This window comes from Mesorhizobium sp. BR1-1-16 (assembly GCF_020165495.1).
Classification (GTDB): Bacteria; Pseudomonadota; Alphaproteobacteria; order Rhizobiales; family Kaistiaceae; genus Kaistia.
The window spans coordinates 1-57,505 of sequence record NZ_JAIUIE010000012.1; the positions used below are offsets into that span (position 1 = coordinate 1).

53 protein-coding genes and 1 pseudogene (1 of these 54 cut by a window edge) are annotated in these 57,505 nt (G+C 63.8%); 39 read left to right on the forward strand and 15 right to left on the reverse strand.

Annotated features, from left to right (window positions below; genetic code table 11):
- The coding region (locus LB518_RS24725; RefSeq protein WP_353619972.1) for a pectate lyase-like adhesive domain-containing protein at window positions 1-588 on the reverse strand (588 nt) is incomplete at its 3' end.
- A 367-nt stretch (window positions 589-955) separates the two neighbouring features.
- Between LB518_RS24725 and LB518_RS20190 the strand changes: the two genes are divergently transcribed.
- Window positions 956-2,578 (forward strand): winged helix-turn-helix domain-containing protein, encoded by a 1,623-nt coding sequence (locus tag LB518_RS20190; protein ID WP_224579619.1) that lies wholly within the window; start codon window positions 956-958, stop codon window positions 2,576-2,578.
- Between the two features lie 64 nt (window positions 2,579-2,642).
- On the opposite strand, the gene LB518_RS20195 is transcribed toward LB518_RS20190, so the two are convergent.
- The 6 genes from LB518_RS20195 to LB518_RS20220 all read right to left on the reverse strand — a co-directional run bounded on the left by LB518_RS20195 (window position 2,643) and on the right by LB518_RS20220 (window position 10,037).
- Window positions 2,643-3,956, reverse strand: a complete 1,314-nt coding sequence (locus tag LB518_RS20195) for an MFS transporter (protein ID WP_224579620.1) — start codon at window positions 3,954-3,956, stop codon at window positions 2,643-2,645.
- 182 nt (window positions 3,957-4,138) lie between these two features.
- The gene (locus LB518_RS20200) at window positions 4,139-5,131 is read right to left on the reverse strand and encodes an ABC transporter permease (RefSeq protein WP_224579621.1); all 993 of its coding nucleotides are present in this window, start codon (window positions 5,129-5,131) and stop codon (window positions 4,139-4,141) included.
- Complete coding sequence (locus LB518_RS20205) at window positions 5,128-6,138, reverse strand: ABC transporter permease (RefSeq protein ID WP_224579622.1); 1,011 nt, start codon at window positions 6,136-6,138, stop codon at window positions 5,128-5,130. The genes LB518_RS20200 and LB518_RS20205 overlap by 4 nt, the downstream gene beginning before the upstream one ends.
- Window positions 6,135-7,661, reverse strand: a complete 1,527-nt coding sequence (locus tag LB518_RS20210) for a sugar ABC transporter ATP-binding protein (RefSeq protein ID WP_224579623.1) — start codon at window positions 7,659-7,661, stop codon at window positions 6,135-6,137. The genes LB518_RS20205 and LB518_RS20210 overlap by 4 nt, the downstream gene beginning before the upstream one ends.
- Window positions 7,662-7,735: 74 nt before the next feature.
- Complete coding sequence (locus tag LB518_RS20215; protein ID WP_224579624.1) at window positions 7,736-8,863, reverse strand: sugar ABC transporter substrate-binding protein; 1,128 nt, start codon at window positions 8,861-8,863, stop codon at window positions 7,736-7,738.
- Between the two features lie 334 nt (window positions 8,864-9,197).
- The gene (locus LB518_RS20220; protein ID WP_224579625.1) at window positions 9,198-10,037 is read right to left on the reverse strand and encodes a sugar phosphate isomerase/epimerase family protein; all 840 of its coding nucleotides are present in this window, start codon (window positions 10,035-10,037) and stop codon (window positions 9,198-9,200) included.
- A gap of 445 nt (window positions 10,038-10,482) precedes the next feature.
- On the opposite strand from LB518_RS20220, the gene LB518_RS20225 reads away from it, so the two are divergent.
- From LB518_RS20225 to LB518_RS20255, 7 genes are all read left to right on the forward strand, one after another.
- On the forward strand, window positions 10,483-11,385 hold the full coding sequence (locus tag LB518_RS20225) for an ABC transporter substrate-binding protein (RefSeq protein WP_224579626.1): 903 nt from the start codon (window positions 10,483-10,485) through the stop codon (window positions 11,383-11,385).
- Between the two features lie 32 nt (window positions 11,386-11,417).
- Window positions 11,418-12,278, forward strand: a complete 861-nt coding sequence (locus LB518_RS20230) for an amino acid ABC transporter permease (RefSeq protein ID WP_224579627.1) — start codon at window positions 11,418-11,420, stop codon at window positions 12,276-12,278.
- Window positions 12,275-13,060, forward strand: coding sequence for an amino acid ABC transporter ATP-binding protein (locus LB518_RS20235; RefSeq protein WP_502845857.1), 786 nt, complete (start codon window positions 12,275-12,277; stop codon window positions 13,058-13,060). Before LB518_RS20230 ends, LB518_RS20235 begins: the two co-directional genes overlap by 4 nt.
- 22 nt (window positions 13,061-13,082) lie before the next feature.
- Window positions 13,083-14,189: an L-tyrosine/L-tryptophan isonitrile synthase family protein gene (locus LB518_RS20240; RefSeq protein ID WP_224579628.1), complete on the forward strand. Its 1,107-nt coding sequence runs from the start codon at window positions 13,083-13,085 to the stop codon at window positions 14,187-14,189.
- A complete protein-coding gene (locus LB518_RS20245) occupies window positions 14,186-15,061 on the forward strand; it encodes an ROK family protein (protein ID WP_224579629.1) in 876 nt (291 codons plus the stop codon). Before LB518_RS20240 ends, LB518_RS20245 begins: the two co-directional genes overlap by 4 nt.
- On the forward strand, window positions 15,058-15,897 hold the full coding sequence (locus LB518_RS20250; protein WP_224579630.1) for a FadR/GntR family transcriptional regulator: 840 nt from the start codon (window positions 15,058-15,060) through the stop codon (window positions 15,895-15,897). The genes LB518_RS20245 and LB518_RS20250 overlap by 4 nt, the downstream gene beginning before the upstream one ends.
- Window positions 15,898-16,040: 143 nt before the next feature.
- Window positions 16,041-16,811: a 6-phosphogluconolactonase gene (locus LB518_RS20255; RefSeq protein WP_224579631.1), complete on the forward strand. Its 771-nt coding sequence runs from the start codon at window positions 16,041-16,043 to the stop codon at window positions 16,809-16,811.
- 123 nt (window positions 16,812-16,934) lie between these two features.
- On the opposite strand, the gene LB518_RS20260 is transcribed toward LB518_RS20255, so the two are convergent.
- The 4 genes from LB518_RS20260 to LB518_RS20275 form a co-directional block, all read right to left on the reverse strand.
- Window positions 16,935-17,687: an RraA family protein gene (locus LB518_RS20260; RefSeq protein WP_224579632.1), complete on the reverse strand. Its 753-nt coding sequence runs from the start codon at window positions 17,685-17,687 to the stop codon at window positions 16,935-16,937.
- Window positions 17,688-17,801: 114 nt separating this feature from the next.
- Window positions 17,802-18,686 carry a carbohydrate ABC transporter permease gene (locus LB518_RS20265; protein WP_224579633.1) on the reverse strand — a complete coding sequence of 295 codons (885 nt, stop codon included), beginning with the start codon at window positions 18,684-18,686 and terminating at the stop codon, window positions 17,802-17,804.
- Window positions 18,683-19,507, reverse strand: a complete 825-nt coding sequence (locus LB518_RS20270; protein ID WP_224579745.1) for a carbohydrate ABC transporter permease — start codon at window positions 19,505-19,507, stop codon at window positions 18,683-18,685. Before LB518_RS20270 ends, LB518_RS20265 begins: the two co-directional genes overlap by 4 nt.
- Window positions 19,508-19,610: 103 nt before the next feature.
- Window positions 19,611-20,780, reverse strand: a complete 1,170-nt coding sequence (locus LB518_RS20275; RefSeq protein ID WP_224579634.1) for an ABC transporter substrate-binding protein — start codon at window positions 20,778-20,780, stop codon at window positions 19,611-19,613.
- Between the two features lie 963 nt (window positions 20,781-21,743).
- Between LB518_RS20275 and LB518_RS20280 the strand changes: the two genes are divergently transcribed.
- The 6 genes from LB518_RS20280 to LB518_RS20305 all read left to right on the forward strand — a co-directional run bounded on the left by LB518_RS20280 (window position 21,744) and on the right by LB518_RS20305 (window position 28,282).
- Window positions 21,744-22,457: a FadR/GntR family transcriptional regulator gene (locus tag LB518_RS20280; protein WP_224579635.1), complete on the forward strand. Its 714-nt coding sequence runs from the start codon at window positions 21,744-21,746 to the stop codon at window positions 22,455-22,457.
- Window positions 22,458-22,687: 230 nt separating this feature from the next.
- Window positions 22,688-23,665, forward strand: a complete 978-nt coding sequence (locus LB518_RS20285; RefSeq protein WP_224579636.1) for an aldo/keto reductase — start codon at window positions 22,688-22,690, stop codon at window positions 23,663-23,665.
- Between the two features lie 231 nt (window positions 23,666-23,896).
- Window positions 23,897-25,054: a mandelate racemase/muconate lactonizing enzyme family protein gene (locus LB518_RS20290; RefSeq protein ID WP_224579637.1), complete on the forward strand. Its 1,158-nt coding sequence runs from the start codon at window positions 23,897-23,899 to the stop codon at window positions 25,052-25,054.
- Between the two features lie 108 nt (window positions 25,055-25,162).
- Window positions 25,163-26,068: an NAD-dependent epimerase/dehydratase family protein gene (locus LB518_RS20295; RefSeq protein ID WP_224579638.1), complete on the forward strand. Its 906-nt coding sequence runs from the start codon at window positions 25,163-25,165 to the stop codon at window positions 26,066-26,068.
- Between the two features lie 300 nt (window positions 26,069-26,368).
- Entirely contained in the window at window positions 26,369-27,544 is a 1,176-nt protein-coding gene (locus LB518_RS20300) for a zinc-dependent alcohol dehydrogenase (RefSeq protein WP_224579639.1), read from the forward strand.
- A 12-nt stretch (window positions 27,545-27,556) separates the two neighbouring features.
- Complete coding sequence (locus LB518_RS20305; protein ID WP_353619973.1) at window positions 27,557-28,282, forward strand: hypothetical protein; 726 nt, start codon at window positions 27,557-27,559, stop codon at window positions 28,280-28,282.
- An 82-nt stretch (window positions 28,283-28,364) separates the two neighbouring features.
- On the opposite strand, the gene LB518_RS20310 is transcribed toward LB518_RS20305, so the two are convergent.
- Window positions 28,365-29,084 (reverse strand): Crp/Fnr family transcriptional regulator, encoded by a 720-nt coding sequence (locus tag LB518_RS20310; protein ID WP_224579640.1) that lies wholly within the window; start codon window positions 29,082-29,084, stop codon window positions 28,365-28,367.
- A 197-nt stretch (window positions 29,085-29,281) separates the two neighbouring features.
- On the opposite strand from LB518_RS20310, the gene LB518_RS20315 reads away from it, so the two are divergent.
- Both LB518_RS20315 and LB518_RS20320 read left to right on the forward strand, forming a co-directional pair.
- Window positions 29,282-29,671, forward strand: coding sequence for a response regulator (locus LB518_RS20315; RefSeq protein ID WP_224579641.1), 390 nt, complete (start codon window positions 29,282-29,284; stop codon window positions 29,669-29,671).
- Window positions 29,672-29,900: 229 nt separating this feature from the next.
- Entirely contained in the window at window positions 29,901-30,227 is a 327-nt protein-coding gene (locus tag LB518_RS20320) for a hypothetical protein (RefSeq protein WP_224579642.1), read from the forward strand.
- Between the two features lie 142 nt (window positions 30,228-30,369).
- Here the strand turns inward: LB518_RS20320 and LB518_RS20325 are convergent.
- Window positions 30,370-30,756, reverse strand: a pseudogene (locus tag LB518_RS20325) (ANTAR domain-containing response regulator); the annotation flags it as partial.
- Window positions 30,757-30,950: 194 nt separating this feature from the next.
- Here LB518_RS20325 and LB518_RS20330 point away from each other — a divergent pair.
- The 6 genes from LB518_RS20330 to LB518_RS20355 all read left to right on the forward strand — a co-directional run bounded on the left by LB518_RS20330 (window position 30,951) and on the right by LB518_RS20355 (window position 35,839).
- Window positions 30,951-31,601: a glutathione S-transferase family protein gene (locus LB518_RS20330; protein WP_224579643.1), complete on the forward strand. Its 651-nt coding sequence runs from the start codon at window positions 30,951-30,953 to the stop codon at window positions 31,599-31,601.
- 105 nt (window positions 31,602-31,706) lie between these two features.
- Window positions 31,707-31,922: a hypothetical protein gene (locus LB518_RS20335; protein WP_224579644.1), complete on the forward strand. Its 216-nt coding sequence runs from the start codon at window positions 31,707-31,709 to the stop codon at window positions 31,920-31,922.
- Window positions 31,923-31,928: 6 nt separating this feature from the next.
- Window positions 31,929-32,351: a DUF1801 domain-containing protein gene (locus LB518_RS20340; protein ID WP_224579645.1), complete on the forward strand. Its 423-nt coding sequence runs from the start codon at window positions 31,929-31,931 to the stop codon at window positions 32,349-32,351.
- A gap of 184 nt (window positions 32,352-32,535) precedes the next feature.
- A complete protein-coding gene (locus LB518_RS20345) occupies window positions 32,536-33,240 on the forward strand; it encodes a GntR family transcriptional regulator (protein WP_224579646.1) in 705 nt (234 codons plus the stop codon).
- Window positions 33,241-33,271: 31 nt separating this feature from the next.
- Window positions 33,272-34,597 carry a mandelate racemase/muconate lactonizing enzyme family protein gene (locus tag LB518_RS20350; protein ID WP_224579647.1) on the forward strand — a complete coding sequence of 442 codons (1,326 nt, stop codon included), beginning with the start codon at window positions 33,272-33,274 and terminating at the stop codon, window positions 34,595-34,597.
- 45 nt (window positions 34,598-34,642) lie between these two features.
- Window positions 34,643-35,839 carry a mandelate racemase/muconate lactonizing enzyme family protein gene (locus LB518_RS20355; RefSeq protein ID WP_224579648.1) on the forward strand — a complete coding sequence of 399 codons (1,197 nt, stop codon included), beginning with the start codon at window positions 34,643-34,645 and terminating at the stop codon, window positions 35,837-35,839.
- A 16-nt stretch (window positions 35,840-35,855) separates the two neighbouring features.
- Here LB518_RS20355 and LB518_RS20360 read toward each other — a convergent pair whose 3' ends face one another.
- Window positions 35,856-36,905 (reverse strand): mannonate dehydratase, encoded by a 1,050-nt coding sequence (locus LB518_RS20360; protein ID WP_224579649.1) that lies wholly within the window; start codon window positions 36,903-36,905, stop codon window positions 35,856-35,858.
- A 143-nt stretch (window positions 36,906-37,048) separates the two neighbouring features.
- Here LB518_RS20360 and LB518_RS20365 point away from each other — a divergent pair, with 143 nt between their 5' ends.
- The 14 genes from LB518_RS20365 (at window position 37,049) to LB518_RS20430 (ending at window position 54,072) form a co-directional block, all read left to right on the forward strand.
- Window positions 37,049-37,318: a hypothetical protein gene (locus LB518_RS20365; protein ID WP_224579650.1), complete on the forward strand. Its 270-nt coding sequence runs from the start codon at window positions 37,049-37,051 to the stop codon at window positions 37,316-37,318.
- A gap of 111 nt (window positions 37,319-37,429) precedes the next feature.
- Window positions 37,430-39,229, forward strand: coding sequence for an ABC transporter substrate-binding protein (locus LB518_RS20370; protein ID WP_224579651.1), 1,800 nt, complete (start codon window positions 37,430-37,432; stop codon window positions 39,227-39,229).
- Between the two features lie 106 nt (window positions 39,230-39,335).
- A complete protein-coding gene (locus LB518_RS20375; protein WP_224579652.1) occupies window positions 39,336-40,334 on the forward strand; it encodes an ABC transporter permease in 999 nt (332 codons plus the stop codon).
- Window positions 40,335-40,346: 12 nt separating this feature from the next.
- The gene (locus LB518_RS20380; RefSeq protein WP_224579653.1) at window positions 40,347-41,255 is read left to right on the forward strand and encodes an ABC transporter permease; all 909 of its coding nucleotides are present in this window, start codon (window positions 40,347-40,349) and stop codon (window positions 41,253-41,255) included.
- 5 nt (window positions 41,256-41,260) lie between these two features.
- The gene (locus tag LB518_RS20385; protein ID WP_224579654.1) at window positions 41,261-42,295 is read left to right on the forward strand and encodes an ABC transporter ATP-binding protein; all 1,035 of its coding nucleotides are present in this window, start codon (window positions 41,261-41,263) and stop codon (window positions 42,293-42,295) included.
- Between the two features lies 1 nt (window position 42,296).
- Window positions 42,297-43,301: an ABC transporter ATP-binding protein gene (locus LB518_RS20390; protein WP_224579655.1), complete on the forward strand. Its 1,005-nt coding sequence runs from the start codon at window positions 42,297-42,299 to the stop codon at window positions 43,299-43,301.
- Between the two features lie 74 nt (window positions 43,302-43,375).
- Window positions 43,376-44,338 (forward strand): mannonate dehydratase, encoded by a 963-nt coding sequence (locus LB518_RS20395; RefSeq protein WP_224579656.1) that lies wholly within the window; start codon window positions 43,376-43,378, stop codon window positions 44,336-44,338.
- A 16-nt stretch (window positions 44,339-44,354) separates the two neighbouring features.
- Window positions 44,355-45,239, forward strand: coding sequence for an NAD-dependent epimerase/dehydratase family protein (locus LB518_RS20400; RefSeq protein WP_224579657.1), 885 nt, complete (start codon window positions 44,355-44,357; stop codon window positions 45,237-45,239).
- 27 nt (window positions 45,240-45,266) lie between these two features.
- Window positions 45,267-46,478 carry a D-mannonate dehydratase ManD gene (gene manD, locus LB518_RS20405; RefSeq protein ID WP_224579658.1) on the forward strand — a complete coding sequence of 404 codons (1,212 nt, stop codon included), beginning with the start codon at window positions 45,267-45,269 and terminating at the stop codon, window positions 46,476-46,478.
- Window positions 46,479-46,517: 39 nt separating this feature from the next.
- Window positions 46,518-47,264 carry a ribonuclease activity regulator RraA gene (locus tag LB518_RS20410; RefSeq protein WP_224579659.1) on the forward strand — a complete coding sequence of 249 codons (747 nt, stop codon included), beginning with the start codon at window positions 46,518-46,520 and terminating at the stop codon, window positions 47,262-47,264.
- 29 nt (window positions 47,265-47,293) lie between these two features.
- Window positions 47,294-48,445: a mandelate racemase/muconate lactonizing enzyme family protein gene (locus LB518_RS20415; protein WP_224579746.1), complete on the forward strand. Its 1,152-nt coding sequence runs from the start codon at window positions 47,294-47,296 to the stop codon at window positions 48,443-48,445.
- Window positions 48,439-49,368, forward strand: coding sequence for an SMP-30/gluconolactonase/LRE family protein (locus LB518_RS20420; RefSeq protein ID WP_224579660.1), 930 nt, complete (start codon window positions 48,439-48,441; stop codon window positions 49,366-49,368). The genes LB518_RS20415 and LB518_RS20420 overlap by 7 nt, the downstream gene beginning before the upstream one ends.
- Window positions 49,369-49,624: 256 nt before the next feature.
- A complete protein-coding gene (locus LB518_RS20425) occupies window positions 49,625-50,932 on the forward strand; it encodes an efflux RND transporter periplasmic adaptor subunit (protein WP_224579661.1) in 1,308 nt (435 codons plus the stop codon).
- Window positions 50,929-54,072 carry an efflux RND transporter permease subunit gene (locus LB518_RS20430; RefSeq protein ID WP_224579662.1) on the forward strand — a complete coding sequence of 1,048 codons (3,144 nt, stop codon included), beginning with the start codon at window positions 50,929-50,931 and terminating at the stop codon, window positions 54,070-54,072. Before LB518_RS20425 ends, LB518_RS20430 begins: the two co-directional genes overlap by 4 nt.
- 27 nt (window positions 54,073-54,099) lie before the next feature.
- Here the strand turns inward: LB518_RS20430 and LB518_RS20435 are convergent, their stop codons facing one another.
- A complete protein-coding gene (locus LB518_RS20435; protein ID WP_224579663.1) occupies window positions 54,100-54,627 on the reverse strand; it encodes a DUF4142 domain-containing protein in 528 nt (175 codons plus the stop codon).
- Between the two features lie 231 nt (window positions 54,628-54,858).
- Here LB518_RS20435 and LB518_RS20440 point away from each other — a divergent pair, with 231 nt between their 5' ends.
- The 3 genes from LB518_RS20440 to LB518_RS20450 form a co-directional block, all read left to right on the forward strand.
- Entirely contained in the window at window positions 54,859-56,124 is a 1,266-nt protein-coding gene (locus LB518_RS20440) for a DUF892 family protein (RefSeq protein ID WP_224579664.1), read from the forward strand.
- 54 nt (window positions 56,125-56,178) lie between these two features.
- Complete coding sequence (locus tag LB518_RS20445; protein ID WP_224579665.1) at window positions 56,179-56,394, forward strand: hypothetical protein; 216 nt, start codon at window positions 56,179-56,181, stop codon at window positions 56,392-56,394.
- A 221-nt stretch (window positions 56,395-56,615) separates the two neighbouring features.
- On the forward strand, window positions 56,616-57,505 hold the 5' portion of the coding sequence (locus LB518_RS20450) for a peptide ABC transporter substrate-binding protein (RefSeq protein ID WP_224579666.1). Its footprint extends 721 nt past the window's final position; the window shows 890 of its 1,611 coding nt (coding positions 1-890); it begins with the start codon at window positions 56,616-56,618; the stop codon falls past the right edge of the window.

Genomic DNA, 57,505 nt, shown 5'->3' on the forward strand with positions numbered 1-57,505 from the left:
GCCGGGACCGCCATAGCCCAGGGCCCGGCCATTGCTGCCGTCCCCGGTCGAGCCCCCTCCGCCGCCGCCGCCATAGGAGCCAAGTGCACTATAGATGCTGCCTCCCTCGCCACCGGTGGAATTGTTGCTGGAGAAGGAGACGTTCGACACCGTCACATTGGCGCCCGGACCGACATAGAGCCCGCCGCCGAGGGCTGCGCCGCCACCGCCGCCACCACCGCCGAGCCCGCCATTGGAATTTCCCGCATAGGAGTCGCCGCCCTTGCCGCCGACGGCCTTGGTGTCGGCGATCGTCAGATTGTTGATGGCGACGGAAATCGGCCCCGGCTGGATGTTCGGGTTTGGTTCGACGGAGAGGCCGCGATACTGGCCGGCGCCCGAGAGCGTGTAGTTGCCACCGTTGATGGTGACGTTCTTCGACAGATAAGTGAGGTTCGACGTCAGCGTGATGTTGGACGTGAACGTAATCGTGTCGCCATTCCTGGCATTAGCCACGGCACGATAGAGCCCGTTCGAATCCGAGACATTCCAGTTGTCGGCGAGCGCCGGCGAGGCGAGGAGCATGCCCATCGCGGCAAGACCGGCCAACAGGCTCCGGCGACGACTTATTAGCCAGCCTGTCTGCTGCAAATTTCTGCTGGACCCATTCCGCGCCCCGGAGCCGGCACAATCCTCGATCGGACGGTTGTACGACTGCGCCATAATAATCCCCACTTACTATCAGGCTGGATGCACGGATGCAGGACTGGACCGCCCGGACACGGGGGCCCTGCGGTCACTCTTGGTTAAGGAGGTCCTATAGCTGGCGATTGTTTGCCTGATATTTGAAAGTCGGCGCCTTCGGAGGCGACGCGGCGCGCTATTCCCTCGACCCGGCGCCGAGCATGGGACATTCTGGCGCTCTGTGATCGGGATGGAGCTGCCGCGTCGACCGGCAGTCTGAGGGCGGGTTCGGATGAGACGTGAGATACCGCCCACGGGCGGTCTGGTGTTCGGCGATGTCGTCCTCGACGACACGTGCCTGTTTGCCCATCGCAAGGGAGAGCAGATCCGCTTCACGCGCAGCGAGCGTGCGCTGCTTCTTGCGCTGACGCGGAACCCGCACCGCCTGATGCAGCGCAATCAGCTTCTCGACGCGATCGCCCTGACGCAGACAGATGCGTCCGATCGCAATGTCGACTTCCTCGTCAACCGCCTGCGGACCAAGCTCGGAGACAGCGCGCGGTCTCCGCGCTTCATCGCCACGCAATATGGCGAAGGCTATGTCTGGATCGCAACGAAAGCGTCGGCCGCGACGCCCGGCGCGAATCCAGCCTCAGTCGGCGATCTGCTGGCGATCCTTCCAGTCATTCCCTCGCAGGACAAGCACCTTGCCGAGCGCGCGGATGCCGTCACCCGGCAGATGCGCGAGCTGATCGCGGGCCGGCTTGGCGCGGGCGAGACCGTGATCGTCCTCGGGCCTGACGAGAGCGCGGACGTGCAGGGTCTGCGCTACGTCGTGAAGGTGAGCTTCCAGGACAACGGAGCCAGGCTGGATTGCACGGCCACCCTGCAGGAGGGGCCATCACGGCGGATCGTGCGGGCTTTCCGGCTGGATTTGGGCGATGCAGCCCCGGCTTCGCTTGTGTCGGAGGTTGAGCGGGCCTCGATCGCCATCGCCGAGGCGATTGAGCGTCAACTGGGCGAGGCTTCGGAGGGGCTCGGAACGCCTATCGACCAGCCACTCGAGATCCGTCAGCGCAAGGCATCGACGCTTCTGTCGGCGTCCAATCCGAAATGGCTGGAGAAGGGCCGGCAGCTCAGCGAGGCGCGTGCGCAGAATCCGGCCAGCGCGGACATCGCCCTGCAATGGTGCCTTCATCTCTTCGCGCGCCTCGTCCTCGCAAGTCCCTTCGCCGGCATCGGCCGCGATGAACGCGACGAGATCGAGAGCGAGATCGAGGCGACCGTGCTGGATTGCCTGCCCCTGATCGAAGCCAATCCGTTGCTGATGCTGGCGGCTGCCAAGCTGCTCTATTTCGTCGATCGCGGTCACCTCGCACTCGCCGAGGACCTTGCCGAGCGGGCGTTCTTCCGGATGGTGGAGTCGCCTGCTGCCCTGCCGTTGCTTGGGCAATTGCGGCAGGCGCGGGGTGACTTCGACGCGGCGCTCGCATTCTACGATCGTGGCATCGAAATGGCCGAACCCAACTCCGAGTTCGACCTCTATCTGCGTGTTCTCAAATGCATTGCGCTAATGGCGGCAGGCGAGCGGGAGCGGTTGAAAGCCTCGATGGCGGCCTTTTCATTCGACAGTCCCCACAACACACCCGAACTCATCGTGGTCAGCGCCGTCCTGTTCACACCGCCCGGCCAAAAGCTGCCGAAGGCAATCTCCGATGTTCTCCTCGCGTCCGGCCCCAGCGGCGCGAGCAACGCGCTCTCATACATCTACATGACTTCGGCGCGTCACCTGATCTCCCTGCCAGCACGTGCCAACATCATGCGGTGGATGATCGCTCATTTCACCGAACTCTACGGCGAGGATGTCGTCGCGCCGTTCATCCGAACGGGAACGGGTCTCATCGGGGCCAGCTGACCAGGCCGCTCCTGAACGCTCGCAATGCGCGCGCCGGGCACGCGCAGCCGAGGTCAGAGACTCTTCATGAGCGGGAAACAGACAGCGTTCCGCGCCGCCGCAGCATGGTGCGCAGCACCAGCGCCAGGAGCCCCGCCGCACAGACGACGGCGGCCAGAAGTTCGAAGCCTGCCGTAAACCGGCCGGTGCTCTCCTTGATGAAGCCGACCGCATAGGGGCCGACGAAGCCGCCGAGATTGCCGATCGAATTGATCAGCGCGATGCCGGCTGCAGCCGCGGTACCGCGCAGAAACAGCGGAGGCACGGCCCAGAACGGGCCGAGAGCCGCATAAATGCTGACGGAGGCGAAGGTCACGGCGACGATGGCAAGGACATGCGAGGAGACATGGACACTGGCGAGAAGACCAACGGCGCCAAGGAAGGCCGCCGCCGCCACATGCACCACCCGCTCGCCGGTTCGGTCGCTATGCCGGCCCCAGAGCAGCATGGCGAGCGCGCTGACGGCATAGGGCAGAATGAGGATGAAGCCGATCTGGCGCGTGTCATAGCCGAGCGCCTGGATGATCTGCGGCAGCCACAAGCCGATGCCATAGAGCCCGACGACGAGCCCGAAATAGATGAGGCCCAGCATCAGGACGCGCGGATCGCGCAGCGCCGGCCATAGGCCATGGCGGGTCGCCGAACCGCTGGCAGCATGGTCCGCCGAGAGCTTCGCCGCAATGACCCGGCGCTCGTCTTCGTCCAGCCAGCGCGCATCGGCGGGGCCGTTGGGGAGCAGGACCAGCACCGCAAGGCCGAGCAGCGTGGCGGGCAGCCCCTCGATGATGAACAGCCACTGCCAGCCGGCGAGCCCGAAAAACCCGTGCGTTTCCATCACCAGGGCCGAGAGCGGCGAGCCGACCGCGCTGGCGATGGGCACGGCCGCCATGAACAGGGCGATGTAGCGCGCCCGCATCGCGAGCGGAAACCAGTAGCCGAGATAGAGGATCATGCCGGGCAGGAAGCCGGCTTCGGCAGCGCCGAGCAGAAAGCGAAGGATGAAGAACGAGGTCGGGCCGGTCGCGAGGGCCGTGGCGGCGGAGATCAGGCCCCAGGTGATCATGATGCGGCAGATCCACAGCCGCGCGCCGACCTTCTCGAGCACCAGATTGGACGGCACCTCGAACAGGAAATAGCCGATGAAGAAGATGCCGGCGCCCCAGCCATAAATCTCGGGCGAAAGGCCGAGATCGGTATTCATGGTGAGGGCGGCGAAGCCGACATTCACCCGGTCGAGGAAACTGACCAGATAGAGCAGCATCATGAACGGAATGAGCCGCCGCGCCACCTTCGCGTAGATGCGCTGCTCATTCGCCGTCGTTGCCACGCTTGCGTCCATGATCGGCTCTCCCCCCGGTATGGCGTAGCGTTCATGGCTGTGCCGCGCCGGGTCGTCAATGCTTGGCGAGAAGATCCGCACGCCGGTTGCACCCCGGCTGCGCAGAACTCCACAGTTGCGGCCCGGCCCGGTTCAATATCGGGTGGCGCATCTCGCGAAGCCGGCGTCTCAGCGCCGGGGCCTCAACTCCGCGCCTTGGCGCTTCGCCCGTAGATCAGCAGCATCCCGATGATGACGCAGCCATAGATCACCTGCCGCCCGGCTTCGGGCATCTGCATCACCGACAGGATGGATTGGAGCAGCGTGATCAGGATGACACCGGCGATGGTGCCGAGATAATTGCCGCGCCCGCCGAGAATGTTGGTGCCGCCCAGCACCACGGCCGCGATGGCCGGCAGCAGATAGGCGTCGCCCATGTTCTGATAGGCCTTGTTGGAATAGCCGGCCAGCAGCACGCCGGCAAAAGCTGCCATGGCGCCGGAAAAGGCGAAGCAGCCGATCAGAACGCGGTTGGTGTTGACGCCGGAGAGATAGGCCGCGGATTCCCGGTTGCCGACGGCATAGACGGCCCGGCCGAAGGCCGTCCTCTTCAGCACATAGATGACGAAACAGCCGACCAGCGCCCAGACGAACAGCGCGTTGGGAATGCCGAACAGGCTGCGCTGCACGGCGATGAAATGCATCGCCTCCGTCGCCTGGTCGAGCGGCGCGAAACCGCCCGTATGCAGCACCATCAGGCCCTGGACGACCGCGTTCATGCCGAGCGTGAAGATCATCGACGGCAGCCGCAGATAGGCTACGCCGAGACCGTTCAGCACCCCGATCACCGCGCCGCAGAAGACGCCGAACGGAATGCACAGCCAGACGCCGGCAGCGCCCCCCCAGCCGACCATCGCGGTTGCCATCATCGCGCCGAGCGTCACCACCCAGGGAATGGAAAGGTCGATATGGCCGAGCAGGATCACCATCATCGCGCCCGAAGCGATGATGCCGAGGAACGCACCAACCTGCAATTGCTGCAACAGATACTCCGGCGACAGAAACTCGCGGGAATACATGGCCCCACCTGCCAGGATGAGCAGGATGCAGCCAAACGCGATCGCGACCGAGCGATCGATGCCGAGCCGCTCGGCGAGCGTCGGGGCGCGCGCGGATCCGATATCGACGCCGGTCACGAGAAGAGCTCCAGACGATTACGGACACGCAAAATGCGGTAGGCGCCGAGGCTGACCGCGATCAGCAGCACGACGCCCTGGAACAGCGGTTGCCAGAGCGGCGGCAGATCGAAGACGAACAGGAGGTCCTCGATCGTCCGCAGGACGAAGGCGCCGAAGATCGAGCCGATGGCCGAGCCCCAGCCGCCAAACAGCGAGGTGCCGCCGATGACGACGGCCGCAATCGAGTTCAGCGTATAGCTGCCGGCGATCGGCGCCGATGCCTCGCCCGAATAGGTGTTGAATGTGAGCATCAACCCGGCGATCGACGCGAGCAGACCGGCCAGCGTATAGGCCAGCAGCTTGGCCCTCTGAACCGGGACGCCGGACATGTAGGCCGCCTGCTCGTTCGATCCGACGGCATAGGCGGCGCGGCCGAGGACGGAGCGGCGATAGGGGATCCACACCACCAGAACCACGACGAGAAGCACGACCAGGGCGGCCGGAATGACGTCGAAGACCTGTCCTGTCAGCAGATCGGCGATGTCGGACTGGACGTCGCCGCCCGGCCCCGGTCGAACGAACAGCGAGATGCCGTAATAGACCGCGCCGGTCGCGAGCGTCGTGATGATCGGCTGCAGGCGGCCCCAGACGACGATGGCGCCGTTGATGAAACCGGCCAGCGCGCCGATCGCCAGCACGGCGAGAATGCCCAGCATGCCCTCCCCCACTGTGCCGACGACGATGACCGAGGCGATGCAGTTGGCCATCACGAAAACCATGCCGACCGAAAGATCGAGGCCGCGGGTCAGGACCGGAAGGGTCTGCGCCATGGCGACCAGCGCCAACAGCACCGCCTTGTTGGCGGCCGTGGTGGCGACGGCCGGCGTCAGTCCGGCGCTATGGTTGGAGATGTAGAGCGTGAACATCGCCAGGAAGAGCACTGCGGCAGTGAGGACGCCGGAATTGTGAGCGAGCCAGAAGCGCCAGTTGCCGAGGGCACCGCGCCTAACGCCACTTGATGTCATGCGGCCTGCTCCGTCGCGTCGATATTGAGGGCGCTTTGCAGCAGATTGCGCTCGTTGAGCTCGTCTCCGGCCAGCTCGCGGCGGATGCGGCCGTCATAGATGACGAGCACGCGGTCGCAGCAGCCGATCAATTCTGCATAATCGGTCGAATAGAACAGGATCGCCGCCCCCTGATTGGCCAGCTCGCGCATCAGGCGATAGATTTCCTGCTTGGTCCCGACATCGATGCCGCGCGTCGGATCATTCAGCAGGATGATGCCGGGCTCCGTCATCAGCCATTTCGCCAGCACGACCTTCTGCTGGTTGCCACCCGACAAGGCCGAGACAGGCGCCAGCAAGTCCGGCGTCTTCACCCGCAGCCGATCGACCATCAACTGCACGGCGGCATTTTCCTTGTCGGCATCGACACCGAAGCGCCCGGCGAGACGTGGCAGCGCGGCGAGGGTCATGTTGTCCCTGACGCTCATCGGCAGCATCAGGCCTTCGGTCTTGCGATCCTCGGGGATCAGCGCCATCGGCAGCGGCGCCTGCATGGCCTTGCGCGGGCCATCGAGCATCAACGGTTTGCCATCGACGGCGACGGTTCCCGAAACGCCCTTGAGCACGCCGAACAGCGCCAGCAGCAACTCGCGCTGACCCTGGCCATCGAGGCCGCCAAGGCCGACGATCTCGCCCTTCCTCAGGGTGAACGAGATGTCCTGGATCTCACGGCCCCAGGCGAGATGGGCGGCGGCCAGCGCGACCGACCTGTCGGCCGCCGGCTGTGGCTTTTCCGGATATTGGTGCGTGACCTCGCGGCCGATCATCATCTCGATGATGGCATCGACGGAGCGCGCCCCCTTCGGGAAGGTCTCGATCTTGCGGCCATTGCGGAAGACGGTCGCCGTATCGGCCAGCGCCTCGATCTCGCGCATGCGATGCGACACATAGAGAATGCCGACGCCGGACGCCTTCAGCTCCCGGATGATGCCGTAGACGCGTTCGACATCATCGGCCGTGAGGGCCGAAGTCGCCTCATCGAGGATGAGAATGCGCGGATTGCGGCCGAGCGCCTTGGCTATCTCGACCATCTGACGACGCGACAGCGGCAGGTCGCGCACCAGTTCGAGCGGATGAACATCCTCGCAGCCGACACGCTTCAACAGCGACCGGGCGCGCTCGCGCTGCCCCTTGGCATCGATCATGCCGAACCATTTCGGCGGGTCGACGATCGACAGATTGTCGGCGACCGTCATTTCCGGCAGCAGCGACAGTTCCTGGAACACGCAGACGACGCCGGCACGCATCGCCTCGGTCGGCGACTTGAAGCGGACGGGCTTGCCCTCGATCAGGACCTCGCCCTCGGTCGGATCAGTGACGCCGGAAGCGATCTTGATCAGCGTGGACTTGCCGGCGCCATTCTCGCCAAGAACGGCCTGGATCTCGCCGGGATAGACCGAGAAATCGACGTCCGTCAGCGCAGCAACGCCGCCATAGCGCTTCGAGATCTGCTTCAGCTCGAGATAGGGCTTCCGGTCATGCAAGGGAGCAATCCGCTGCGCTGGAGGACAAGAGAACCGGCGGGCCGAAGCGGCCCGCCGGTCGAGGCCAGCAGGATCTACTGGTTCTCTTTGCTCTGCCCCATGATCTCCTGCGCGGTGAAGTTGATGCCGCAGTCAGGGAAGGCGTTGCCGACGAAGAAGTTGTCGGATTCCTTCGAGTAGAAGTTCACGCCATCCTTGAAGTCGGGATCGTGATCGATGGCGAGCGGCAGCGCGATCGACTGCGGCACGACATCGCCTTCAAGCGCCGCAATGGCCGTCTTGATCGCGACGGCGACCTGGGCCGGGCCGCTGCCGGCCGACGTGCATTTCAGGCCATCGGCCGAATGCTCCGCGCACAGCTTGCGAAAGCCGTTCTCCGTCTCGCCGCCAACGGGGACGAACGGATGGCCTGCATCCATCAGCGCGCGCACGGTGCCGGTCGAGCCGCCCTGCACGGTGACGCCATCGAACTTCTTGTGCACCGCAACCGCGTCGGCCGTCACCTTCTGGGCCGTGCCATCGTCCCAGCGGCCGATGACCTCGACCGTCTCGAACTTCTTGCCCGACTTGCCGAGAACCTCCTGGATACCCTCATGCCGGTCGCGATCGACCGAGGTTCCGGTCACGCCGCGCACCTCGAGCACCTTGCCGCCATCGGGCAGATGATCGACCAGCCACTGGCCCCAGAGCTCGCCGAGCCCCTTCTGGTTGACGTTGACGTTGATCGCCTCGTCGGTGTCGAGCGTGTTGTCGAATGCGACGAGCACGACGCCGGCAGCCTTGGCGCGCTTGATCACCGGCTTGAAGGAGGTCGGGTTCTGGGCGTTGACGATGATCGCGTCGTAGCCGGAGTTGATGAAGTTGTCGACGGCGGCAATCTGCGCGGCGACGTCGTCACCGGTTGATACGACCTTGAATTCCTTGAGCTTTGCCTTGACGTCCGGCTGCTCGGCATAAGCCTTGGCGGTCTGGATCATCTGGATGCGCCAGGTATTGCCGATGAACCCGTTGGCGAGCGCGATCCGGTATGGCCCTTCCTTCTTCGGGAACTTGAAGAATTTGGTCTCCGCCGCCCACGGCTTGAAGCACATGGGGTCGGCACTCGGGCCCGCGACGATTTCAGGACCGGCCGCATGCGCGACCGTCGCCAATGCGCCCACGGCGATCGTCGTCGCCAAGAGCTGTCGGATGTGCTTCACCATGCTGTTTCCTCCCATTCATGGTTTCTTGTTTGCCGGATGACCAACGGTCGCGCCATTGGCGCGATTCCTCCCGATGATCATCCGTCTTGATTGGCCTGCTTCGATCGAAGCTCCCGCCCACGCTCCCTCGGAATCACCATCACTCAACCGGCAGTGCTTCTTCGATGAAAGATGCTTCGGCGCGGCATCGCAGTCCAGAACTTCTTCGGCCTGACGGTTCGACCGAAAGAATAACGCCAGCCATGGGCGGATTTCGTTGTGTGGGTGGCCTGATCTTCACTGGACTCCGCCAGCGAACATCAGGCCCGTCGTCACGACCGGGCAGGCGATGCCCTCAGTCGAGCGCCTTGTGGAGGTTCGTCAAGGCGACGCGGTGGCCTTCGCGGCGGGCGTCGAGATCCTTCTTCGGCCAGCCGAAGTCGTTGTCCTCGTGCTCGATGGAAAGCACGTCGTCGAAGCCGTCGGCGCGGGCCTCAGCCAGGAACGCCTTCCAGTCCAGCAGGCCCCGGCCGGGCAGGACATAGCGGAACCAGGGATTGCCAGCCTCCTCAATGATCTCGCGGTTGAGGACCGTGTCCTTGGCATGCAGGATGGCGATGCGGCCGGCGAATTCCTTGCGCGCGGCCATCGGGTCGATATCCTGCCAGATCAGATGCGACGGATCGAATTCGAGGCCGAGCCGCGGGTCCGGCACGAGCGCGAACAATTTGCGCCAGCCGACCGGATTGACGGCGATGAACTTCTTGTCCGGGCCCGGCCAATTCTCGAGCACCAGCCGGATCGGCGAATCCTTCGTCTCCGCGAGCAGTTCCCTCGTCCAGGCCGCGAACCCGGCATAGTTATCGTCTTCCGAGACATTCGGGTCGCGGCCGGCGAAGAAGACGAAGATCGGCACATTGGCATCCGCCGCGGCGCGGAGATAGGCCCTGGTCGTTGACCGGAGTTCGGCACGCGCCCCGGCGTCCGGTTCCATCTGGTTGCCGAACAGCGTTACCGAGGAGACGGTGAGCCCCTTGGCGCGGGCCTTCTCGACGATCGGGCCGAGATCGGCCGGTGACGGGATATGGCTGCGAACATCGATCTCGATCGCTTCGAAACCCTCATCCACCGCAAAATCAATCACTTCGTCGATCGGGCGATCGCCGAGGGTCGATGTATAGAATCCGATTTTCATAGGTTTGGTTTCCACCCTTGTTGCTGTCCGGTTCGGGCGGCTGTCGTCAGTCCGCGAGCCGCCTGTCGAGCGCGTTCCGGTACTGCGAACGACGGTCTCCGCCGGCTCGACCCAACACTCCTCCCGGAACATCGCGCCAGAGAAAGCCGTCATAGCCCATCTCGCGCCAGAATCGCATATCGCGATTGAGCGGCAAGATGCCCCGTTTGACAGGAAGCCGGTGGCCGTCACGCGTTCCTCGACGGCCTGTCCTCGCCGCCGTGAAATCGGGCAGACTCATCTATTTCGTCTCGGAGGACATCGGCTAAGGCGCGCCCCGCCTCGCCACGCTCCGCAGCGGCGTGGCGGCGAATGCAAATATCCTAAGAGAAACTCTATTGCACATTAAAGAGAAAACAAGTTACCCTTTTGCGGCCTTCCCAATGAGCTCAAAAGGAGCCTTTCAATGAATGTTCTCGCCATGCGAGGCGGCCTCGTCCGCATTCTCGGTGCTGCGACCGTTGCCCTGCTGTCGACCGGAGCTGCGCTCGCGCAGACCGTCACGATCACACCCAACATGCCGGCGACGCCGGATATGGTGAAGCACCTGCCGGAAGCGGTGAAGAGCCGCGGCACGCTCAACGTCGCGACCACCGACGGCAATGCACCCTGGGTCTTCGTCGATGCGGCGAGTGGCGAGGTGAAGGGCGTCGACGCGGATCTCATCAACGAAGCCGCCAAGCGCCTCGGCCTCAACGTCAAATGGGACGTCATCCAGTTCACGGCCGGCATTCCGGGCGTCGAATCCGGACGTTATGACTTCTATCTGAGCGCCATGGCCGACACGAAGAAGCGCGAAGACGTCGTGAACTTCATTGCCTATTCGCAGGAAGGCTCCGGCGTCATCGTGCCGAAGGGCAATCCTCACGGCATCAAGGTGATGGAAGATCTCTGCGGCAAGCGCGTCGCCATCGTCACCGGCTCGCTGTTCCCCGACATCGTCGAGAAGTTGAACAAGACCTGCAAGAGCCCCGTCATCCTGTCGGAAACCGCCGACCAGACCGGCCCCTACCTCGCCGTGGCCAGCGGCCAGGCGGATGCGACGATGAATACCTATGGCGTCAGCAACTATACGCTGAAGACCGCAACGGAAGGCATCCAGACCCAGCTGGAACTCTCGCCCGTTCCGCTGTTCGCCCCGGCCAACCAGGGCATCGCCTTCTCGAAATCGCAGACCGATCTCATGGCGGCCGTTGGCGGCGCCATGCAGGCGATGAAGGAAGACGGCAGCTACCAGAAGATCATGGACAAGTGGAGCGTCGGCGACGGTGCCGTCGAGGCCTTCACCTTCAACGCGCCGCTGTTCTGATCGAACGCCGCCGCGGGGTCGTGATGAGTCCCATGAAAACTGCCAATACCGGTCTGCGGATCCACCGCAGGCTGGCCCCGCGCCTCGCGAACGCCGCTCTGGCGGCGCTCGCGCTCATCGTCGTGCTCGGCATGGCAGAGATCGTCATCGGCAGCGGCCGGATCCGCTGGAACATCATCGTCGAATATCTCTTCGCTCCCGCCGTCCTCAACGGTGTGGCGATGACGCTGATGCTGACCCTCGTATCCCTGCTCGGTTCCATGATGCTGGGTACGATCCTCGCGGCGATGCGCATCTCGCGCAACCGGGTGCTCGAAACCATAGCCTCCGCCTATGTCTGGTTCTTTCGGGGCACGCCGGTCCTTGTCCAGGTCGTGTTCTGGTTCAATCTCGGCCTGTTCCTGCCGCAAGTGACGATCGGCAGCCTTTCGCTGCCCATCAACAGCCTCGTGACCCCGACGACGGCGGCCCTGCTCGGATTGCTGCTGAATGTCAGCGCCTTCATGTGCGAAGTCATACGCGGCGGCCTGATCGCGGTCGACAATGGCCAGACCGAAGCAGCGCTCTCGATCGGCATGACGCCGACCCGCGCACTGCTGCGCATCGTGCTGCCACAGGCGGTTCGGGTCATCGTTCCGGCAGCCGGCAACCTCGCCATCGATCTCCTGAAGGCAACCTCGCTGGTCTATGTCATCGGGACACGCGAAATCCTCGGCACGACGCAAAGCATCGCCTCGCAGACCTTCTATGTCATCGAGATGCTGATCGTCGCCTCGCTCTGGTACCTGTTTCTCGTCTCCATCGCCTCGTTTGGCCAGTCCCGCCTGGAGACCTATCTCGCACGCGGCCTCAGCACCGCCGGTCGCGAGTTGCCGCGGGCCAATCTCGGATGACGTTCGTGCAGGAAAACCATCAGGACGACATCGTTCGCATGAAGGGCCTGACCAAGGCCTTCGGCGCGCATCTGGTGCTGAAGGGTGTCGATCTCACGGTTCGCCGCGGCGAGGCATCGTTCATCATCGGCCCTTCGGGATCGGGCAAAAGCACGCTGCTTCGCTGCGTCAACAGCCTCGAAACCTACAATGACGGCGAGTTGTGGGTGGAGGATTATCTGGTTGGAGCCGAGAAGCGGGGCGATGCGTGGTACGAGGCGCGCCCACGCGTCACCGCCGCGCGGCGGGCACGCATCGGCATGGTGTTCCAGCGCTTCAACCTCTTCCCCAACATGACGGCGCTCGACAACGTCACCTCGGGCCTCCGCATGGTGCTGGGTCAGGGGCGCCGCGAGGCCGAGGACCGCGGCCGCGAACTGCTCGACCGCGTCGGTCTGCTCGACCGCGCCGGCGCCTATCCGGCCCAACTTTCGGGCGGCCAGCAGCAGCGCGTGGCCATTGCCCGCGCTATCGCCGCGCGTCCCTCACTCATCCTGTTCGACGAACCGACCTCCGCGCTTGATCCCGAACTGGTCGGCGAAGTGCTGGCCGTCATGCGCGATCTGGTGCGGGAGGGGATGACGATGATGGTGGTGACACATGAGATCCAGTTTGCCGAGGAGGTTGGCGACACCGTCCACTTCATCGATGGCGGCCGCGTCGCCGAGTCCGGCACGCCAGCCGACGTGATCCGCGCTTCCCGCAATGCTCGCACGAGCGAATTCCTGGCCCGCATCCGATAGTCCGATGCTTTCCGAGCAGAGAATGACCAGCCCTTATATCTATGTGAATGCAGCCCTCCCGCGCCGGTTCGATCCCCCGGTCGTCGCATCCCGGCTCGATCTCGACGCGGCGGCGCTGAATGCGCTGCTGCTGAGCAATGATGCTCCGATCGCCGCAGAGGCGAGCGGCACCGTCGCCGAGCGGATTCTGTCGATCTTCGAACATCCCGAAGTGCTGTTCGGCGATCCCTCCTTCATTCCTGCGAACCGGACGGCCTGGCTCGAGCGGCTCGATTATTTCATCGCGCGCGACGAGCCGATCCAGTTCGTCTCGATGGCGTTCCCCTACAAGGTGCCGAATCCGCTGAAGAACGAGCGGGCGGCGCCGGATCTCGGCGAGGCTCTGATGCTGCGCCGCTTCCAGGCTGTGCTCGACGCCATCGCTGCGGTCTACCCGCCCGGCGGCGTGCTGACGATCCTCGAAGAGGGTATCCTTGGCCGTTGCCAGGGGGTCGATCCGCGCCGGATCGCCGCCTATCGGGCCGGCATCGACAATGTCGTGCGGGTGTCGGGGGTCGACCCCGAACGTGTGACCTTCCACAGCCTCGACGACATGGTGACCGAAATCCCCAATTTCGAGGCGCGCTGGATTCACGAGCAGGAGCGGCTGCGTGAACTCTGGCAGCAGGGCGATCCGGCGATCCGCGCGGCCTATGACACGACGACGGCAGCATCACGGACCTCCGTGCCGACGCTCGACTATGATCCCGACGTGCTGGCAGCCGCTTATGACCGCGACCAGACAGATTCGGCGCTGCGCTATCCGCGTGACTTCATCGACAAGGTCGCGCATCGGCAGTTCTTCGCTTATCGCGCTCTGCTGGCGCTCCGGGATTCGACCGGCTATCTGCATGACCTCCGGCCCTATGCGCTAAAACTGACGGTCTCGCCGAAGCCCGAGAACCTCGCGGTGCTGCCGGTCAATACCTGGTCGCGCATCCTGCCCTATCATGGCATTCCCGTGCGCGATGGCGACGGCCGCTGGTCGATCATCTATCGCGCCGCGATGGGCTCGCTCGGTCCGCTCGAGGCGCTGCATCTCTCAGGCGACCCTGACCCTGCCCCCATCGGCTACCGGATCAGCGAATGAGCCAAAGCCTCGGAGTTGATATCGGCGGCACCAAGATCCAGTTCTGCGCGATCGACGCGGAGCTGCGCGCGACGCCGCTTGGCATGACACCGACGGCGCTGATGCGGCGCGGCACCACCGCCTTCGCCAGCGACCTCGCCGCGCTCATCCGCGCCATGTGTCCGCCGGATGTGAAGCGTATCGGCCTGTCGCTGAACGGCATCCTCGACCAGGGCCATGTTGTCTACAGCTCGCTGATGGGCGGCCGGGTCGGCTTCCCGCTCGAGGCGTTCCTGCGCGAGCAGCTGCGCCTCCCCGTTTTTGTCGACGACGACATTCACGCCATGGCCATCGCGGAAGCGTCCCTGGGTGCCGGCCGCGACGGGGCGCCCTTCGCCATGCTCAATCTTGGAACCGGGATCGGCGTCGGCGTCTTCGAGAATGGTCGCGTCTTGCGCGGCGCCTACGCCGCCGGCCTCATTTCCGAACAGACGCTCTATGTCGAGGAACTCGGCAGCTATCGCTCGCTCGACCGCACAGTGTGCGGGCGCGGACTGCGCGAGGTCTATGCCGAGATCGCGGGTGAGACCGCCGATGCCGTGACAATCTTCGAGCGCGCCCGCAATGGCGAGCCGGCCGCCGCAGAGACCGTCGCCATCTTCTGCCGCTATCTCGGCGAGGCGATGCAGATGATTTCGCGTTTCTACCATCCCGTTCGTATCGTCCTGAATGGCTCGATCAAGCGTGCAGCGGATGTGTTTCTCAATCCGGCATTGCAGCGCTATCACAGCGGTCTGGAGCAATCGTTTCGGGCCGAGATCATCGTCTCGGAACTCGAACACGCCGCAGAACTCGGCACGCTGGCGGGAAGGGAGCTGGGAGGCCCACAATGAGCACCGACGCACCCAAACGAAAACGGGCCAAGGATCCCGCTGACGGCCATTCCTCGGCCCGCATCTTCGCGCCCATCAAGGCTCATCGGACGTTCGAGACGGTGATCGAGCGGATCATCGATGCCATCGACGCCAGGGGTTTGAGCGAGGGCGACCGCCTGCCGAACGAAACCGAGATGGCGAAACTGCTCGAAGTGTCGCGCCCGACACTGCGCCAGGCCCTGCGCATCCTCGAAAACTCCGGCGTGCTCCGCATTAGGGCCGGACAGGCCGGCGGCGTCTTCGTCGCGACCGGAATGATCCCGCTCGACCTCGTCGGCAAGAACATCGCGCATGAGGCGCATCACGCGGCCGAACTCATCGCAACGCGCCGCATGCTGGAGCCGATCGTCTATCACCTCGCTGCCGAAAATGCCTCCGAGGAGGAACTCGACCAGATCGCCGACACGATCCGCCTTATGGAGCGCCATCTCGGCGACCCCGGAATGGTGCAGCGGGCGGACGGCATGTTCCATCGCCGCGTCGCGCATGCCGCCGGCAACCAGTTCCTGCTGCGGACGATGACCTCGATCTATCGCGACCTCAATCCGCTGCGCGGCGCGCTCAACAACGATGCGGAGCATGGGCGCCACATGATCGACGTGCATAGCCGCCAACTCGCCGCGATCCGTGCGCGCGACCATGACGCGATCGAGCGGCTGCTGCAGGAGACCTTTGTCGACCTCGAGGAAGAATTCCACGTCGCAACACGCTTCTCGGTGCGCTGGACAGCGATCGAGGGCGCGCCGCCCTCCCCGTCTCCGACCGCCGGAAAGGGTGGCGGCAAGAGACGCTGAGATCCTGATGCCCTGATCACCGGCTCGGCGACCGATCCGAGCCACCGAAGGCCATGACGCAGCGGACCCGCTTCCGCAGCGAATGATGCTGCTCGTGGCAAATCTGGCGCCGCTCAAGGCGCCGCAAGCAAGGAAATTCGACCATGGAAAAGCTGAAATATGGCGAACTGGAAGTCCTCGTGGCGCCGACCGACCAGGCGCTCGGTGAAGCTGCCGCCGAGGCGCTGGCCGCTGTGTGCAAAGCCGAACTCGCCAAGAAGGACGAGATCGCCATCATCATGGCGCTCGGCGCGGCACAGGCACCGTTCTATACCGCGCTGCGGGCCCGCACCGATATCGAATGGTCGAAGATCACGATCCTGCATGTCGACACCTATATGGGCGTCGCGGAGAGCCGCGTCGAAAGCGGCGCATCTCGCATGCGCAAGCATCTGCTCGATCACGTGAAGCCCAAGGCTTTCTTCCCGATGCAGGGCGACCATGAGCCGGTCGAGGAGGAACTCGCGCGCTACACGAAGCTCTACAACGAGCTCCAGCCCGTGCTCTGCGTGGTCGGGATCGGTGATAGCGGCCATCTCGCCTTCAATGACCCGCCGGCCGACTTCGATACCAAGGACATCATCCGCGTCGTCTTCCTCGACGAGGTGACGCGCAACCAGGTCAAGAAGGCCGGCATCTTCCAGAAGGTTGAAGATGTTCCGCATTACGGCCTCTCGCTGACGATGCATGCGCTGCTGAAGCCCAGCCGCGTCCTTGCCCTCGTGCACGACGCGGACAAGGCGGGAACGATCAAGCGCGTGTTGGAAGGCCCGGTCACGTTCATGTGCCCGGCGTCGCTGCTGCAGACGGCGCCGCATGCGACGCTCTACCTCAACGAGCCGGCGGCCGCGCTGCTGGATCGCCCGGCCACCTGACCGGCGACGTCCAGACTCTTCGCTCCGGCTGCGGAATTCAGGCTGGGGCGGGATCCCGAGGTCGGCGGCATCCTGCCGCCCTCGGGGCCGTTCGAGCGAATCCGGCCGGCGCTTCGACCGTGATCAGCTTTTCTGCTGCGCACTCCGCCAGGCCTGATACTCGGCTTCGGCTTCAGGGCTCAGCGGATAGTATTTCCTGAGATCGCCGCCTTCCGAGAGTCGGATGCGGGCGAACTCCTCCCACTCCACATGCCGGTCGGCGATTGCCACCAGTTGCTCGGCGAGCGCGGCCGGCACCACGACGACGCCGTCGTCATCGGCGACGATGATGTCACCCGGGATCACCAGCACATTGGCGCAAGCGATCGGCACGTTGACGGCAAAGGGAATGATGTTGGTTTGGGCATGGTAGTTGGGCGTCACGTCCTTGACCCAGATACCGATGTCGAGTTTGGCGGCCTCCGCTGAATCGCGGATGCAGCCATCGATGACGACGCCGGCACCGCCCCGTCCCGCGAAGAAGGTCAGCATCATCTCACCGAAGATGCCACTGCCGAGATCGCCGCGCGCGTCGACGACGATGACGTCGCCCGGCTGGGTGGGATACATCACATGCCGGTGCAGCTGCTTTTCCGGATCCTCGTATTCGGCCGCGCCATAGAGATCCTCTCGCTTCGGCATGCATTGCAGCGTCAGTGCGGGCCCCGCCACCGTCCGGCCCTTGACCAGCGGGCGCGGCCCCCGGATCTGCGGGTCGCGGATGCCGAGATGCTGCGCGAGTTCGCTGGCGAGCGTCGCCGATCCGATCCGCGCCAATGCATCGACGACCGCGCGCGGCGGCCGGACGATGTCCTTGTAGTCGAAAGGATTGTCCAATCTTGCCTCCATTTCTCCGCCCGCCTCCGGCCGCGCCGTGAACAAGCGGGGCCAGTGACTGCGTTAACCTGATGGGCGGCCCGGCGAGCGCCGGACCAAGTGTGAATGCCAGGATCAGCCGCGGACCGCGCCCGAGACGAGGCCCTTCACGAGCAACCCTTGCGCAAACCAGACGAAGATCAGCGTCGGGATCACCATGAGCACGCCGGCGGCCGACATGGCGCCCCAGTCGATGCCGAACTGCGACACGAAATTGGTGAGGCCCACCGGTAGCGTTTGGGCTGCCTCCGACGAGGACAGCGTCAAGGCCAGCAGCAGGTCGTTCCAGGTGAAGAGGAATGTGATGACGGCCGTGGCGCCGATGCCGGGGGCGATCAGGGGCGAGACGATCTGGACGATGATACGCAGCGTGCTCGCACCGTCCATCTGCGCCGATTCCTCGATCTCCTTCGGCAGATCCTGGATGAACCCCATCAGCAGCCAGATCGCGACCGGCAGCTTTGAGGCGGTGTGCGCCAGCACCAGCGCCGTCAGCGTATCGAGCAGGCCGATCGCCGCGAACACGGCGAAGAGCGGGATGGCGAGAGCCACCACAGGGATCATGCGCATGATGAGCAGGATGCTCACGATCACCTTTGCGCCCGGCAGGCGGAAGCGGGCCATCGAATAGGCGCAGGGGACGGCCAGCAGGATCACCAGCACGACCGTCGCAAACGAGACAATGATCGTGTTCCAGAGATAGCCATCAAGACCATACTGGCTGAACACCGCGACATACTGGCCGAACGTGATCGATGCCGGCAGGATGCGCACCGGCACCGCGAAGATGTCGGCCGAGTTTCGCAGCGAGGTCAAGACCAGCCAGGCGAGCGGGAAGATGGTCAGGAGCACCGTCCCGATCAGCACCAGATAACGGATGACGAGACCGGCGGTCACGCCCTCGCGAAGCTTCGGGCGCCTCCGGCGCATGCCCATGCGATGTTGCGCGATATCGGTCATGAATTTCTCCGCAGCTTCCTTGCCGCCCATGGCGCGCCGTAAAGCAGCGCAAGGAACAGCAGCGACATGGCAAGGGCGACATAAGACACGGCAGAGGCGTGGCCGAACGAGGCGCTCTGGAAGGCCGATTGGTAGGCGTTGACGGTGATGAGGCTGGTAGCGCCGCCTGGACCGCCCTGCGTCATCAGCCAGACAACGTCGAAGGTGCGGAAGGTATCGATGATCCGCAGCATCAGCGCGATCATGAGGATCGGACGCATCAGCGGCAGCGTGATGTGCCAGAAGATGCCCCATGACGAGGCGCCGTCGACCTGCGCCGCCTCGATCGGCTCCTGCGGCAGCGATTGCAGGCCGGCGAGGAAGAGGAGCACCAGCAGCGGCGTGTTCTGCCAGATGTCGGCGATCATGACCGACGCCAGCGCCCAGTTGGGATCGGAGAGCCACGGCGCTTCCGGCAAGCCGAGAAAGCGGAGAATGCCGTTGACGAGGCCGTACTGTCCGTTGAACAGCCAGCGGAAATTTAGGCCGACAACGGCAGGCGCGATCATTGGCGGCACGAGGAGCAATGTCCGCGCCAGCTTCAGCCCGCGCAGGCGGCCATTGACCAGCACCGCGACGCCCATGCCGGCAGCCACCTCCACGACGATGGTGACGGCGGAAAAGATGAGCTGGACACGCAGTGTCTGCTTGAAGCCGAGGGAGTTGAAGGTATCGCGATAGTTGGAAAGACCGACGAAATATTGCGATGGAGAGCTGAGGTCCCAGCGATAGAAACTCATCACGAATGAGTAGATCAGCGGATAGATCAGGATCGCGATCATCACGATCAGCGCCGGACTCGCGAACAGATATCCCTTCTGCCAGGAAGGAGCCAGTGGCGAACCTCGCCACCGGCGCCCCGCCGGCTGTGCGGCGGCTGTCATGCTAGTTGTATGCCCCTGCCTGCGTCATGATCTGCAAGGCTTCGGCTGATGCCTGGTTAAGGGCGTCCTCGGGTGACTGCTGGTTGCTGAGCGCGCGCTCGATGGTCGAGAACATCAGCGTGCAGACACGCGAGAAGCCGGGGAGCTTCGGCCATTCCTTGCCGGTGGCGATCGTCTGCTCGAGTTGAGCCAGCCACTCTGCCTTGGCGCCGCTCGCTTCCGAAACGACCTGCTTCGCGACCGAAAGACGGCTCGGGAAGTTGGAGTAGTCGTTGAAGTTGAGAAGCTGCGCCTCAGGGCTCACCGTGTATTTGATGAACTCGACAGCAGCGTCCTTCTTCTTGGACATGCTGTTGAGCGCCATCGCATGCGAGATCGCGCAGGAAATAGCGGTCTTGTTGCGCACATAAGGCGCCGTCGACCACTTGCCGACCACCTTCGACGTCTCGGGATTGGAGAGCGTCGAGAAGGCGCCGGGCCAGTCGAACGTGTCCATCACGGCACCGGATGAGAACTGGGTCGAGTTCTCGTTCCACTGGTAGGAAACCGCGTCCGGCGGCACGACCTTCCACTTCTGGATCAGGTCGCGGTAATAGGTCAGCGCTTCGATGCCGGGTGCCGCGTTGAAGGATGGCTTGCCCGCATCGTCGACCCAGTCGCCGCCAGCCTGCCACAAGAGGTCGGAGAAGGTGCGCTGCGCCGGATCACCCTGACCCGGCACGACAAGGCCGTAATAGCCATTGCCCGTCAGTTTCTGGCTGACATCGACGAGATCCTCCCAGGTCACCGCAGCCTTGAGACCATGCTCGGCATAGACGTCCGAGCGGTAATACTGCGTCCGCGCATCCATGTTGCGCGGAATTGCGGCGAGACCCTTGGTCTTCGGATTGACGAGGTAGTCGACGCCGACCTGATAGAAATCCTTCAGCTCGTCTTCCGTGAAATATTCATTGAGCGGCGCGAAATAATTGAAGAACGAGTCGATCTGCGCGGTATGCGTGCTGAAGACGTCGTAAAGGTTGCTCCTGGCAGCACCAAGGGTCACGACCTTGGTCGTGAGCGGCGTGAATTCGAGCAGGTCATACTTGACCTTGATGCCGGTCTTCGCCGTGAAGTCGGCGACGACCTTCTCCCAGTATTTTGGATAGAGCGGGCCGCCGGTGATCAGCAAAGCCCGGATCTCGGTCGTTTCCGCTCTCGCGATCCGCGGAGCAAAAGTTCCCGCTCCAAGAACCGCTGCGGAACCACCCAGGAATCCGCGCCTGGAAAGCCTGTCAAAAGCCATTCTTACCTCCCTATTTTCGCTTGGTTGTTGGTTGCTCGCCGCCGACATGCTCCTCCACGGCGATGGCGTCGTTCTATGACTTCGCGTGTCTCGGCCACGCTCGCCGAGCCTTGATCCGATCTGCCACCATGTCTGGTGCGCTGCAGGAAAGTGCCGGAGACGACGCGCCGCAGACGGCTGTGTTGCCCGCTGCTGACGGTCATGAGGCGTTGCGGAGACCCGGTGTCTCCGGAGGGCAAGGCTGCCCGCGCGCAAGTCGGCGGAAATGTCGACGGCGTGGCCGGCGAACGCGGCCGGCTGTCGATGCCACAGTGCCGGCATATGAAGGGTCGTTCTCGACGAACATCAGGCGTTGCTCCTCCCCACCGTGCCAATGGCCAGTGCGAGCGACGGACAGCGTTGCGCTCAAGCGCTTATATGCTTATCGACTTGTCCGATAAGATGATGCTACTATCGCATTGAGCGGCGGTCAAGTATCACCAGCCCATGAACAGCCACGGATCGCCGAAAGGGGATCGGTTGGCGCCGGGGGGCGATCGATGCGAGCAAAAGACAGCGCAAGGCGATCCGCAGGTCCGCGTGCGATTGCGGGACCGGCGGCTCATGTCGGCCGGGACAGGGCCGCGCCGACACGACATCGCAGCCCTCACGGCGTGACATCACCAGACCTGCAGAGCGAGAGCACCGGCGATTGGGCGCCTGTCGCATGGCGGTCGGCATTTCTGCCTCGCCCAGCGGTGGCGCACATCGTCCAGCCGGCTCCGTCCGACGCTTTTCCGGCAGTGACGCGCGCCGTGCATCACCGTAGTCTGGCGCAACCAGTCATTCCCAGAGTTTGAGGCGCACCCATTGCCGATAAAGGTCCAGCTCCGCACCCTGCCGACACAAGTCGCCGGCGTCCTGATCCGGCGCATCGCCACCGATGCGTATCCGGACGGGCTGGTGCCTTCTGAACTGCAGATCTCGATGGAATTCGGCGTGTCGCGCGCCGTCGCCCGTGAGGCGCTGAAGATCCTGAGCTCGCTGGATATGGTCGACATCGCCCAAGGCCGCCGCGTCACGCTGCGGCCGATCGCCGAATGGGATTATCTGAGCCCACTTTTGATCGAGTGGCTGCCGAAACCCCAGGTGCGCGAACTGCTGCATGAATTGCGCGACGCGCGCCTCATTCTCGAGCCTGCAATCGCGGCGGAGGCTGCTGTCCGCGTCACGGGAGAAGATCTCGAGCGCCTGCGCGGGATCCTTGATGCGATGGCCAAGCATGAAGACGATCCCGACGGGTATCTCCGCGTCGATCTGGAATTCCACATGGAGATCTGCCGTGCGACCCGCAATCGCATCCTCGATCGCTTCATGTATTCCTCGCGCTGGTGGCAACTCGCCAGCCGGCGGGTCAGCAACCAGGCGCCGCACGCGCTGCCGATCGCCACGCAGCAGCACCGCGCGGTGTTCGAATCATTGGCTGCGCGCGATCCGCGCCGCGCTGAGGACGCGATGCGGGTGCATCTCGAGGCGAATCTGGTCGGCATCATGATGGTCGACGAAGGCGCCGACTTCCAATAGCCGGGAAGTCCGCTCCAGGCCTACGCGCAGCTGCTTTCCCGGCTGTGGCAAGGCGAGGCCGAAGCGCGGGCAGCGCCGGCACGGCCCGTCGGCATACCTCCCTGGCCGCCATGGCGACGACCCAAAGGCCGAACGATTCTGCTCAAGTCCACTTGTCAGATAAGTCGATCAGCGTATAAACCTATCACAAAAGCGGCGCATGGAACGGCCGCTGGAATGGGAGGATGAATATGCAGCAGCGCCGTCTTGGGTCGTCGCCTGTTTCCGTCTCGGAGATCGGCTTGGGAACATGGGGCATGTCCGGCGCTTTCTGGGGCGCCGCGAACGATGCGGAATCGATCCGCGTCATCCATCGCGCGCTGGAACTGGGCGTCACGCTGATCGACACGGCCGAGGCCTATGGCAACGGACACTCGGAAGAGGTCCTTGGCGAGGCGCTGAAGGATCGCCGCTCCAAGGCCGTCATCGCGACCAAGGTCGCCCCGAACCATCTCGATCCGCGCGAACTCGAATCGGCTCTTGAAGGATCGCTGAAGCGCCTCCAGACCGACTATGTCGATGTCTATTTCATCCATTGGCCCAATCCGGATTTTCCGGTCGGACCGACAATGGAGGCCATGGAGCGCCTGCGCGCCGCCGGCAAGATCCGCGCTGTCGGCGTCTCCAACTTCTCGCCCGCCGAAATGGACAAGGCGCGTGAACACGGCACGATCGACGTTCTTCAGCCGCCTTACAACATGCTCTGGCGCGAGGTCGAGGCGGCAACGCTCCCCTATTGCCGAAAGAATAATATCGGCGTCATGCCCTATAGCGGCCTCGCGCAGGGCCTGCTCACCGCGACATTGTCGCGAGACACAGTCTTTGCCGAAGGTGACCAGCGCCGCACGACGCTGCTGTTTCAGCCCGGCACCTATGAGCAATCGCTCGATGCAGTCGAGGGCCTTCGCCCCATCGCAGCGAAATACGGAAAGTCGGTGCCGCAGCTGGCCGTGCAGTGGCTGACGAGCCGCCCCGGCGTCAGCTCGCCGCTCCTCGGCGCGCGCACCGTCGCTGAAATGGATGAGAACGCCGCAAGCGTCGGCTGGGCGATCTCGGAAGAGGACATCGCCGCGATCGACCGGGTGACCAAGCCGATCTGGGCGTCCATCGCCGGCAAGGGCAACATGTTCGGCTACATCGTCAGCCCCACCAAGGCGAAGTCGGCCTGACCACATCCGCGGCCGGAGTGGCCGTCTCGATCCTGTAGGCGAGACGTGCCCTCCTCCCTCCGGCCGCGGATACGTCTTCCGTCCGGCGGATGATGCGCGAGCATGCGCCGGTTGCCGCCCTGCCGGCGCCGCGCATTCGCATCACCGCATCGCGGACCGCGAACCGTTCAAACCGATCCATCGACACGCATGAACGCGTCGAGACCCAAGGCACAAGGGAGAGAGCAAGAGATGAAAATCGTCGACATCAAGACGGCCGTCGTGGCCTATCACGGCCATGCGACGCTGGTCCGCATTGATACCGACGAGGGCATCGTCGGCTATGGCGAGGCCAATCCGGACGCCGGCGCGGGGTCGATTGTCGGCCTCATCAATGACCTGAAGCACGAGCTGATCGGCGAAGATCCCCGCAATGTCGACTATTGCTGGGACAAGCTGCGCCGCAATCACGTCTTCTCCGGCGCGCAATCGGGCATCTTCCTGATCGCTCTCTCCGGCATCGAGATCGCGCTCTGGGACATTGCCGCCAAGGCCGCTGGCCAGCCGCTCTACCGCATGTTCGGCGGAAAATATCGCGACAAGGTCCGCCTCTATGCCGATTGCGGTGATGGCGACGACGCGTCGGGCTCGCCCGCCGGCTGCGCTGCCCGTGCCAAGCGCATGGTCGCGGAAGGCTTCACCGCGCTGAAATTCGACATCGACAATCTGAAGCATCCCGCGAAATTCGACGAGATGAACCCGACGGCCAACGCCGCCGAAATCCGCACCATGGTCGAGCGCGTCGCCGCGGTGCGCCAGGCCGTCGGACCCGACATCGACCTCTGCATCGACCTGCACGCCCGGTACGACGTGCCGAGCGCCAGCCGCATCGCGTGGGAGATGGAGCCGTTCAACCTTCTCTGGCTGGAAGAACCTATCCCGGCCGAGAATGTCGACGCCCTTCGCCAGGTGCGCAATCGCAGCCGCACGCCGATCTGCATCGGCGAGAACCTCTATACCCGCTGGGGCTTCCGCGAGGCGCTGCAGCAGCAGGTCTGCGACGTGGTCATGCCCGACGTGCCGAAATGCGGCGGCCTTTCCGAAAGCCGAAAGATCGCGCAGCTCGCCGAGACCTATTACATTCCGTTCGCGCCGCATCTCGTGTCGTCGCCGCTTGGCACGATGGCGACCTGCCATGTCTGCGCCTCGGTGCCCAATTTCCTCGTTCTGGAATGGCACGCCCTCGAGGAGCGCGAGGTCTGGGACAGCTATGTGAAGCTGCCGAAAGGCGCCAAGTCGATCGTCGAGGACGGCCATATCGTCATACCGGAAGTCCCCGGCATTGGCGTCGAGCTCGACATGGACAATGTGCGCCGCCACGCGGTGGCCGGCTACGGCGTCTTCGAATAGCAGGCCGAGGGGGCCAGGATCGGCCGCTCCCGCCTGGGACGGCCGGCAAGAAAGCGGCAGGGCTCTGGCCCTGCCGGACGCATGACATCCCTCGCATCGGAGCCAGCCATGGGCAAGCGCGTGATCTTCACCGGCGGCAGCGGCAGGGTCGGCCGCACTGTTCTTCCCTATCTGCAGTCGCAAGGTCACCAGATCCTCAATCTGGATCTCACGCCAGTCGACATCCCCGGCATCAACACGATGATCGTCGACCTCGCCGACAGCGGCCAAGCCTTCAACGCTCTCTCGACGCATTTTGGCTTCGAGGAGTATTTCGCCGGCACCGGCCTGCCTCCCGTCGACGCCGTCGTCCACTTCGCGGCCATCCCGCGGATCTTCGCGCGCCCCGACAACACGATGTTCGCGGCCAATGTCCTCTCCACCTACAATGTCATCGAGGCGGCCACGAAGCTTGGCATCCGCAAGGTGATCACCGCCTCGAGCGAAACCGTCTATGGCGTCTGCTTCGCCGAAGGCCGCCGCGAATTCGACAGTTTTCCCGTGGACGAGGACCACGACACGGATCCGACCGACAGCTACGGGCTGTCGAAGGTCGTCGGCGAGAAGATCGCCCGCTCCTTCGCCACGCGGAGCGGCGCCGATATCTATGCGCTCAGGATCGGCGCCGTCACGCTGCCTGAGGACTATGAGCGCTTCCCGGCCCAGGCGCTTGATCCGGAGCGGCGGCATCGCGATGCGTGGAGCTATATCGACGCGCGCGATCTTGGGCAGATCGTGCATCGCTGCATCGAAACCGACGGGCTCGGCTTCCAGGTGTTCAACGCCACCAATGACCGGATCATCGCCAACGAGCCGACGGCGGAATTTCTTGCCCGCGTCGCGCCCGAAACCCCGATAACGCGTGCCATGGGGGAGTACGAAGCACCGCTTTCCAACCGCAAGGTCCGGGAAATGCTGGGCTTCGAGGAGCAGTATCGCTGGACGGACATCGTCGCGAAGGACAAGCCGAGCTGAACGGCGCGTGTCGACCTACTCCATTTGCCATGCGGACGCGCGGACCTAGACTTCCAAAGCCACGCCTAAGCTTTCGGTGAATATTTCGATTTCATGCCGATACGCTCGCGGAACCTCGGCGCCATCCGACCCTTGTATTGGTTGACCATGCCAATCTAGAGGAACGCGGATGGCTCGACTTGCGGTTGCATCACCTGAGCATCGACGGACTTCGGTCGAGGAGCCCGCCAGCGCCCACCCCGCTCCGGCCGGGCGGCGACGCGATCGCCTCCCCATGCGGACAGAACAGGGGGATGCATCGTGAAAGCGCTCGTCTGGCACGGCAAGGAGGATATCCGCTGCGACAGCGTCACCGATCCCACGATCGAGGATCCGCGTGACGCGATCATCAAGGTGACGAGTTGCGCCATCTGCGGATCTGATCTCCACCTCTTCCACAATCTGGTTCCGGCCATGCTGCCCGGCGACATCATGGGCCATGAAACGATGGGCGAGGTCGTCGAGGTCGGATCCGGGATTGGCAATCATCTCAAAAAAGGCGACCGGATCGTCGTACCCTTTACAATCACCTGCGGCGAGTGCGACCAGTGCCGGCGCGGCAATTTCTCGGTATGCGAGCGGACCAACCGTCGCAAGGATCTCGCCGACAAAGTCTTCGGACATACGACGGCCGGGCTGTTCGGCTACTCCCATCTGACGGGCGGCTATCCGGGCGGCCAGGCGGAATATCTCCGCATTCCCTTCGCGGACTCGACGCATATCAAGGTGCCCGACAGCCTTTCGGACGAGCAGGCCTTGTTCCTCAGCGACATTCTGCCGACCGGCTGGCAGGCCGCCGTCCAATGCGACATCGAGCCGACGGACACCGTTGCCGTCTGGGGCTGCGGGCCGGTCGGCCAGATGGCGATCCGCAGCGCCATCCTGCTCGGTGCCCGGCAAGTGATCGCCATCGATCGTCTGCCCGAGCGTCTCAGCATGGCGGAGGCGGCCGGCGCGATCACGATCGACCGCGACCAGGAGAGCGTCGTCGAGCGGCTGAACGAGCTGACAGGCGGCAAGGGTCCCGAAAAGTGCATCGACGCGGTCGGCACGGAGAGCCATGTCGCGCTTTCGTTGCCTGACACGATCTACGACCGCGGCATGCAGATGCTGATGATGGAGAATGACCGCCCGCACGTGCTGCGCGAGATCATCTATGTCTGCCGTCCCGCGGGGATCGTCTCGGTTCCTGGCGTCTATACCGGGCTCGTCGACAAGATCCCGCTGGGCGCCGCAATGAACAAGGGCCTGACTTTCCGCATGGGGCAAACTCATGTGAAGCGCTGGACGGATGATCTCGTCCGCCGCATCGAGGAAGAGGAGATCGACCCTTCCTTCGTCATCACCCACACGGCCGGCCTGGAAGAAGGCCCGGAGATGTACGGCCTGTTCCGCGACAAGCGCGACAGCTGCATCAAGGTCGTCCTCAAGCCGTAACGAGGTAATCCGATGTTCTCGCTCGCCAATCTGACGCGTCCCGCCGCAGACCCCAAGATCATCGCCACCGGCCCTTCCAGCCTGCCAGGCTCCGACAGGCTCGCGCGCGGTCTTGGCTGGTTCAGCATCGGGCTCGGCCTGACGGAATTGCTCGCGCCCAAAGCCTTGACGCGCTGGCTCGGCATGTCTGGCATGGAGGGTCTCGTCCGCTGTGTCGGCGTTCGCGAAATCGCAGCGGGCGTGCTGACCCTTTCAACGGAAAAGCGGACGGGCGTCGCCAGCCGCATCTTCGGCGATGGGCTGGACATCGCCGCCCTGGCGACGGCGCTTGGACCCCATAATCCCAAGCGGCACAATGCCGGACTGGCACTCGCCCTTGTCGCTGGCGTGACTTTGCTCGACATCGCCACCAGCAAAGCGCTCGCCGATAGCCATGCGCGCCGCGAAAAGCCACGCAGCTTCAGCGATCGCAGCGGCTTTCCGAAGGGAACAGCAGCTGCGCACGGTGCGGCGCGGCAGGAGCGGCAACGGAAATCGGATCAGGAGTCAGCCAGAGAACAGCCACGGCAGGCAGGCCCTCATCCCGGACCGAAGACGGACGGCCCCACAGCGGCTGCAAGCGGCCATCCCCCGGAGCGCACCAAGGCGTCCGAGCAGGCACGGAGTGACCGGCCGAACGGCCCGGAGAGTGCGTCAACCACACCGACCTCGCACGAGCCGAAACTATACCCCGGGTGATCGCTGCCAAAAGCTACGGCACTGCGGCATCAGCGGAACGTCTCGCACAACGAACCGCAGCCCAAGCACAGCGAAAAGCCAGTCAGTGCTTGTGGAGCGGACCCAGCAACCGGACATATTCGGCCTCGGGCACACCATAGGCGTCGGCGGCAAAGGCCTTCAGCCCTTCCCGATCACGGATCGTCACCAATCCGCGGGTCGAGTGGATGAAGCGGTTTCCCTCAAGCACATGCAAGGCTGTCGTGACGCTGGGTCGCCGCACGGCGAGCATGATGGAAATATATTCGTGGGTCAGCGCGATCTGATTTCCGTCGACGCGATCGTGACACATCAGCAACCATCGTGCCAACCGCTCCTCTACGTGGTGAACGGCGTTGGAAAGAGCAGTATAGGCGGATTGCGTCGATAGAACTTGTACAAATCGAAGAAAGACAGCGTGCAGACCGGGATTATTGCTCAGGACTTTTTTGAATTGTTCAGCCTCGACGCGATAACCATGCCCGGCGACCTGAACGGTTATGTCGTGAACGATCGAATCGGAACCGAGGATCGCGGCCGTCGGCATGATGCCGTCCCGGCCGACAAGCCCGACTTCGGCTTTCAGACCCTCCGGTGATCGGCCGACGATCGAGCCAATTCCCGACTCGATAAAATAGTAATGGGTGATCGGCTTTTCAGCCTCCACAACGATATAGCTTTTCGGCAGATCGACAGGTTCGAGATGAGACGCCAGGGCCTCGAAGTCTGCGGGCTCGAGAAGGGTCAGGATCTGATTCTGCAGGGCGGATTGCCGGAGGCGCATTGAAGGCCCTTCTCGCGGGAGCATGGGAGCTCGGTCGTAGTCGCTGGAAGGCCAAGCAATCGAAGCCCTCTCGTAGTTCTGCAACATGTCCCATTCAAGGCAGGGTCAGCCAGCGTACAGTGCATTGACCAGCGGCCGTCACACACTACGGTCGTGGAAGCACATGTTCTGGATGCTTGAGCGCGAGACCACGACGAATGCAGGCCGATGGGTTTCGTCTCATCATCGTCGAAGACGAGCCGATCATTGCGATGATGGTTGAGGAGATGGCCATCGAGCTTGGATGGCGAGTCGAGGGCCTGGCCGATTCCGAGGCTGGCGCCGCCGCATTGCTCAACACTTCAAAACCGGACCTCGCTCTGCTCGATATCCATCTGGGCAGCGACTCCGGCCTGCGCGTTGCGGAGATATGTCGAGGTCGCGGTGTTCCGGTCGTCTTCATGACAGGATATCCGGAGACCGACATCCCGCCGCGATGCGGCGACGCGCCGATCCTGTTGAAGCCGTTTCTGCCGGCTGAACTGGGGCGCGCGGCAAAGCGCAGCCTTCAGTCGGGAAGCGCTACCTCGCCCTGCGATCATTCCTGACGGCGCGGATCGGGCAGCTCACAATGCGAACGCGCCGCCGGCATGATCTCGCGCCAAACGAGCCGGCTCGCACTGTCAGCGACAGCGCCATTCAGCGTCCTGCCGGAGAGGCGGCACCGCGAGCTAGCGCCAAGGTCCGCTATCGAACCAAGCGGGAACACCGGCCCGTCGAGGTCATTGATTTTCCGCAGCCTGGGAGATGGTTCCGGGTCATGTGAGGAAACCCAAAATGGGAAATCAAAGCAATCAGAGCGGCGGCTCCACCCGTGGCGGCACGCCGGAACAGCATGCCGAGGCCGGCCGCCAGAGCCACAAGAACGACGACGCCAAGAGCAGCGCGGGCAGCAAGTCATCAGGCGCTCAGCAGGGTGGCTCGACCCGTGGCGGCACGCCCGAGCAGCACGCCGAGGCTGGGCGCCAGAGCCACAAGAACGATGACAACAAGAGCAGCGGCGAGAGCCGTTCGTCGGGCGGCCAGCAGGGTGGCTCGACCCGCGGCAGTTCGACCGAACAGCACGGCGGCACAGGCCGTCAGAGCCACAAGACCGACAAGTAATCGACCTTGGCCCATCCCCGCGAAGGGGATGGGCCTTTCTTCGCGCGAAATGCGCACCGGCACATGCTTCAGTTCAGGTTGGCCTGAGTAAAGGTCAACGACAGGCGATGAGAGGTTGCCAGCCAAGCCTCGCCGCGCGCCTTCGGGCGAAGGCCTTGAAGCGCACGATCACCATGGCGAGGATCGCCGTCACCCGCTCCTGCCGCAACCCGTCGACGACATAGGCCGAGACGCCGGCATCAACAGCCGCCTCGATCGTCGCGAGGCCCGAGCGATCGACGAACATCGCGATCGGACGCTTCACTGCAAGCGAAAGCTGGAACATGTTTTCCAGCATGTCACGATTGGGATTTTCGAGATTGATGACGATGACATCGGGTTCGAGCTCGGCGATTCGCCTGGCGATGCCCGGCACGTCATGGACCAGCGTGGCACGCTCATGCCCGGCATCGCGCAGTCCCGCTTCGATGATCGAAGCGCGGATGCGGGTCTCGTCGATGACCAGGATTGTGAGCGGGGCTGGATTCATGCAGCCATAGTGCCGAGAAGGACGCTTTGCACGATGCGGCAAAGCCGGCTCTGTCGATCAAGGCGCAATGTCGGCATCCGCCCTGCTGGTTCGTTCTTGGGAAGGAAGCTGCAAACTGGCGCGTTCGGCCTCGAGAGGCCCGGCCATCACGGCAGTATCCTCGACAGCGTCCCTCGAGCAACCGGAGCCTCGGCATGCCCCCCGTCATCACAGCCTTTGAAAAATCCCCCGACCGCGGCCGCGGGCAGGCGCGCGACATGCGGGTCCGCTGGGCGTTTGAAGAGGTGGGGCAGCCTTATGAGGTTCGCCTCGTCTCTTTCGCCGACATGAAGGAGCCGGCCCATCGCGCGCTCCATCCTTTCGGGCAGATTCCGACCTATGAGGAGGACGGCCTCGCGCTTTTTGAGTCCGGCGCCATCGTGCTGCATATCGCGGAGCGCCATGACGGGCTGCTGCCGGGCGATGCGATGGCCCGGGCGCGGGCGATCACATGGATGTTCGCTGCACTCAGCACCCTGGAGCCGCCAATCCTTGATCTTACCTATGCAAAGATCGTCGAGCGCGCCGAGCCCTGGTATGCGCAGCGCCTGCCGATCGTCGAAGATCGGATTCGCGTGCGGCTCAACGAGCTCTCCCTGCGTCTCGGCGATGCCGAATGGCTCGATGGCGATTTCAGCGCTGGCGATCTGATGATGGTAACGGTGGTGCGCCGGCTGAACGGATCTGGCCTTCTGGAGGACTATCCCCGTCTCCTTGCCTATGTTGCGCGCGGCGAAGCGCGGCCGGCTTTCCAGCGCGCCTTCGACGACCAATTGGCGGTCTTCACCGCCGCGTCGGCTGGTTGACTGGAACGCGCCGGATGGAGCTGCCGCGTTGACTGCGGGCAGAAGCGGCCCGACACTCGGTCGCGCCGCCTTCACCGCCGCCGCAGACCAGCAAGAGAGAGCATCATGACCGTCAAGGAACTCATTGCGAAGCTCGAAGCCCTCAACCTGCCCGATGCCGAGGTGATGATCGCCGGGGAGGATGACGGCTTCGACCTCGTCCGGCGCGTCGACACGCGCAACGTCAAGGAGACGCCCGTAGAGACCTGGACAGCGAGCGATCTTGAGCTCGCGGATGCGTCTGACGGCGTGACGTTCGCCTATTTGAGCACGAGCGCCTGACCTCCGATGACCGACAAGGATGACAAGGACAGCGGCGCGGCGTCGCGGCTGATCGACCAGCGCATCAGCGAGCTCGGCGATTGGCGCGGTGAACGGCTCGCACATATGCGGATGCTGATCCGCGCGGCCGAACCGGGCATCATTGAGGAATGGAAATGGCGCGGTGTGCCGGTCTGGTCGCATGCCGGCATCATCTGCACCGGGGAAACCTATAAGGAGGTCGTGAAGCTGACCTTCGCCAAGGGCGCATCGCTGCCGGACCCCTCAGGCCTCTTCAATGCCAGCCTCACCGGCAACACGCGCCGGGCGATCGATATTCGCGTCGGCGACACCATCGACGATGAAGACTTCAAGGCCCTCGTCCGTGCGGCGGCCGCGCTGAACAGCGCACCACGCCCTGCCCGCACCAGAACGCCGGCCGCGCGGTAGCGGCCGGGAATTTCGCGTGCGCCCGGTCAGCCGGTGCCGCACGCCGATCGTCCTCCATCATTTCCGAAGTCGTGAGCAAGGACTCGACGGATACGCTCGACTCCGCTAGAAATCGTACACGAAATGAATTGCATTGTGCGCTAAGCTGCTGACGCGCGGATCTTGGGACATACGAAGCCGGTCGATGAACACGCTTGCCAGCCTCGATGCGCCGCTGTTCCAACCGCTCGACCGCGAGGCCTCGATTTATGAGGCGATCCGCGAGGACATCATCTCCGGCCGCCTGCCCGCTAATGCCCGCCTGATCGTCGCCGACCTGGCTGCCCAGCACGGTACGTCAACCAATCCGGTGCGCGAGGCGCTGCAGCAGCTTCGCGGCGAAGGCTTCGTCGTGATGGCGCAGAACCGCGGCGCGCGCGTGCGGCCGATCGACGAGGACTTCATTCGCGACATCTACGAGATCGAGGTGCTGATCGAGCCGGCATTGACGCGCTGGTTTGTCGGCATCGCCACCGACCCCGATATCGAGACGCTCGAAGCGCTGCACGCCGAAATGGTCGCGCTGAACTACGCCGACCCGATCCGTCACGGCCTACTCGATACGCAGTTCCATCACACGATGTATCAGCGCCACTACAACCGCCACGCTGTCGATCTGTGGTGGAAGCATCGCGAGATCCTGCGCGCGATCAGCCGCCGGCATCGGACCTCGCTCGGCCGCCAGGCCGCCGTCATGCGGGAGCATGCGGAAGTGCTTGAGGCGATCAAGGCACACGACGATCAGGCCGCTGCAGCGATCATCGCGCGGCATGTCGAAGGATCCGGCCGGCACATCATCGAGCAAATGCGCGCGTCGCGGCACAATATCCATAAAGACAAGGTGGAATAACCACCATGATTAATCCTATGGAGGGAATGTCTTGTCCATTGCGTCAGAGCCACTGGAGCTAGTCGAGAGCGTCGAGAACGGCATTCGCACGGCCTCGCAGCCATCAAAGCTTCGGATTACAGATGTCCGCGTGGCGACGATTGTCGGGCACGGCTATTATCCGATCCTCCGGATCGATACGAACCAGGGCATCTATGGCCTTGGCGAAGTGCGCGATGGCGCCCATCCGGACACCGCGCTTAGGCTGAAGCATCTGCTGATCGGCCAGAACCCGTGCAATGTCGACTACCTCTTCAAGTCAATCAAACGCTATGGCGGCGACAGCCGCGAGGCCGGCGGCGTCTGCGGCATCGAGATCGCGCTGATGGATCTCGTCGGCAAGGTCTATGGCATCCCCTGCTATCAGCTGCTCGGCGGCAAATATCGCGACAAGGTTCGGCTCTATGGCGATACCCCCGCGCCGCGCAATCAGACGCCCGAGGGCTATGTCGAGGTCGTGATGAAGCGCAAGGCGCTCGGCCTCACCTTCATCAAGTTCGATCTTCCGGCGCGGCTGTTCGAAAAGACGCCGGGCGCGCTGGTCGGCAGCGCGACCAAGCATGAGTATTATCAATATAATCAATGGTATGTGCCGGGCCGTGGCGCGGGTCCGCGTATCAGCGAGCGCGGCGTGGAACTTGCGGCGGAAATCTGCGGCGCGGTCCGCGCGGCCGTCGGCGACGAGATCTCGCTCTGCACCGATCATTTCGGTGAAGGTTATGTCACCGCCGACGAGGCGATCCGTATCGGCAAGGCGATCGAGCCCTATAATCTCGCCTGGATCGAGGATGTCATGCCCTGGCGCGACATCGCCGGGCACAAGAAGGTGGCCGATGCGCTGCTGACGCCGGTCGCAGCCGGCGAAGATCTCTATCTCTTCGAGGGCTTCCGCGAGGCGATCGAGACCCGCGCCTTCGACATCATTCATCCCGACATGCTGTCCTCGGGCGGCCTTTCCGAGACCAAGCGCATCGCCGACCATGCCGAGCGCTACGGCATCCCGACCGCGCTGCATGCCTGCTGCTCGCCGGTCGGCTTCATGGCGAATGTTCATCTCGGCGCATCGATCGCAAGCCTTGTCGCCGTCGAGCATCACGGTCTCGACCTGCCGTTCTTCCGCGATCTCGTGAAGGGTCTCGACGCCAACTACATGGCCGACGGCTATGTGACCGTGCCGGATGCGCCGGGTCTCGGCATCGACCTCAACGAGGACGTGATCCGCGAGAACCTTCGCAAGACCGCCAGCTATTTCAACGACACCACCGAATGGAACGAACTGCGCGTCGGCGCCGACTTCCGAGGACATGAGGACGACTGAACCGATGCCTCCGTCCAAAAGGCATGCTCAGCGCGAAAGACATCCATGAAAATCAAAGACGTGAAATGCGCGGTTATCGGCCGCCATCCTATTGTCCGCATCACGACTGACGAGGGCCTGCACGGGCTTGGCGAGGTTGAATGGACCAAGCCCTATCTGAAGCCATTCGTGCTGCAGTTTCGCGAGGCACTGATCGGCGAGGATCCGACCGATGTCGAGCGCTGCATGCTGAAGATCCGCCAGCGCGGCAGCTTCAAGCCCTATGGCGCCGCGGTGAGCGCCATCGAGCACGCCCTGTGGGACATCGCCGGCAAGGCGGCCAATGTGCCCGTCTACAAGCTCCTTGGCGGCAAGGTGCGCGACAAGGTCCGCGTCTATAATGGCTCGGTCCGGCGGCCGATGACGGGTACCCGCCCCGAGGACTATGCCGCCGAATGCAAGTGGATGATGGAGCAGCCCGAAAACTTCTTCATGGTGAAGCAGGGCATCAGCTTCCATTCGTCCATGAAGCGCGACTTCCCCGATTTCCATTACGGCATCCCGCAGAACAGCATATTCCACGGCGCCATGGATACCGGCCTCATCAGCGAGCGTGGCTTCAACCATATGCTCGATTGCGTTGCGGCGATGAAGGAAGTGCTCGGCGACAAGGTCAGCCTGGCGCTCGATTGCGGCCCCGGCTGGATGCTGCCGGACGCGATCCGCTTTGCCCGTGCGGTCGAGAAATACAACCTCATGTGGCTCGAGGACATGCTGACCGGCGACTATACGCCCTGGGTCAATCCGCAGCTCTATCGCGAATTGACGACATCGACATCGACGCCGATCCACACCGGCGAGCAGATCTATCTGCGCAACAATTTCAAGGAATTGATCGAGACGCAGGCGGTCAATGTCGTCGGTCCCGATCCCGCGGATGTCGGCGGCATCGCCGAGCTCAAATGGATCGCGGAACACGCGCAGATGCACTCGATCCTGATGGCGCCGCACGGCACAGCCAACGGCCTGCTCGGCCTCGGCGCGCTGATCAATGTCGCCGCGACTTTGCCGGCAAACTACATCGCGTTTGAATATCCGAGCGCTTCCGACCCGTGGTGGCACGACCTGGTCGAAGGCCTCCCGGAGAGGATCGTCACCGACAGCATGGTCGATCTCCTGGCAGCGCCAGGGCTCGGCCTCGACATCAATGCGGACGCCGCCAGGAAATATCTCCATGAAGATGACGCGGCCTTCTTCGACTGAGAAGGCCGCGCCTTTTTCAGGCGGCGGCGCGCTCGGCCATGCTGAGGAGACCCTGCATGTAGCCGATCGCATGGGCGCGGCCGCGATGGTTCCAGCTCGTGTCGCCATCCATCTGGGGCACGTGATCATCGAGCAGAAAGCCGGTGAAGCCGCTCGCATGCAGCAGCGTCATGATCTCGGCCGGATCGAAATTGCCCTCGCCGATGAAGCATTCGGTGAAATCCGGCACCGTGCCTTGCACATCGCGGAAATGGACGTAGAAGATCCGGCCCTTCGGTCCGAAGAAGCTGATCATCTCGCGCACATTGTCGGCGCCGCCGGGCATTTCGGAGCAGCAGCCGAGGCAGAGATCGAGGCCCCAGGCGGGGCTGTCGGCATAGCGGGCATAGGCACGCTTGAAGTCAGTCGTGTCCTTGAAGATGCGGGCGACGCCGCCCAGCATCGGCACGGGCGGATCATCCGGATGCAGCGCGATCTTCACCCCCGCCTCGGTCGCGACCGGCAGCACGGCATCCATGAAATAGAAGTAGTTCGCCCACATCATCTCGGCGGTGACGATGCCGTCCTCCTCCTCGAAGAGGGGCATGGAATCGGCGCGGCCGAGCGTCGTCGGCATGAAGGAGCGCCAGGCGTCCTTGGACGCGCCCTCGACCTTCGCCATCTCGAAGCGCGTGTTGCCGGCGCCGCCGCGGCCGGGCGCCCGCCGATCGGTCCGCCAGACCGAATTCGGCATGAAATGCAGGCCGAGGATCGGCACGCCGGCGCGGCCGACATTCCTGAGCGTGCGGCAATAGTTCTCGATCTGCTCGTCACGCCCGGGAAGGCCGAGCATGGCCTTGTTGTAGAAATGGGTCGGGACATTCTCGATCGCCTCGAAGACCAGCCCCGCTGCTTCGACTTTCTCGACGAGACGGCGGATGTCGGCCTCTTCCCAGAAGAGATCGCCCGGCAGCGTCGGGTTGTTCATCTGGATGCCTTTGACGCCGATCTGCGCCGCAAAGCGCAGCTTCTCGTCCGTGAGCTCATGGAACTGGCCCACGGCAATGCGCATCGCGGGTTTCGACATCGTTCTTCTCCATTTCATCGACAGAGCTTGGGGGATATCCAACGCAGGAAAGAGCCGCTCGGAAGTGCGTTTCGCGATTGACCGAGTTGTAAAACTGACGTAACCCTATTGGAAACAATAGACAATAAGCGGATTGCTTTCAAATGGGCAATATCGCGAGGGAAGGAAAGATCGACAAGCTTGACATGGCGCTTGTAGCGCAATGGATTTCTATTGAGCGCGGCCACGAATACTTATTCGTCGCGCCAGGGATATCTATGTCCAAGCATTCATCGTCGTGGCGCTTGGTTGACATCCTCTGCCACGCCCGCGGCAACTGCCCGAAGCTTCGACCGCGCCTCACTGAAGAGCGCGCTGTCGCGACCAGATCCGAGCAGGCGAACAAGATCCCAAAGGGGACATCGCCATTATGATTTCGTTGTTGTCGTGAGGAGGGAAGCGGTCAACTGCGCCTGATCGGCGCCAAGCGGACGCAGATCATCGCATCTGCTTCAGTCAAACAGCTCAGGGAGGAGTTTCATCATATGGTCAAACTGACAAAACTTGCCGGCCTCGCGCTGGCAGCGGCGGCGTTTCTTGCGCCGGCCGCGTCTTATGCCGAGAGCCCCGGCTTGCCGGCGGCTCAGGAAATCGTTCCGAAGGGCCCGCTGCCCACCGTTCCGCGCAACCAGACGCTCAATCTCGCCTGGGGCGTTTCAGGCGGCACTTCGATCGGCACCACCAATCCGTGGGTGCTGCCGGGCTACACGCATCAGGAAGGCAACAACCTGCTGTTCGAGCCGCTGATGTATTTCGGCATCTTCAAGGATGGCGGCCAGTTCATTCCATGGCTCGCCGACAGCATGGAATACACGAAGCCTGATTTCACGGAACTCGAGATCAAGCTCAACAAGGACGCGAAGTGGAGCGACGGCAAGCCGGTAACGGCCAAGGACGTCGTCTACACCTTCGAAGGGCAGATGAAGTATGAAACGCTGCCTTATCACGCCCATTTCGACCAGTTCGTCGACAGCGTCACGGCCAAGGACGACCTGACGGTCGAGGTGAAGTTCAAGCAGCCGGCGCCGCGCTTCAAGTTCGAGGTGCTGACCGAGAAGTTCGATACCGGCCTGCCGATCGTGCCGGCGGAATGGGAATCGGCGCAGTCCAATCCCACGGCAGCCGTCGGCCTCGATCAGATCCCGCATTCCGGCCCTTATGATGTCGTCGCCTGGAATGCGAACCAGAAGATCCTCGACCTCCGACCCGACTGGTGGGCGGTCAAGGCTGGGCGCGCCGCCGAACCTGCGGTCAAGCGCGTCGTCATCGTCAACATCCTGAACCAGCCGATCGACACCGTGGCCCAGCGGATCGTGAACAACGAGTTCGATAGCTCGGTCGACATGCGCGCGCAGGTCATCGGCAACATCCTCGAGCAGAACAAGGACGTGCAGTCCTGGACCGGCACCGAGTCGCCCTATGGCTATCTCGACTGGTGGCCCAACTCGCTCTGGATGAACACCCAGCTCGCGCCCTACAACGATCCGAATATCCGCAAGGCGATCAGCCTCGCGATCGACCGCGACCGCATCAACGAAGTCCTCTACGACGGCGCCAAGATCGCGACGATCTATCCCTTCCCGCTCTATCCGAACCTGCAGAAGTTCGCCGATTCGGACGCGGTGAAGGCCGAAGCCGCCAAGTATGAGCCCGGCAAGTTCGATCCCGAAGAGAGCGCCAAGCTCATGACGGCGGCCGGCTGGACCAAGAATGGCGACGGACTGTGGGAGAAGGACGGCAAGACGTTCGACGCCACGATCCAGGCCTTCGAGACCATCCATGGCGATATCGCGCCGGTGCTGGCGGAAATGCTGCGGCAGGCGGGCTTCGACTCGAATGTCAATTTCGGCACCGACGCCTACCAGAACATGGTCGATGGCAAGGCCGGCCTCTATCTCTTCGGCCATGGCGCGAGCCTCTACGATCCCTTCGAGGCGCTGAACCTGTTCCACGGCAAATACAGCGAGTCGATCGGCTCGGCCGCGGGCAACAACCGCTTCTCGCGTTACAAGAACCCCGAGTTCGACAAGATCCTCGACGAGATCTCGCCGCTCGGTTCTGACGATCCGAAGTTCCAGGAAGGCGCCGCGAAGGCTCTCGGCATCTACTGGCGCGACACGATCGACGTGCCGATCATCCAGTGGCTGCACCGCATTCCCTACAACAACCACTACTGGAAGAACTGGCCGAGCTCCACGAACGTCGCCCAAGGCACCAATGGCGCGTTCTGGGCCCATACCGGCCTCCTGGTGATCACCGGTCTCCAGCCCTCCGGCGCGCAATAGGCGCAGGAGCCGCGGATCACTGTCCGCTTTGCGAAGAAGGTGCGCGCCGTCAGGCGCGCGCCGCCTCCACCGCAAACGACACGGCAAGCGACGTCAGGATCTTCACGTGAGCCTCAAACTCGTCATTCGGCGGCTGCTCTTCCTCGTCCTGGTGATATGGGCGGCCTCGACTATCGTCTTCTTTATTCCGCGCCTGTCCAATCGCAACGCGCTGCGCGAGCGGTTTGGCGAACTTGCGCGGACCGGCGGCTTCTCGCCGGCCGACCTCGAGAAGATCATCGCCTCGATGAACCAGCAGTTCGGCCTCGACCGGCCGCTCTACGAGCAATACTGGACCTATCTCGGCAATATCCTGCATCTCGATTTCGGCTATTCGCTCTACCGTTATCCTACGACGGTGGCCGAACTGATCGCGCAGTCGCTGCCCTGGACGCTGGGCCTGTTGCTCGTCACGACCATCCTTTCCTTCATCATCGGCAATCTGCTCGGCGCCGTCGCCGCCTGGCCGCGCGCGCCGCATTGGCTGCGCGCCTTCGCAACCCCCTTCATCCTCCTGACGGGCGTTCCGCCGGTCATCATGGGCATCCTGCTGCTGTTCTTCATCGGCTTCCGCCTCAAATGGCTACCGCTTGGCGGCGCCTATTCGGTCGGCGTGGTGCCGACCTGGACCTGGACCTTCTTCTTCGACTTGATGCAACACCAGATACTGCCGGCGCTGGCCCTGATCTTCGGCTCGGTCGGCGGCTGGGTGCTCTCGATGCGCGGCATGGGGGTGACGATCCAGGGTGAGGATTATGTCAATTTCGCCGAGCACAAGGGGCTGACCGGCGGCCGGATCTTCCGCGACTACTATCTTCGCAACGCCATGCTGCCGCAGGTCACCGGCCTTGCCCTGGCGCTCGGCACCATGGTGACATCGGCGATCATCGTCGAGGGCCTGTTCGGGCTTCCCGGCATCGGGACGATGCTGAACCTCGCCATCCGCGCCAACGACTTCCCGACGATCTACGGCATCGTGCTGTTCATCACCATCGCGGTCGCGGTGCTGATGACGATCGTCGAGTTCATCTATCCCCTGCTCGACCCCCGCGTCCGCAGTTCATAAGGAGCGAAACGCATGTCGACCGTCGCGCTGTCGCCCCCGATTGAAAAGCGGATCGAGCGGCCTGGCCGTTTCATCCTGCTCCTTCGCTATCTGCGCCGAAACAAGGGCCTTGCCCTCGGCGTCGTCATCTTGCTCGGCCTCGTCGCCTTCACCGTCATCGGCCTGATGACGGTCGATCTCAAGCAGGCCTATCCGCTCTCGGTCGCCGCCAAGAAGCCGCCTTCTTGGAAATACCCGTTCGGCACGGACTTCTTCGGCCGCAACCTGCTCGCCGCGATGGTGGTGGGCATGTGGCAGACCGCCTTCATCGGCGTGTTCGCTGGCGGCCTCGGCACGCTGATCGGCGTCGTGCTCGGCTTCATATCCGCCTATTTCGGCAAATGGATCGATGCCACCATCCGCACGGTCTGCCAGATCCTGACGCCGATCCCGGTTCTCCTGATTCAGGTCGTCATCGCCGGTTCGCTCGACAAGCGCGACGTCACGATTGTCACAATGGCGCTCATCGTCGTGCTCCTCGCCTGGATGGGCCCGACGTTGGTGATCCGTGCGCAGGTGCTGACGATGAAGGAACGTCAATTCGTCGCCGTCGCCAAGCTTTCGGGCGTCAGCGATCTCGGCATCATCTTCAAGGAGATCCTGCCGTGCCTGCTGCCCTTTATCGCGGCAGCTTTCGTGGCGCAGGTCTTCTCGGCGGTGTTCGCCGCCTTCTATCTGGCGGTGCTCGGCCTCGGGCCGCTGCGCGAGCCGCTGCTCGGCAATATCATCTGGGCCGCGCAGTCGCAGGGCGCCTTCTTCAACGGCTGGTGGTGGTGGCCGATCATCCCCTCGGTCGCGATGATCCTCATCCTCGGCTCGCTGGCCCTCATCAATATGGGCCTCGACGAACTCGCCAATCCCCGCGTGCGCAGGTCGGAGTGACGCAGATGAACGAAATGCTCGCAACGGCTCCGGCGCGGCCATCGGCTGGGCTCGGACCCCGTCATGCCGCAAGCGACGGCCCCATTCTTCGCGTCAGCAATCTGGAGGTCACCTATTACACGGATAGCGGCCGCGCCAAGGCGCTCGACGATGTCAGCTTCACGCTGAATTCCGGCGAGAAGCTCGGCATGGTCGGCGAAAGTGGCTCCGGCAAGAGCACACTGGCGCTCGCCATGATGCGCATGATCAAGGCGCCGGGTCGCATCGAAGGCGGCTCCGTCGTCGTCGGCGGTGGCGATCTAATGACGCTCGGCGCCGAGGACATGCGCAAGGCCCGGCTCTCGCGCATCGCCTATATCCCGCAGGGCGCGATGAACTCGCTCAATCCCGTGATGCGGATCGGCGCGCAGATGATCGACGCCGTGAAATCGCATCTGCCGCGTGAGGGCCGCGCTGCGATCGAGGCCCGCTGCAAGCGCGCACTGCAATCGGTCGATCTCGACGCCGGCGTCTTCCGCATGTATGCCCACGAGCTTTCGGGCGGCATGAAGCAGCGCGTCTGCATCGCGATCGGCATCCTGCTCGATCCGCATGTGATCATCGCCGACGAGCCGACCAGCGCGCTAGACGTCGTCACCCAGCGCCAGGTGATGGAGACAATCGACAACGTCCAGAAGGCGATCAACGCGGCCGTCATCCTGATCGGCCACGACATGGGCCTGATGGCGCAGTTCGTCGACAAGGTCGCGGTGATGTATGCGGGCCGCCTCGTCGAGGTGAGCACGGTCCGCGAGATGTTCACCGACCCGAAGCATCCCTATTCGCGTGCGCTGATCTCCAGCCTGCCGAGCCTCGGCAACAAAGGCGTCTTCCAGGGCATTCCCGGGCTCGCGCCATCCCTCCTCCGCCTTCCGAGCGGCTGCGCCTTCCATCCGCGCTGCGAAAGCGCAATGCCTCATTGCAGCACGATCCGGCCCCAGCAGCAGGTCCTGCCCGGCGGCAGGCGCGTGACCTGCCATCTCTATGACGGAGAAGCATGACATGGCCGATCTGCTCCGGCTCGAGAATGTCTCGAAGGTCTATTCGCACGGCATCATCAACGCTCATTCGACCATCGCGCTCCGCAACTTCTCGCTGACGTTGAAGGAGGACGAACCGACCATCCTCACCGTCGCCGGCGAGAGCGGCAGCGGCAAGACGACGCTCGCCATGCTGCTGCTCGGGTTCATCACGGCCTCGGCGGGACAGATCATCTATCGCGGCAAGAACATCGCCTCGCTGCATGGCGCGGAGAAGATGGCCTATCGCCGCGAGGTCCAGGCCGTATTCCAGGACCCGTTCGCGGTGTTCAACCCGTTCTATCCCGTCGACCACCTGCTGACGGTCCCGATCAAGCGTTTCGGCCTCGCCAAGTCGAAGGCCGATGCCCGCAACAAGATGGAAGAGGCGCTGACGGCGGTCGGCCTACGCCCCGAAGACATCCTGGGGCGCTTTCCGCACCAGCTCTCGGGCGGCCAGCGCCAGCGCATCAATGTCGCGCGGGCGCTACTTTTGAAGCCGCGCCTGCTCATCGCCGACGAGCCCGTCTCGATGGTCGATGCCTCGCTGCGCGCAACGATCCTCGAGACACTGCGCAACCTGCAACGCGACCATGGCGTCTCGATCATCTACATCACGCATGATCTGACGACCGCCTATCACATCGCGAAATCGATCATCGTGCTCTATCGCGGCTCGGTCATGGAGGCGGGCGACGTGGACCGCGTGATCACCGATCCGCAGCATCCCTACACGCAGCTTCTGGTCGATTCGATCCCCTGGCCCAATCTCGACCAGCGCTGGGGCGCGCAGCCGATCAAGGCGCGCGAGGCCGGCGGCAGCAGTGATGGCTGCCGCTTCCGATCGCGCTGCCCGATGGCGATGGAGATCTGCAAAGAGGATCCGCCGCTCTTCCGCATCGACGAACGCCATGCCGCGTCCTGCTTCCTGCACGAGAAACGCCCCGAAATCGCGAAGGCTGCGCTTTCCGAACTCCTGCCCGTCTGACCCCCTCCACATGCGCGCCAGCGCATCCGTCACAGCCGGTCCGCGATCGGCACGATCATGGGAATATCCTGCGAATGCTCGAAATCGCTGAATTCATCAGCCCGACGCCATCACCGGTCTGGCGGCTGGCGCAGCAGGCCGGCGTCACCCTCGCCGTCGGCGGATTGCCGCCGGAGGATCTCCTCGAAGGCGAAGCGCCGTGGGACTACGCGCCGCTGCAGCGGCTGAAGCAGCGCTACGAGGCCGGCGGCTTCAAGCTAGTGGTCATCGAGGCGCGGCCGCCGCTCAACAAGGCGAAGCGGGGGCTGCCGGGCCGGGACGCCGAAATCGAGACCGTCTGCCGTCTCCTGACCAATATGGGCCGGCTCGGCATTCCGGTCTGGTGCTACGAATGGATGACCGACTTCAATTGGGTCCGCACCAATCTCGCGACGCCGTCGCGCGGCGGATCGGTGGTCACGAGCTTCAATGCCGCCGATGTGCGCGCCGATCTCACCGACCAGCCGCCGATCGACGAGGAAGCGCTCTGGACGCATCTCGACTATTTCCTGAAAAAGGTGCTGCCCGTCGCCGAGAAGGCCGGCGTCAAGATCTCCATGCATCCCGACGACCCGCCGCTGTCCCCGATCCGCGGCGTTGGCCGGATCATGCGATCAATCGACAATTATCAGCGTCTGATCGAACTCGTCCCCAGCCCGATGAACACGATCACGCTCTGCCAGGGCAACTTCACGCTGATGACGGACGACCTGCCGGCTGACATCCGCAAGTTCGGCAAGAAAATCTCCTTCGTGCATTTCCGCGATGTCCGCGGCACGCCATCGGCCTTCGAGGAGACATGGCACGATGCCGGCAAGACCGACATGCTGGCCTGCATGAAGGCCTATCGCGACATCGGCTTTGACGGCGTTCTCAGGCCTGACCATGTCCCGACGGTCGAGGGCGACAGCAACGACAATGCCGGTTACTCGGCGTTTGGGCGGCTCTACGCCATCGGCTATATCCGCGGCCTGCATCAGGCCGTCTACGCATCTTGAGCGCCGGAGCGCAGCCATGACCGATATCGACAACACCGCCGCCGAAGCCGAGGGCGCGACCAAGCCGCCGCGGACCATCGCGGTCACCGGCGCCACCGGCCGGATCGGCAGCGCCATCGTCGAGGAAGCGCTTCGCCGCGGCCATCATGTGGTCGCGATCGACCGCGTCGCGCCGAAAGAACCGCATCCGAACCCGCATCTGCGCTTCGTCGTCGCCGATGTCGCCGATTATGACGCGCTGGTCGAAGCCTTCAGGGGCTGCCAGGATCTCGTGCATATGGCGGCGATCCCGGCGCCCGGCCGCCACGCTGACCATGTCATCCACAACAACAATGTCGTCGGCAGCTACAACGCCATGCGCGCGGCCGTTGAGGTCGGCATCTTCAGGATTGTCCAGGCCTCAAGCGTCAATGCGATCGGCCTCTCCTTCAGCCGCGAACCACATTTCGAATATTTCCCGATCGACGAACTGCACCCGACATCGGTCGAGGAGCCCTACAGCCTGTCGAAATGGATCTGCGAGCAGCAGGCGGACAGCTTCGCCCGCCGCCACGAGAATATCCGCATCGCAAGCATGCGCTTCCACCTCGTCGTCGACGACCGCGCCCGCGCCGTCGAATTCTATGGCGAGGCGACGGCCGAAAAGGCCAAGCATCTCTGGGCCTATACGCTGACGAGCGCCGCGGCGCGCGCCTGTCTCGACGCGCTCGATGCGCCTTTCACCGGGCACGAGGTCTTCTACATCGCGGCGCCCGACACGGTAATGGACATCCCGACGCTCGAACTCGCGGAGCGCTTCTTTCCAGGACTGCCGATCCACGGCGATCTCTCGGGAACGCGCAGCTTCTTCTCGTCAGCCAAGGCCGAACGAATGCTCGGCTGGCGCCACGACCTCACCTGACGTCCCGCTCTCGCAAGGTCCATTTCGATGAAGATCACCGACGTCAAAGTCATCGTCTGCTCGCCCGGGCGGAATTTCGTCACCGTCAAGATCATGACGGACGAAGGCCTCTACGGTATCGGCGACGGTACGGTGAACGGCCGCGAACTCGCAGTCGTCAGCTATTTGCAGGATCATGTCGCGCCGCTGCTGATCGGCCGCGATCCCGCGCGGATCGAGGATATCTGGCAGTATCTCTATCGCGGTGCCTATTGGCGGCGCGGCCCGATCACCATGGCCGCGATCTCGGCTGTCGACATGGCGCTGTGGGACATCAAGGGCAAGGCGGCCAACATGCCGCTTTACCAGCTTCTCGGCGGCGCCTCGCGCGAGAAGGTGATGGTCTATACGCATGCCCAGGGCATGACGATCGAGGAAGCGGTCGAAGCCGTCGGCAAGAAACGCGACGAAGGCTATGCCGCTGTTCGCGCGCAGGTCGGCATCCCCGGCCTGCCGGCGATCTACGGCACCGGCAAGGGCTCGGTGCAGGGCACCGGCGGCATGGTCGACACGCTACCGAACGAGGAAGTGTGGTCCACATCCAAATACATGGTCCACATTCCCAAGCTGTTCCAGAAGCTGCGCGACACCTATGGCGACGAACCGCATTTCCTGCACGACACGCATCACCGCCTGACGCCGATCGAAGCCGCGCGGCTCGGCAAGGACCTCGAGCCGTTCCGCCTGTTCTGGCTGGAGGACCCCGTTCCGGCCGAACTGCAGGAGGGCTACCGGCTGATCCGGCAGCACACGACGACGCCGATCGCGCTCGGCGAGGTGTTCAACACGATCTGGGACGCCAAGCTCCTGATGGAGGAGCAGCTCATCGACTATATCCGCGCCACATCAGTGCATGCCGGCGGCGTCACCGGGCTTCGGCGCATCTTCGATTTCGCGTCCGTCTATCACATCCGCACGGCCTGCCACGGGCCGATGGACGTCTCGCCAGTCGCGATGGGCGCCAATGTCCATATCGATCTCTGGGTGCCGAATTTCGGCATCCAGGAATTCTCCGGCTACACGCCGCTGATGCATGAGGTCTTCCCCCATGCCTGGCAGCAGGATGGCGGCTATCTGCATCCGGGCGAGGCGCCGGGCCATGGCGTCGACATCGACGAGGATCTCGCGGCGAAACACCCCTATGAGCGCGCCTATCTGCCGGTCAACCGGCTCGAAGACGGCACGATCTGGCACTGGTAGCACACCGCGCACACGACAGAAGGTTTGGAGGAAGTGACCATGATCGAGACGAAGGACATCGTGCGGCCGCCACGTGAGCTGGTTGAGAGGCTGCAAGCGCTCGGTTGCGCGACGGCCTGCAGCACGCTGCATCATATGGGCGTGCGCGACACCTTCATCGAAGGCCCCGTCGCCTGGACGCCGGGCCGCGCCGTCGCGGGACCGGCGCTGACGCTGCAGTTCATGCCGAAGCGCGAGGACCTCTATGGCGACGGCGAATATCTCGATCCCGAGATGCAGCTGCACCGCCATGTGCTCTACCACACGCAGCCGGGCGACATCGTCGTCGTCGACGCCCGCGGCGACATGCGCTCAGGCATCTTCGGCGAGATGATGCTGACCTATTTCAAGGGCCGCGGCGGCGCCGGCGTCGTCATCGACGGCTGTATCCGCGACTTCCCGCATGCCAAGGAAATCGATCTCGGCTATTGGCTGCGCGGCGTGACGCCGAACTTTCACACCCAGACCAAGCTGATGCCGTTCGCGGTCAACACGCCGATAGCCTGCGGCGGCGTCACGGTGATGCCGGGCGACATCATCGTTGCCGATGATGATGGGGCCTGCGTCGTTCCGGCCGCGCTCGGCTATCAGGTGCTGGAACATGCCGGCACGCATCACGACTGGGAAGACTTCTCCAAGGCCATGCTTCTCCAGGGCGGTTCGCTGCAGCGCTACTACCCGCTCTCCGACGCCGCGCGCCCGGAATATGAAGAATGGCGGAAGTTGAACCCGCTGAAGAACGGCTGAATATCCTCGCAACCCCGGACGGGACCATCATGAAGATCACGGAAATCCGCGCCTATCCCGTCTGGGTCGGCACGCGCAACCAGCTCCTCGTCAAGATCGAAACCGACGATGGTGTGTTCGGTTGGGGCGAGAGCGGCCTTTCGGGGCGTGAAAAGGCCGTGGTCGGCGCTCTCGAGCATTATCGCGAGTTCCTGATCGGCCGCGATCCGTTCCGGATCGGCGCGCTCTGGCAGGAGATGTATCGCAGCCAGTATTTCGAGGGCGGCCGCGTGCTGCAGGCGGCGATCTCGGCCATCGACATCGCGCTCTACGATATTCTCGGCAAGGCGCTCGGCGTGCCGGTCCATCAGCTTCTCGGCGGCAAGCAGCGCGACCGCATTCCGACCTTCGCCTCGACGACGGCCGCGCCCGGCGAGGCGATGATCGAACAGGCGAAGGAGCTGGTCGCCGCCGGCTGGGTCGCCATGCGCCTGTCGCCCTCGGGCCACGGCAACCCGAACGTCTATGAGCCGCGCGAGCATATCGCGACGACCGCAAAATGGTGCGTCAAGGCCCGCGAGGAACTGGGCGGCGATGTCGTGCTCGGCGTCGACTATCACCACCGCCTCTCGGTCGCCGAAGCCGCGAGCTTCTGCCAGAAAATGCCATCCGGCACCCTAGATTTCCTGGAGGAGCCGATCCGCGACGAGACGCCGGAGGCCTATGAAGCGCTCCGGCGCATGGTCGACGTGCCCTTCGCGATCGGCGAGGAATTCGCCTCGAAATGGCAGTTCCTGCCCTTCATCGAGCGCGACATCCACCAGTTCAACCGCATCGACATCTGCAATGTCGGCGGGCTGACCGAGGCGATGAAGGTCGCCGGCTGGAGCGAGGCCCACTACGTCGACATGATGCCGCATAACCCGCTTGGCCCCATCTGCACCGCGGCGACCGTGCATTTCGCGGCGGCGGTGGCGAACTTCTCCTGGCTGGAGACCCGCACCTCGACCGCCGAACAGCTCGGCTTCGACAATTCGGAGTTCTTCCCGGTGCAGCCGCGCATCGACAAGGCGCACTACGCCGTCACGGATACGCCCGGCCTCGGCGTCGAGGTCAATGAAGAGCTGATCAAGCAGCAGAGCTTCAAGTTCTGGGAAGCGCCGCATCTGAAGCGCCATGACGGCTCGGTGACAAATTGGTAGCCGAGAAGCCGCTTGGGCCGCTCCCCGGCCCCGTTTTCGAGATCATCGATCCGCGCTTCGCCGCCTGCACGGTGGCGGATGCGCGGGTCGAGCGCATCTGGACCGGCAGCCGCTGGACGGAGGGGCCGGCCTGGCTGGCCGATCGCGGCCTCCTCGTCTGGTCGGATATCCCCGGCGACCGAATGCTGTGCTATGAGCCCGCCAGCGGCCGCATCGCGACCTTCCGTGCGCCGGCGATGAGTCCCAACGGCAACACGGTCGACCGAGAGGGCCGGCTCGTCACCTGCGAGCAGACGCCGCATCGCATCGCGCGGACCGAACCGGACGGCACGATCACCCCGCTCGTCGACCGCATCGACGGGCGCCCGTTCAATTCGCCCAACGATGTCGTGGTGACGCGGGACGGCGTGATCTGGTTCAGCGACCCGTCCTATGGCCGCGACCGTTCACGTCCGGCCGATGATGGGGTCGAGGGCTGCCACGTTTACCGCTTCGATCCGGCGACGGGCGATGTACGGCAGATGACGCATGATTTCGTCATGCCGAACGGCCTCGCCTTCTCGCCAGACGAAAGCCTGCTCTACATCGTCGATACCGGCAGCACAGAGCGGCCTGACGGGCCCAACCATCTGCGGCGTTTCGCGGCTTCCGCCGACGGTGCGCTGACGGGCGGCGATGTGCTGGTCGATGCCGATGGTGGCCATTTCGACGGTCTGCGCGTCGATACCGAAGGGCGGCTCTGGCTCGCCGACGATCACGGCATCCGCTGCCATCTTCCAGACGGTACGCTGATCGGCCGCCTCCGCCTGCCCGAGCGCGCCGCGAACCTCACCTTTGGCGGCGCTGACGGCCGTCTCCTGATGATGACGGCGACGACGTCCGTGTATATCTGCAGGGTCAACGCCGCCGGCGCAGCGCGCTGAGCGGCGGACCAACAGACGGCGTAGCGCCCTCCAAACTTTTCACTTTTTCGTGACGACAGGCGTGACACCAGCCGCGACGGATTTCCGATGGCGTCGGAACCGCCTGTCGCGCATGGGCCGCTTTGCGGCGACTTTGTGTCTGCCGCATCACGCGGCGCAGCATCCCCATTTTCGCACCGCACAACCTTACGCGGATTTAATGGAGGGCCCTTGCGCAGCCGGTTCATAGCTGTCGGCGGAAACAGGGAATCTCGTCATGCGGAAAGCAGCTGTTCTGGCTGTCGGCGTCGCTGCAATCATCGCAGCGGGGGCAATGGGCTTGGGCTATTGGCGTCCGCCCTTCCTGTTCGGAGCGGCCCGCGCGGCGGATGGAGCAACATCGCAAGCGCAAGGGGCCGATGCCAAGGGCGCGGCGCCCACGGGCGGCAAGGGCGGCCGGCGCGGCGGCGGTGCCGTTTCGGTGACCGTCGCCACGGCCACGGCCGGCGATCTGCCAGTCCGGCGCTCGACCATTGGATGGATCGCCTCGACGGCTTCGACCACCGTGACGACCCAGCAGCAGGGGATCGTGACACGATTGCTGGCGGCCAACGGGCAGGAGGTCAAGGCCGGCGATGTGCTGGTCGAACTCGACGATCGCGCCGCTCAGGCGACGCTCGATCGCGACACTGCGGCCATGACGCGCGACGAGGCGGCGGTCACTTCGACCAAGGCCGACCTGACACGGGCCCAGGATCTCTTCGGACGCAAATTCGACAGTCAGCAGCAGCTCGACCAGGCGACGGCAGCCGCCGCCAGCGCCGAAGCGGTCGTGAAGCTGGACGAGGCCAACATCGCCGCCGACAAGGTCGTGCTCGACGAAATGCGCATCAAGGCGCCGCATGATGGACGCCTCGGCGCCTTCGCGATCACCGTCGGCAGCCTGATCCAGCCGGGTAATGCCGTCGTCACGCTGACCGATATCGACAATATCGAGGCGCTCTTTGCGGTCTCGGATGCCGATGTCGATCTTCTGCGCCAGTCCCTGGCGAAAGGGCCCGTGGCGGTGCAGCTTTCCGCCGCCGATCCGGGCGTCGCGCCGGCAAGCGGCACCGGTTCTGCGAAAGTCAGCGCGGCCGCGCCATCCACCGATGTTGCCGGGCAGATCGATTTCATCGACAGCACGATCGTCCAGGGTTCGGGCACGATGTCGGTCCGCGCGGCGGTCTCCAACAAGGATCGCGCGTTCTGGCCGGGCCAGGCGGTCAAGGTCGATGTCGACCTTGGAACCAACCGCGGCATTGTCATCGTGCCGACAGTCGCGGTGCAGCAGGGCCAGGGCGGAGCCAACGTCTTCGTCGTCAAGCCGGACAAGACCATCGACGTTCGGCCCGTCACGGTTGCCGGCATCGTCGGTGACAAGGCCGGCATCAGCGCGGGGCTCAGCGCCGGGGATCAGGTCGTCACCGAGGGCCAGCTCTCATTGGCCGAGGGCATGACCGTCAATGTGCGTGATGGCAAGGGCGCAAAGGCCGGCGACCCCGCGGCAAAGACCAAGCCTACCGTCGTTGGAGACGCGTCGTGAATATCTCGGAGTTCTGGATCCGCCGGCCGGTCGCCACCACGCTGCTGTTCCTCGGCATCGCGATGGGCGGAATCTTCGCCTATCAGCAATTGCCGGTCGCGGCCTTGCCCGAGGTCAGCTTTCCGACGATCAGTGTCAACGCGCAGTTGCCCGGCGCCTCGCCGCAGACCATGGCGACCGCCGTCGCGACGCCGCTGATCAAGCAGTTCGAGACGATCTCCGGCATCGACACGATCAGCGCGACCAGTTCGCTCGGCAGTTCGCAGATCGTGCTGCAATTCGCGCTCAGCCAGAACATCGATACCGCCGCCGGAGACGTTCAGGCGGCGATCGACCGGGCGCAGCGTCAGCTTCCGGCGAACATGCAGAACCCGCCGAGCTACCGAAAGGTCAACCCGGCTGATGCGCCGGTGCTCTTCCTGGCGGTTCAAAGCCCGACGTTGCCGATGTCGACGATCGACGACTTCGCGGAGAACGTCATCTCGCCAAGCCTTTCGACGCTGCCGGGCGTGGCGCAGGTCAGCGTTTACGGCGGCCAGACCTATGCCGTGCGCGTCCAGGTCGATCCGAGCAAGCTGGCCACGCGCGGCATCGGGCTCGACCAGGTCTCGACGGCGCTGGCCGGTGCCAATGACCAGACGCCGGTTGGTACGCTGACCAACAAGAGCCAGGCGCTCGTCATCGACGCGCCGACGCAGATGACCAATGCCGATCAGTTCAAGCAGCTGATTATTGCCGGCTCCAGCGGCACCCCCGTCCGCCTCATGGACGTCGCGAATGTCGTCGACAGCGTCGAGAACACGCAGACGGCCGGCTGGTATGATGGATCGCGCTCCATCGTGCTCGCGATCCAGCGCCAGCCAAGTGCCAATACCGTCGCCGTCGTCGATGCCGTCAACGCAGAGCTGCCAAAGCTCGAAGCCTCGATGCCGGCCTCGATGACCATCCACGTCATGAACGATCGCTCGACCTCCATCCGCGCGGCGATTTCGGACGTGCAGATGACGCTTGGCATCACCATCGTGCTGGTGGTGCTGGTCATCTACCTGTTCCTCGGCAAGCTTTCGGCGACGATCATTCCGGCGCTGGCCGTGCCGCTCTCGCTCGTCGCGGCCTTCGGCGGCATGTACTGGCTCGGCTTCAGCGTCGACAACATCTCGCTGCTCGGCCTGACGCTCGCAGTGGGCCTCGTCGTCGACGACGCTATCGTCATGCTCGAAAACATTATGCGGCATGTCGAGGAGGGGGAGAAGCCGTTCGCGGCGGCGCTCAAGGGCAGTTCCGAAATCGGCGCCACCATCATCTCGATGACGCTCTCGCTCGTCGCCGTCTTCCTGCCGATCCTCCTGATGGGCGGCGTCGTCGGGCGGCTCTTCAACGAGTTCGGCATCGTCGTGACGCTGGCGATCGGCGCTTCGGCAGTGGTCTCGCTGACCCTGACGCCGATGCTCGCGGCCCGGCTGCCGAAATCGGCCGCCGAACCCGGCCGCTGGGGACCCGCCGCCTGGTTCGAAAGGGCCTTCCTCTGGATCGAGCATCGCTACGACCGCGGCGTCGGCTGGTGCCTCGCGCATCGCTTCATCATCATTTGCGTCTTCTTCGCGACGGTCGCAGCATCCGCCTGGCTCTTCGCGACATTGCCGAAGGGCTTCTTCCCGCAGGAAGACATCAGCCAGCTCTCGGTCTCCACACAGGCGCGGCAGGACATCTCCTTCGATGCCATGAGCGGCTTGCAGCGCCAGGTCGAGGCCGTGCTGGGCGCCTCGCCCTACGTCCAGCATGTCGCGTCCTTCGTCGGCGGCGGGCCGGGCTCGGCCACCATGAATGCCGGATCGCTCTCGGTGCAGTTGAAGCCGAAGGATGAGCGTCCGCCGCTTGATGTGCTTACAGCCGATCTTCGTCAGCAGCTCGGCCGCATTGCCGGCATCCGCAGCTATATCGTGCCGGTCCAGAATCTCCGCGTCGGCGGCATGAGTTCGCAGAGCCAGTATCAGCTCGTCGTCCAGTCGCTCGACCAGCCGACGCTGAACGACTGGACCACGAAGCTGACCGCCGCCATGCGGGCCGATCCGCATTTCGTCGACGTCGCCAACAACCTGCAGAACAACGCGCTTCAGGCCCGTCTGGTGATCGACCGGGACAAGGCATCCTCGCTCGGCATCACCGCCGCGACCTTGCGGCAGACTCTGGAGGACGGTTTCGGCACCGCGACGGCCGCGACGATCCAGAGCACCGGCTCCAGCTATGACGTCATTCTCGAATACGACCCGGATCTTGCCTGGTCCGACGATCTGCTGTCGACCATTCGCATCCGCTCTGCTTCAGGCACCCTGGTGCCGCTATCGAGCATCGCCCGGGTCGATCGCGTGTCCGGTCCGGTGACGGTCAACCAGCTCGGCCAGCTTCCGGCCGCGACGATTTCGTTCAACCTGCCCGAAGGTGTCGCGCTCGGCCAGGCCACGGATCAGGTCACGATATTGAAGCAGGACATCGGCCTGCCGGCGAATGTCTACACGTCCTATGCCGGTACCGCGCAAGTGTTCCAGGATTCGCTCTCGACTCAGGGCATCCTGATCCTCGCAGCGATCCTGACGATCTATGTCGTGCTCGGCATGCTCTATGAAAGCTTCATCCATCCGCTGACCATCCTCTCCGGCCTGCCCGCGGCGGCGCTCGGCGCGCTGGTGGCGCTGAAATTTGCCGGGCTCGACCTGTCGGTGATCGCCCTGATCGGCATCCTGATGCTGATCGGCATCGTGAAGAAGAACGCGATCATGATGGTCGACGTCGCCATCGCCGGCCAGCGCGAGGAAAACCTCGAACCATCGCCGGCAATCCATCGCGCGGCCGTCCGACGATTCCGCCCGATCATGATGACGACCTTCGCCGCCCTGCTCGGAGCGTTGCCGATCGCGCTCGGAACGGGCGCCAGCGCCGAACTCCGCCAGCCGCTCGGCATCGCCGTCGTCGGTGGCCTCATCGTCTCACAATTGCTGACGCTGTTCATCACGCCGGTGATCTTCGTCGAGATGGAGCAGTTCAGCCGCTGGCTCGGCCGGCTTTTCCACGGCCGCACAACGGCGCGTTCTGAACAGGCCGAGCCCGTCGGCGACGCAGCGCTGCAGCCGGCGGGCGAATGATCGGTTCGATGATGACTGGAGGCCGAGCTAGCTCGGCTTCAGCGCGCCGGCCATCTCCTGATGGTGCTGGAGCGTCGGTAGCAGCTTGGCCGCCAGTCCGCGCAACGCGCCGTTCGGGCCGGTCTCGGAAAAGCCGGTAAACAGCGCCACCGCTTCCTTGTGCGCGGCGATCTGTTGCTCGACATAGAGCGCATCGAAGTTCGGCCCCGCCGCCTTCAGCGCCTCGATCAACGCCTGATGGGGCGGATCCAGCGTTTTCGGCAGTGTCATGGTGCCTGCCGTCTGGCGAAGTTCGCCGTCGGCCTTGGTATGGTCGGTGATCATTATCTGGGCAAATTCCCGGATGGCCGCATCCTTCGAGCGTTCCAGCGCCAGTTGGCTCGCCTGCACTTCGTAAAGGCCGGAGACCGCTGCCGTCCGTGCAAAGGCTTCAGCTGCGTCCGACGTTTCAGCGCGTACGGCACCGCCGCTGTCATTTGCCGCCTGAGCGAAGGAAACCGATGGCACGAAGGCTATCCAAGCGAGTGCCAGAGCCTTTGTCGTAATTGAACGCATCGTTCACTCCTTGATGAAATGCCAGCCCTACCGGCGGGCGACAGCGGCGCCCGGCGTCCAGATCAAGCCAACGATTCCCAGCCAGATTTGTTCGATGGATTCGGAAGAATTTATAAGCACAGCATGAGCTTATAGTAGAGCTTACGCTTATATTGTACGAAACCGTACTTTGGAACTGCCATTGGTGAAAGGCATTGCGTGAGTGGGGACCACTGAACACGCGGGACTATAATGTATCACCATATCAAGAAGCTGATGTTCACCGTCAGGGTTGACGAGCCCGATCCGCGCTTCGGCAACATGTTGCTGGAACAATTCGGCGGCGCGAACGGCGAGTTGGCGGCTGCCATGCAGTATTCGATCCAGGGGCTCAATTGCGAGGATCCGGAGCGCAAGGACCTCCTCATGGATATCGGCACGGAGGAACTGAGCCATCTCGAGGTTGTCGGCTCGCTCGCCCGGATGCATCTGAAGCCGTCCAAATTCGACCGCGAAGCGGCGGAGGCGGATCCGCTAATCGCGATTGCCGGCGGCGGCGGCGTTAGCCTCTTCAACTCGCAGGGCAATCCCTGGACGGCCGACTACCTCAAGATCACGGGCGAACTCGATGTCGATCTGCGCAGCAATATCGCCGCCGAGGCCCGCGCCAAGATTGTCTATGAGCGGCTGATCAACTTCACCGACGATGCCGGCACGAAGGATGCGCTGCAATTCCTGATGACGCGCGAGATCACGCATATGAAGGCATTCTCGGCGGCGCTCGAAAGCATGAAGAAGCCGACCTTCTCGATCGGCCGCCTGCCGCCGACACCGGGTCTCGTCGACCAGTATTTCAACGATTCGACCGGTTCGGGTGATTATGGCGAGTTCGATGCCCGCGGTCCGTGGAATGAGGGCGGCGACTGGGAGTACATGACTTCTCCGGTGATCTCGGAAGAAAGCGCTGCGGAGGATGGCGCGATGGTCCGGGTCGAAACGACGCCCGATGTCGCCGACGCGGCGCTGCAGGCGCTCCTCGTCGATCAGCTCAAGGACATTCTACACGCCGAGAAGCAGCTGGTGAAAGCACTGCCGAAGCTTGCCTCGGCGGCGCGGGCGATGCAGGTCCGCGATCTCTTCGAGCGCCACCTCGCCGAGACCGAGCAGCAGGTCGAGCGGCTCGAAAGCTGCTTCGCGTTGCTCGACATCAAGGCACAGGCGAAGCCGTGCAAGGGCATGGCCGGACTGATCGAGGAGGGCCAGGAGGTGATTGGGGAAGCCGGCGAGAAGGACGATGCCTCGGCCGACCTGGCGCTGATCGGCGCTGCCCAGCGCGTCGAGAACTACGAGATTTCGGCCTACAAAACGGCGCGCAATCTCGCGCAGCAGCTACGGCTGCCGCCGCTCGTCGCGCTGCTTGCCGCCTCGCTCTCGGAAGAGGAAAACGCCGACCAGTTGCTCGCCCAGGCGGCGCAGTCGCTGATGTCGGTCGCCAAAATGCCGGCAGCCATCAACTGATGGGAGGCAAACGGCGCGCGCGCCGCCGCGCGCCCGCCGCAATGGGAGCATGACATGACCGATCGGAACAGGAAGGTTGCCGTGCCGTCGACGTCTACCGTCAAGGGCGACGCCAAAGGCCAGTTCGCGCCGGTTCAATCGGGCGAAAATAATGACGGTGCCGCAAGCGCCGAGCCGCGCGTGCTCAGGGATGGCGAGGCTATGGCCAGCGACTGGGACGAGGACGAGGACGCGAGCGGCAGCCCTTCGCTGCCGAACCGGCCGAGATAGCAGCAATCACGCCCGGTCGCGGCTCGTCGGTGCGGCCACAGCTTTGCCGTCGTTTCGTACGGCACTTCCGGCGACCCCAACCATCCTCCACTTCAAGAAAATTCGGCTTTTGACCGGCAACTGCTGCGGGACCGCTTGTGCTGTCCCGCAGACTTTGTCAGTCATATGTCATTGGGCTACCGGACGGGGAAACGCCGCTGCCCATCAACAAGGAGGACTGGATGAACGCGCTGCATAGATTGCTCGGTGCGGTTCTCGTGGCTTCGAGCCTGTCGCTGCCGGCGGTCGCCCATGCCGACAGCACCGTGACAGGGCCCGGCGGCACCACCAGCGGCACCTACATGGACTACATGAAGACCGTGTATGACCGCGCCGGGGCACCCGAGATCACCTCGCTGCCGCTGACCGAATTCGACAGCGAATACAAGCTCAACCCGATGGGCGCCAAGAGCTGGTCGCAATCGGCCGACGGTTTGACATGGACCTTCAAGCTTCAGGACGGATTGGTCTGGAGCGACGGCGAGCCATTGACCGCTGAAGACTATGTGTTCGCGCTGCAGCGCGCGGCCAAGGAAGGTTACGACTTCAACTGGTACTGGTCGTTCGCCGGCGGCATCAAGGGCTGGTCCGACGTTACTGACAAGGGCGCCGATCCCTCGACGCTCGGCATCAAGGCCGTTGACGCGACGACCATCGAGGTCACGACCGACGCGCCGAAGTCCTATTTCCCGGGCGTCGCCAGCCTCTGGTACCCGGTCCCCAAGCATGTCGTCGACAAGATCGGTGACGATTACGCCTTGAGCGTCGACACGCTGGTCGCCTCCGGCCCCTTCATGGTGAAGAGCTGGGAGAAGTCCAACAACACGATGACCCTGGTCAAGAACCCGAAATATAACGGTCCCTGGCCGGCGCAGATCGAGACACTCGTTCTCGACACGCAGATCGGACCGCCGGAAGTCGGTTTCCCGGCCTTCATGGCTGGCGAAGCGGACTGGACGACGCTGAACGCAGGCCAGGTGCCCGTCGTCCAGCAGCAGTTTCCGGACGGCATCCGCAAGAATGCGGTGTTCGCGCTCTATTATCTCGCCTTCGACACCGACAAGGCGCCGTT

Excerpts from the sequence above, each read along its gene's own strand:
- LB518_RS20190 (WP_224579619.1), top strand. The coding sequence starts at position 956 with ATGAGACGTGAGATACCGCCCACGGGCGGTCTGGTGTTCGGCGATGTC.
- LB518_RS20195 (WP_224579620.1), bottom strand. The coding sequence starts at position 3,956 with ATGGACGCAAGCGTGGCAACGACGGCGAATGAGCAGCGCATCTACGCG.
- LB518_RS20205 (WP_224579622.1), bottom strand. The coding sequence starts at position 6,138 with ATGACATCAAGTGGCGTTAGGCGCGGTGCCCTCGGCAACTGGCGCTTC.
- LB518_RS20215 (WP_224579624.1), bottom strand. The coding sequence starts at position 8,863 with ATGGTGAAGCACATCCGACAGCTCTTGGCGACGACGATCGCCGTGGGC.
- LB518_RS20220 (WP_224579625.1), bottom strand. The coding sequence starts at position 10,037 with ATGAAAATCGGATTCTATACATCGACCCTCGGCGATCGCCCGATCGAC.
- LB518_RS20225 (WP_224579626.1), top strand. The coding sequence starts at position 10,483 with ATGAATGTTCTCGCCATGCGAGGCGGCCTCGTCCGCATTCTCGGTGCT.
- LB518_RS20230 (WP_224579627.1), top strand. The coding sequence starts at position 11,418 with ATGAAAACTGCCAATACCGGTCTGCGGATCCACCGCAGGCTGGCCCCG.
- LB518_RS20235 (WP_502845857.1), top strand. The coding sequence starts at position 12,275 with ATGACGTTCGTGCAGGAAAACCATCAGGACGACATCGTTCGCATGAAG.
- LB518_RS20240 (WP_224579628.1), top strand. The coding sequence starts at position 13,083 with ATGACCAGCCCTTATATCTATGTGAATGCAGCCCTCCCGCGCCGGTTC.
- LB518_RS20245 (WP_224579629.1), top strand. The coding sequence starts at position 14,186 with ATGAGCCAAAGCCTCGGAGTTGATATCGGCGGCACCAAGATCCAGTTC.
- LB518_RS20250 (WP_224579630.1), top strand. The coding sequence starts at position 15,058 with ATGAGCACCGACGCACCCAAACGAAAACGGGCCAAGGATCCCGCTGAC.
- LB518_RS20255 (WP_224579631.1), top strand. The coding sequence starts at position 16,041 with ATGGAAAAGCTGAAATATGGCGAACTGGAAGTCCTCGTGGCGCCGACC.
- LB518_RS20265 (WP_224579633.1), bottom strand. The coding sequence starts at position 18,686 with ATGACCGATATCGCGCAACATCGCATGGGCATGCGCCGGAGGCGCCCG.
- LB518_RS20270 (WP_224579745.1), bottom strand. The coding sequence starts at position 19,507 with ATGATCGCGATCCTGATCTATCCGCTGATCTACTCATTCGTGATGAGT.
- LB518_RS20285 (WP_224579636.1), top strand. The coding sequence starts at position 22,688 with ATGCAGCAGCGCCGTCTTGGGTCGTCGCCTGTTTCCGTCTCGGAGATC.
- LB518_RS20290 (WP_224579637.1), top strand. The coding sequence starts at position 23,897 with ATGAAAATCGTCGACATCAAGACGGCCGTCGTGGCCTATCACGGCCAT.
- LB518_RS20295 (WP_224579638.1), top strand. The coding sequence starts at position 25,163 with ATGGGCAAGCGCGTGATCTTCACCGGCGGCAGCGGCAGGGTCGGCCGC.
- LB518_RS20305 (WP_353619973.1), top strand. The coding sequence starts at position 27,557 with ATGTTCTCGCTCGCCAATCTGACGCGTCCCGCCGCAGACCCCAAGATC.
- LB518_RS20310 (WP_224579640.1), bottom strand. The coding sequence starts at position 29,084 with ATGCGCCTCCGGCAATCCGCCCTGCAGAATCAGATCCTGACCCTTCTC.
- LB518_RS20315 (WP_224579641.1), top strand. The coding sequence starts at position 29,282 with ATGCAGGCCGATGGGTTTCGTCTCATCATCGTCGAAGACGAGCCGATC.
- LB518_RS20320 (WP_224579642.1), top strand. The coding sequence starts at position 29,901 with ATGGGAAATCAAAGCAATCAGAGCGGCGGCTCCACCCGTGGCGGCACG.
- LB518_RS20330 (WP_224579643.1), top strand. The coding sequence starts at position 30,951 with ATGCCCCCCGTCATCACAGCCTTTGAAAAATCCCCCGACCGCGGCCGC.
- LB518_RS20335 (WP_224579644.1), top strand. The coding sequence starts at position 31,707 with ATGACCGTCAAGGAACTCATTGCGAAGCTCGAAGCCCTCAACCTGCCC.
- LB518_RS20340 (WP_224579645.1), top strand. The coding sequence starts at position 31,929 with ATGACCGACAAGGATGACAAGGACAGCGGCGCGGCGTCGCGGCTGATC.
- LB518_RS20345 (WP_224579646.1), top strand. The coding sequence starts at position 32,536 with ATGAACACGCTTGCCAGCCTCGATGCGCCGCTGTTCCAACCGCTCGAC.
- LB518_RS20355 (WP_224579648.1), top strand. The coding sequence starts at position 34,643 with ATGAAAATCAAAGACGTGAAATGCGCGGTTATCGGCCGCCATCCTATT.
- LB518_RS20360 (WP_224579649.1), bottom strand. The coding sequence starts at position 36,905 with ATGTCGAAACCCGCGATGCGCATTGCCGTGGGCCAGTTCCATGAGCTC.
- LB518_RS20365 (WP_224579650.1), top strand. The coding sequence starts at position 37,049 with ATGGGCAATATCGCGAGGGAAGGAAAGATCGACAAGCTTGACATGGCG.
- LB518_RS20370 (WP_224579651.1), top strand. The coding sequence starts at position 37,430 with ATGGTCAAACTGACAAAACTTGCCGGCCTCGCGCTGGCAGCGGCGGCG.
- LB518_RS20380 (WP_224579653.1), top strand. The coding sequence starts at position 40,347 with ATGTCGACCGTCGCGCTGTCGCCCCCGATTGAAAAGCGGATCGAGCGG.
- LB518_RS20385 (WP_224579654.1), top strand. The coding sequence starts at position 41,261 with ATGAACGAAATGCTCGCAACGGCTCCGGCGCGGCCATCGGCTGGGCTC.
- LB518_RS20390 (WP_224579655.1), top strand. The coding sequence starts at position 42,297 with ATGGCCGATCTGCTCCGGCTCGAGAATGTCTCGAAGGTCTATTCGCAC.
- LB518_RS20395 (WP_224579656.1), top strand. The coding sequence starts at position 43,376 with ATGCTCGAAATCGCTGAATTCATCAGCCCGACGCCATCACCGGTCTGG.
- LB518_RS20400 (WP_224579657.1), top strand. The coding sequence starts at position 44,355 with ATGACCGATATCGACAACACCGCCGCCGAAGCCGAGGGCGCGACCAAG.
- manD (WP_224579658.1), top strand. The coding sequence starts at position 45,267 with ATGAAGATCACCGACGTCAAAGTCATCGTCTGCTCGCCCGGGCGGAAT.
- LB518_RS20410 (WP_224579659.1), top strand. The coding sequence starts at position 46,518 with ATGATCGAGACGAAGGACATCGTGCGGCCGCCACGTGAGCTGGTTGAG.
- LB518_RS20415 (WP_224579746.1), top strand. The coding sequence starts at position 47,294 with ATGAAGATCACGGAAATCCGCGCCTATCCCGTCTGGGTCGGCACGCGC.
- LB518_RS20425 (WP_224579661.1), top strand. The coding sequence starts at position 49,625 with ATGCGGAAAGCAGCTGTTCTGGCTGTCGGCGTCGCTGCAATCATCGCA.
- LB518_RS20435 (WP_224579663.1), bottom strand. The coding sequence starts at position 54,627 with ATGCGTTCAATTACGACAAAGGCTCTGGCACTCGCTTGGATAGCCTTC.
- LB518_RS20440 (WP_224579664.1), top strand. The coding sequence starts at position 54,859 with ATGTATCACCATATCAAGAAGCTGATGTTCACCGTCAGGGTTGACGAG.
- LB518_RS20445 (WP_224579665.1), top strand. The coding sequence starts at position 56,179 with ATGACCGATCGGAACAGGAAGGTTGCCGTGCCGTCGACGTCTACCGTC.